Raw genomic sequence first — 56,504 nt, forward strand, 5'->3', positions numbered from 1 at the left:
CGGGAGGAGCAGACCTGATCGGCACGGCATCGTCCCGCTCGGCTCTCAGGTGCTCGATCTGTGCCGTCGGAGGCTGCGCCCCGGGTTGCGGGCCCGGGTGCTCAGCCTGCCGTCGGAGGTGCGGCCCGGGTGCTCAGCCGAGGCCGTGCCACTGCCGGACCGCGTCCCGGTGCTCTTGGCGGCCGATCGCCACGAGGTTGGAGCGGTAGAGACCGATCGCGCCGGGGCGGTCGAGGTCGGCTCGCGTACACGGCCGCAGGACGTTGTCCAGCTCGTCCACCAGGAAGACCCAGGGATAGCGGGCGAAGACAAGGTCGAGCAGTTCGCTCGCATCGCAGCCGCAGTTCGCCTGGAGCTCGGGGTGCAGCTCGAACAGCAGCGTCGGCAGGGCGGTCAGGGTCTGGGCCGCGCCTCGCAGCACGAAGCCCTCGTAACCCTCGACATCGATCTTGATGATGTCGGGTGGGCCAAGGCGATGGTCGGCAAGATAGGCGTCGATCGATGTCATCGGCATGGTGATCGCGCCCGTGGGCGTCCCGACGTTCGCCGCCGCGGCCGAGTGCTTGCCGGATTGCTCGCCCGACAGGTGCACGGTCAGCTCACCGGGCGACGCCCCCACGGCCACCGGCTCCACGGTCACCCGGCCGGTCAGATCGTTACGCTCCACGTTGCGTCGCAGGTAGGCGATGTTCTCCGGCACCGGCTCAAAGGCGATCAACCTGCCGTCCCGCGGAAGGTGCGTCCCGCCGGTGCAGGCGTAGACACCGATGTTCGCTCCGACATCGAGGATCGAACGACTGACCGAGGCCAGTCGCTCGAAGACGCCGACCTCGAACTCCTCGTAGTATCCCGCCGAGATCGAGGGCATGATCGTCGCGTCCCACACCGGGCCGGTCAGCACGACATCCCGGTAACGCGCCTCGGCATCGCGACTCCCGGTGGTGACGCCCAGCCGGAACACCGTGTGATAGAGCCGGTTGACCAGGGGGAGACGCCGGACGCTATGGCCGCGCAGCAGGGTGCGGGCCACCCGGCTCCTGTTCGCCGCCCTGGCCGCTCGCATCACCCCGATGGCGAGATCCCGCCGTAATCGCTTCATCGACATGGCCATGATGTGAATCTTGGCTTAATCATGGCTCATACGAGTAGAAATCCGGTGAGCGTCAGCGGCCAGAGTCTTACGGCATGCCGGTCGCGTCAGGTTCCCTCGATCGGGAAACCTGCCCGTCGTTCTCCTCGTCCGGGGCCCTGTGCTGTGAGGTCGGCACCACGGTCTGTTCGGTGTCCTTGTCACGGGTCACCCAGAGATAGACCAGCGCGCCGACGAACAGCACGATCGAGGTCCACTGGTTGATCCGCAGCCCCAGGAGCGTCACCGCGTGGTCCACTCCGCCCACCGGGTCGATCCGCAGCCCCTCGATCCAGAACCGCCCGAACGTGTAACCGGCGACGTAGAGGGCGAACAGGCGGCCGTGGCGCAGCGTGAACCGCCTGCCGACCAGGATCAGCCCGAAACCGAGCGCCGCGCACCACAGCGACTCGTACAGGAACGTCGGGTGGTAGAGCACGCCCGGCTCGCCGCCGTGCGCCTGGTCGATCTCCAGGCCCCACGGCAACGTGGTCGGACTGCCGTACAGCTCCTGGTTGAACCAGTTGCCCCAGCGGGCGATCGCCTGCCCGAACGCGATGCCGGGCGCGACCGTGTCGGCCACGGCGCCCAGAGACAGCCCCCGGCGGCGGCAGGCCAGCCACACGCCCACGCCTCCCAGGGCGACCGCGCCCCAGATGCTGAGCCCGCCCTCCCAGATGAACAGCGCCTGGTAGGGCTCCTTGACCGCGCGCGGGCCGAAGTAGTTCTGCCAGTCGGTGATGACGTGGTAGAGGCGAGCGCCGATCAGGCCGAAGATCACCGCGGGGATCGCGATGTCGCCGATCACGCCCTTCTCGCCGCCACGGGCACGCCAACGACGCTCGCTGAGCCAGACACCGAAGACGATCGCGACGACGAAACATAACGCGTAAGCCCGGATCGGGATGATTCCGAGATACCAGACCCCTTGGGAAGGGCTGGGAATCGAGGCAAGGGGCATGCCAGTGAAGCTAATCAACGCGAGGCCACTTGGCCGCCTTCGTGACCTGATCGCAAACCTTCGCGACGTGACGTGGCATGGACCAACCGGTGCGGCATTCAACGACGGCCTTGATACGGTCCTCGGCCGTGCTGGGCTCGCCACCAAAAGGGATTCTCCGCTAGGACGAGAGGCCCGGTTCCAGGTCATGGATCTGGGCCTTCTCGTTATTCGGCCGGTCTCCCTCCGGAGGAAAGCCGTACGGCTTCCCCATGTGGAAGATCGGTTCTCCTTAACGCAGGTGTTCGGGCAGACTCAGCCACATGTCGGCCTCGTCGGTGATCGATCGGTTGTCGATCGGCCGCAGGCTCGCTCCGGCGTAGCAGTAAGCCTCGGCTTGGTGGTGGTAGAGGTAGGTGGCGAGGATCTCCTCCGCGGATTCTTCGGCGTGGACGCTGCCGCCGCCGGGGTGGGTGTCCCATTCCTCGATGACGCCGTCGCGGGCGACGGCCCCCTGGTTGCCGCTCTTGGGATTGGCGAACAGTCCGTAGCAGACGGTGCCCACCGACAGGCGCTTTATGATGCCGGGGTTGGACGCGGCGTATCCCCAGGGCTGAACGACGACGCATCCGCCGGGCACGTCCGTGACACCGATGACGGCCAAGCCGGCGTCGAAATCCGTCCAGGGATCCTCCATGATCTCTTCAACGTCGGCGTCATCGGCCGGTACGGCCTCCAGGCGCCGTACCGCCTCGGCAGCGGTGATGTCGGCCACGCAGGCGAGGCTGTGGCCGTCGTCGTCGAAGCTCCCCAACGCGGCGATCAGACGCCCGGCCTCCGCCACGGCGGCGGTCTCGGCGACGGACAGGCCGATCTCGCCATCGGGAAGAGGGAACAGGTCAGGGGTGGGAGTGGCCAAGCCGAGTCGTCCGGGGGACCAGCCGTTCATCATCGGTCGCCACGGGTCGGCTCCGGCGGCGACCAGGGCGCGGGCGTTGCCGGGGCGGTTGGCGAAGACGGCTGCCCAAAGCGCGGTACGACCTTCGTGCTCCGCGTCAACGTCGCCGCCACGCTGAGCCAGCTCCACGACCACCTCGGGCGAGCCGCACTCGGCCGCCGCGTGAAGCGGTCGTTCGTGGAAGAACACCCCTGAGTTCGGGTCAGCACCCGCGTCGAGCCGGGCACGGATCAGGCCGAGGTTCGTCCAGTCGTCCCAACCAATGCCGGACCACCCGGATCCATCGTTGACGGCCATGGCTCTCCTTGAGGGGATGTACGGGCTATATGACCGCCGATCATGGCGTACGAGGCCGACAAATTCCGGGCCCGGTCGCAGCCGGTCTACGAGAGAACGGCGCTTTCCGGCGATCGTGGTCATATCGGCCGGTGAGGGCCGGGCGGAGATCGGTGAAAAGTCCGCGGCCCCGATGAATGCCGCTGCCTCCTTGGCTCTTTCCAGCGGATCATGTGGCCTCGACAGGATGCCATACAGCTAAGGGTTCAAACGCGAGACCTCTTCTCGGAGCCACAAGGTGAAACGGCGGTGCGTTCGACGATCGCCGTACAAGCCATCGATCTTCGTTTCGAACCCGAAGAAGCTGTGGATCGCGTCTGCCAACGGCTCCTTTTCGTCCTTGCCGAGCTGCTTGATGAGGAGCTCTATGGCGTCGAGGAACTGGGCGCCGAGAGTTCTACGGCTGTCGTCCAGCCGCCCGCATTGTTCTGCACCCCACCCCTCCGTGAGGGTGCCACGCTGACCAAGCCGCAGAGCATCTTGACGCACGCTTCAGCACCGTTGAGCATCAGAATCGAACGCACCAACCTCACCGGAAGGCGCAACCATGAGACTCACCCTGCTCGGCACCTCCAGCGGAAAAAGCGGCTGCCCCGCCCTGTACGCCACCGACCGTGGCACCTACGTCGTCCAGGGCAAGCGCGTCACCGACCAGGAAGCGATCGCCGACCTGGTCGGTCTCCAGGACGACGAGTTCTACGTGGAAGTCCCCGCCCACCTCCTCACCTTCGCGCAGAAGCCCGAGTGACTCGATTCGTCGACCGCCCTGAATTCACCGACCTGGTTCTCGGCTTCGAGCACACGGCATTCCGGCTGGAGGTCCGCGACCGCTACAACGAACCGTCCGAGGCCGAGGTCTTGCACCGGTTCCTGAGCAGCGGGCAGCTGGACGACTCCTACATGTCGGACTGGGTCGAGGAGCTTGGCCCCCGACTGGCCGGCGGTCAGCGGATGGACCGGGTCCGGGTGGTGTCCGAACCGCACAGCGACTACACGCGGTTCGGGCTCGCCCTGGCGACGTACAACACCGCAGCAGGCGAGGACATCAGATATCTGCCCCGCCACCAGGCGGCCGGACTTGATCTGCCCGAGCATGACTTCTGGCTGATCGACTCCACTACGCTGCTCATCTTGACGTTCGACGATGACGACGTGCTCCTCGGTGCTGACCTCATCGACGATCCGGCCGTGGTCGTGAAGCACTGCTACTACCGGGACGTGGCCCGCCGCCACGCCTTTCCGTGGATCGAGTACAAGACGCGTGTCGACCTACCAGAAAGCCCGTGAGGCGCTCGGCCTGCGCCTGCGTGAGCTGCGGCGAGACGCCCGTCTGACGGGCGCCGAACTCGCCGCAGCTCACGGCTGGCACCGCACGAAGATCCCTAAGATCGAGAACGGGAAGCAGACGCCGTCCGACGCCGACCTTGAAGCGTGGGCGGCGTCCTGCGGTGTGCCCGAACAGGCCCGCGAGCTGATCGCAGCTCTGCGGTCGCTGGAAGGCCAGTACGTCGAGTTCCGCAGGATGTTCCGGGCGGGTATGGCGGGACAGCAGCGAGCGTTCGCCGAAGTCGAAGCTGCGGCCACCTTCATCCGTAACTTCGAGACCTGCTTCGTCCCGGGCCTGCTGCAGACGCCTGAGTACGCCCGCGAGCGGCTCACCGAGGCGGTCGCCTACGACAGCGCGACAGACGATCTCGACGAAGCCGTCGCCGCACGGATGGCCCGCCAGCAGATCATCTACTCCACCGGTCGACGCTTCCACTTCGTCATCACCGAGTCCGTGTTGAAGCTTCGCCTGTGTCCGGTCGAGATTCTGGCCGGTCAGCTGGAGAGGCTGGCGGTCGCCTCGACGATGCGGACGATCCGCCTCGGCGTCATCCCCTTCGAAGCCCGCTACCCGGTTGAGCCAGTCCACGGATTCCACATCTTCGATGACCGGCACGTCTCGGTCGAGACTCTCACCGCGGAGCTCACCATCACCCAGGCGAGCGAGGTGAACGCTTACCTGGGCTCGTTCGCCCGGCTCGCCGACGCGGCGGTTTACGGCAGGGAGGCACGGGCGCTGATCGACCGCGCGCTGGATGACCTGGTGCCCGGCAAGTAGCAGAAAGTGCGGCAAGATGCTCGCTCCACACGGGCATCGCCGCGCAGGCGCATCTTGGCGCACTGTCCTTCAAGGTGCACGTCGATCCGCCCTACCGTCCTGAGCATGGCTTCCTTCCCTGAGCCGCCCCTGCTCCTGACCGACGACCAAGCCCACGCCCTCGCCCTGCACCTCGGCCGCGCGTTCCCGCCGTGGCGCATCTGGCGAGCCGCCGACACCTGGTACGCGACCGGGCCGTGCCGCATCCCCGAATGTGTCTGCTCCCGCACCCTCCACGCTCCGGGGCCGGCTGATCTATGTCAGCAGCTCGCCGAGGTGGAACAGGCCGAGCGGGAGCAGCGGGGAGACGGCGCCCTGTCGAACGAGGCGGCGTTCCTCCTCGGCGAGGCCCAGTTCTCCGACGAGGCCGCACAACTGGCCGAGCGGCAGCTGAAGGCGCTGCAGCAGGAGTTCCCGGGCTGGGACATCACCTGCGTGGCCGACCTGTCCACCCCGGTCTGGTACGCCGTTCTGCGCACCGCGCCCACCGACCGACAGAAGGTGGCCGGGGTGCTGGCCAAGCTCATACGATTCTCCGCCGAAGCACTCGCGACCGCCCTAGCCACGCAGGTGGAGCGAGTACATCGAGCGCGTGCTATTCATACCTTCGGAGCAGGGTGCTGAGTTCGCTGATGTGGGTGTGAGCCCTTGGTAGATGGCTCGGGCCGGAAGAACGTACTCCAGGCGGTGAAAGCCGACGGTGCGCGAATGCCTGGGGTCCGGTCAGGGCGCGGGAGAGTCGCTCTCAGGGGCGGCTGATGGTGGCCACGACCTCGACGGTCAAGATCCGGGGAGTCCAAGTGAGGAGGTCAGCACAGTCCTCCAGCGGTATCCCTCATCCCGGTTCAGGTCGATCAGGGCGACGCGTCTGAGGGTGAGGGGCACGACATCCGCGTACCGGCTGAGTGCTTCTCGGATGGGGGCCAGCGGCACCCCGCTGGTATTGGCGTAAGCGAGACTGACGTGAGGGTGGAACCCCTCGGCAGACTCCGGCACCCGACCTTCACCCCAGACCTCGCCGATGGCTTCACGTACGGCTTGGCGTACCACGGCCACGGCCTCGACGGGTCGCACCGGCAGATGCACGCCTTCGGCGTCGGCCAGCACCGACCCCAGCCTCACCTCTATCGGGCCGAGGTTGGCCAGTCGCTCGGTCGCCGCAGCGCCGATCGCCGCCAGGTCCTCCTGGCTGACCTCGTCGGCGAAGCCGACACCCTGGGTGGTCATGTGCAACCACTGGGATGGAATGGGATCCAGCGCAGCCACCTTGTCCAGGTCAGAACGTATCCGTGCCACGAACTCGTGCAGCTCGGGCTGATCGTCCACAAGGAAGTGCCAGGTGTAGAAGCTGCGGCCAGGCCGCCAGCCAGGACGCCACCACCAGTGATCACGAGTCTCGGTATCCTCCCCAGCCAAAGGGGTCACCTTTCTCTACGCATCCTGCTCTCGTCGCTGAACGCGCCGATGGCTTCCCTGATCACTCTGCCCTGCCCGCCGCTTTGGAACGCAGCCGGGATCCGGTCGGCGATCTCTCCGAGTTGAAGAAGCAAGGGCGCCGCGCGTGCCTCCAAGGGCGTCTCCAGAACCGGGGTGAGCGCCTCGACCGCTCCGTCCAGGGCCCCGGTGTCAATGTGGGCCCGGACCAGGTGGAGCATGGTCATTCGCTCGGTTCCGAGATTCCGGTTCCGCTCGGACTTTTCCTGGGAGATCTCCACACTGCGACCGGCCATCTCCATTGCTCGGCTGGGATCCGACAGCACCAGGTAGGCATCCGCCCAGTAGCTCAGCGCCCGTTCCGGCGCGCAGCTAAGCGGACCACCGGGAGAGGCCGTTCCCTCTGATTCGACCTCCTGAGCGTGGTACAGCATGGCGTGAGCGTCGGAGAGGCGTCCGAGCCTGGCGTAGTCCAAGGCGAGGGTGCTGGCCAGCATTACCTCGGTCTCCCCGCCGGTCCTCACGGCATAGCGAAGCCCGTGCTCAGCGTGGAGCAGGGCATCCTGCTTGCGGTCATCCCAATACGCGGCGACCTGCCGGGTCTTACAAACCCAGGCGAGCAGACCGTCGTGCCCGCACTCCTCGGCGAAGTGCCACGCGGCTCGTGCGTGCCTCTCTGCCACGTCGGGCCTCCCCAGGTCGGTGCTGACCCAGGCCAAGAACGTCATCGCCCAGCCAACGGTCAGATAGAGGTCTCGACGGTGGCGCAGCGGTTGGTGCCCTTCCAACAGTCGCAGAGCCTCATCACGGATGCGCCGTGCGTCTGCCAACAGCGGAGCCGTCGGTATCTTCAGGTAGCTGGCCGCGACGCGTTGGAGATCCACATTGAGGCGCTCGGTCGTCGAGGTGCCTACATTGGTGGTCTCTGCCTCGCTGAGGATCAGGTCGGATTCCCTCGCATAAAGGGCCAATTGCTCACTACCGGAGAAAGGACGTTGATCCCTCAGCTGGGAAAGAGCCGGAAATGCGACTTCAACAGTCCCAGGAAACGCAGGTGATCCACCGGACGGAACATTCCCCCTGAAGTTCGGATCAGCCTGCCGGTAATCGACGCGACCGATCTCGACCTGGTCATCTGTGCCGTAAAGGGCATATTCGGCATCGGTGAGCAACCGCCGCCCTTGCGTCTGGTATACGCGGGCAAGAGCATGCAACGCAGCCACGCTGGGACGTCGTCCTTTCGCGGGCCAGTGCTCGTACTGATAGATGCGTGCTTTGACCATGGTCGATTCGCCGGCATCGAGAGCGTTCCAACGGTCGGCCACTTCCTGGTGGCTGAGATTGTGCGCCCAGCGGAAAGCCACGCGAGGACCGACCTCAGGGTGATCAGTTTCCCAGACAGCGGCGATCTGCTCCCACGTCAGACCACGGGCTCGAAGCTGCTGAGAACGATGCGCGCGTTGCCGCCGATTGGGCCCGGTTTGCTCCATGGCTGAATCCGTCCGAGGAAGTGACGAAGCGCCTGACCTTCACAGCGTACGCATCACGTTGGAGCCGCGTCGGCTAACTACACAAACAGATTTCGGGACTCAAGCCCAGGTGAAGACGTCCTCCAAGCGCTAACTCTTCTGGCTCTTTATTCATTGACGCGTTCTCCGGAAACTTAAAAGTCCCGCCGAGCAAATAGCGGGTCCGTCTGGCGCTTGCCACGTCCAGACGGACCCTTGACCAGGAAGTGAGTCCTGACCCGATGAACAACCCTAGTGCTCCGGTCCTTGACCGGGCCATGGCGAGCGGCTGCGGCTGCTTCGCCGAGACCCCACCGATGCCGATGGGCTGTGCCGTCTGCGGGCACGCGCCCTATGCGCACGGCTGCCCCGGTCAGATCGGTGATCACGAGTACGCGCAGCCGTCCGGTGAGCTGATGACCAGGCGCCTTCAGGCTCGCCGCCGACTCGGTCTCGGCCGGGTCCTGCCCTCCTTCGAGCCTGTTCCCTCCTTCGAACCTGTTCGCGAGGTCGCCGCGCGGCCCGGTCCGGTCGTACCCACGCCTCGTCAGGCCGAGCGTGAGACGGCGTCGGCCCGTATCCGGCCCACCGGGCGTATGGACGCGCGCCGCCCGACGGTGCCCAGCGCTCGCCCGCACCGGCCGGTCGAGACACGGGAGGACCGCGCGGCCCACCTGACACTCACCCGGGATTCCCTTACCCGGCGCCGCGCCCGCGTCGCGGCCCGCACATATGAACACACGCACCATGACATCTCGCCTCACACCCCTGACGTGGGTGACCGGCGTCAGCCGTATGCGATCCCCCAGCCGGGGTCGGCCGTCGCTCCCGGCCGGGGCCGCTCACCGGCCCCCCTCCTCGATGGCACGAGCCGCACCGACCGAAAGCCGTGACATGAACGCGGCCCCGGAGCAGAGCGACAACTCCACAAGCAGGCACGGCGGCAGTCCTCTTCCCCAGACGTCCACCGCCGAGCGGCTACCCGCCGCACAACGCGCCGAGGACCTGGCCGCTGTGTTGGACGACGTCTACGGCATCCGAGCCGATGTCCACGAGCTCACTTCCGGCAACGCCATCGTGTCCGTCCACTACGGGCTACTGGCCTACACCGACGGCGAGAGGTTCTGGTGGACCGGCCCCGAGCTCAGCGACGCGGGCAGCCCGTTGCTCAGCTCCGCACTGACCCTGCCCGCAGCCGCCGAACAGCTCGCCGCGCACCACGCGATCCTGCGGGCCAGGGACGCCGCCGACGTGCTGCGCGGCGGGTTACCGCTGCTGGCCGACGTGATCCTGGCCGAGCATGTCGACCCGGTCTGATACCGAGACAGTGGGGGTCTCCGGGCGAGTACGGCCTGTCGCCAGGCCTACAGAAACCAGTTCCCCATCAGATGGAAGGAAACAACCGTGATCCCGCCCTACGGAACACCGGCGAGCGACCGGTTGAATGCGGCCGTCCGGCGGCCCGGTGCCATCGCCGCCCTCCAGCACCTGCGTACCGAACTGCACGCCCACCGGATCTACCCCGCCATCGCCTACGACGAAGGCATGCCCCGCCTCATAATCGGCGCCGACACGCTGAACGTCTGGGCCGACCGCGAGGGCATGTTCTTCTGCTGGGGCACCGTCCACCTTGGAGAACCCGCCGACCACGCTCCCGCCGACGATCTACCGCAGGTCGCACACCGGATCGCCGAACAGCTCGGAGAGCACTACACCGAGCCGGAGAGCCCACGATGAGCGACGCGATCGACTCCCGCGAGGGCGCCCTATGGCCGCTCGCGGAACCGGGCGCGACCGGATGACGTCCTGGGCAAGGCGTCATCGAACGCCGGTCGCGGCGGTGCCCCCGTCTGGAGGGGCGGGGGCACCGCTGCCCACCTGCCGGCAGGAGATCAAACGGGTTCCAAGGCGCTCGCCTCAGCCCCCATCGAAAACAGTCATAGAGAGGACGCCTGTGATGACCTCACTGGCACAGCAGGTCGCTCGCGCGGGGACAGTCGATCCCGACGTGCTGGAACGTGTCCGCCATGAAACCCTGACGGTCCCGGAGGGGTGGATCGCCCAGTATGGCGAATACCAATCGGGCGGCTGGGGGACGCTGTCGCTGCTGAACGAGACCGGCGTCGCCACCGACGTGACCATCACCGACTGCGAACCCGTAGAGACCGCTCTGCTGGCGTCGATGCCGGCCACCCGGCGGTTCTTGAACGAACTCGGACTGCGCTACATGTGGGCGCGGATCGCCCGCCTCGACGCGGGGGCCTTCCTGTGGGAGCACCGCGACTACGGAGAACTGCGGTCCGTCGAACGGCACCGGCTGCACATCCCCATCATCACCAGCACTTCGGCCTATCTGGTCCTCGCGGGCTCAGCGGTCCACCTGGCCGCGGGCAACATCTGGCGGCTCACTCCGACCTTCGCTCACGGCGCCTGCAACCTGTACGGGCCGACCCGCTTCCACCTGATCCTGGACTGCTACGCCAGTCCCGAGCTGGCTGAGCTAACCGCAGGACAACAGCTCCCGCACGACCACGTGCGCCATCTGCCGCGTCTCGACGACGACCTGCTCCGGCGAAAAGTCGAGCAGGCGCGATCTCTGGTCCGGCTCGGATACGGCCGAGCAGCCGAGCGACACCTGTTGCGGCTGTTCTTCACCAACGCCCTTCCCGAAGGGCGCGTCTACGACCTGATCAGCGAGCTGTACGACCACAGCGGCGCGACACGAACCGCGGAGATGTGGCGCAATCGAAAGTCCGTCCTGCTCGGTACGAACCTCGCCTGAGAAGACCGACGACTGAGAATGGACATCCCATGCCCGACATCTGCCATGAGGCCATCGACCGGATCGCCGCGGTGAACCGGCCCAGCCAGTTCACCATCATGGAAAACACGATCAACCGCCTCGTCGCCAGCCCTGCCGTCACTCACCTGCTCATTCGCGGATCCTTCGCTCATGGCACCTCCGACCGGCTCTCCGATGTCGATCTCGTCGTCGGAATCGCACCGTCAGCCTTCGCCGAGTTCGTCACCGTACTCGACGCTCTTGCCGTCGCCGAGCTCGGTGCGCTCATGCCCGGCTGGCCCGACAGGATCGTGCCCCGCATGGGCGGCCTCGGCTACGTTCACCTCGTCGAGGACAGCGGCAAGCTCTACCAGCTCGACCTGTATCTGGCGCCCTCCGACAAGATCGACGAGATCACCGCCTTCACTCGCGGCCACATCATTTACACCGCCCCTCACTCCAACGACGAGACCCCTGATCCGGCCGTGGCTCAACTCGTCACCGACTACCTGGCCATGCCGCCCACGTGCGAGCAACTCGTCGTCGAAGCACTGGTGCTGGGGTGGATGATCCGCAAACGGATCGCCCGAGGGCAGAAGTTCATGGCCTACGCCGAGACGCACATGCTCCACACCACGGCACGCTCTCTGATCCGGACCGCGCTGTCCCCGAAGACGGCGTTCTACGGCTGGTACCACCTCGACACCGACATCGGTGTCACTCCCATCGGCCGCTCCTGCCTCCGAGAGCTGGAAGCACTGATCACTTCCCCGCCCACGCCCACCGTCGCGTCCTTGAAGAACTCCATCGACCGAATCCTGACACTGGCCGAACGCGCGGCCCCGGACGCCGTGAACACGCTGCGGTTGTCCATCGACGCCTACCTCCACCATCTCGACCTCGGCTGAGCGCCACCAGCCGGTACGGTGAACCCGTGCTCCTACACGTCGCGGGACGGCGAGCTACCGGCGCCGGGCGGGGATAGACGAGGCAGCGTCCCGTCCTGCTCGGCGAGATCGCGTTCACATTCACGTTCACCGACGATCCATCCCAACACGTGCGGGGCCTTCCATGTCATTCGATCGGTTCGACGATCCGCCGCTCGGCTTCACCGCGGTACGCCCCTCCTGGGACGACCTTCCCGGCGAGCTGCGCGACTTCGTCACCACCCTCGTCGGTTCGGCCATCGTCGGGGTGGATGTTCAGAGCGGCGGTTTCACACCGGGAGTCGCGGCGCGTCTCGGCCTCGCCGACGATCGGGTGTTCATCAAAGCGATTCCTGACGACCACGTCCTGGCCGCCAAGTACCGGACCGAAGCGGAGACCGCCGGACGGCTTCCCATCGGTGCGCCGAGCCCACGACTACGGTGGCACGGTACGGCGGCCGGATGGGTCATTCTGATCTTCGACGACGTCGACGGCCGCCACCCCGACCTGACCCCCGGTTCGCCGGACGTGTCCATCGTCACATCAGCGCTCTCCGGCATGGCCGCGCTGCTGACCCCGAGCCCGATTCCCGACCTCCCACTCGCCTCCACCGGCCGGATCCACCAGCTGCGCGGCTGGGGCGATCTGGCTCTCTCCCCTCCCGAGGACTTGGGCGGCTGGGAGCGGCTCCACCTTCAGGCCCTCGCCGACCTGGAAACCCGCTGGACCCGCGACGCGGACGGTACGACATTGGTCCACGGAGACATCCGGCCCGACAACCTGCTCATCACCGCGACCGACGCCACCGCGATCGTCGTGGACTGGGCTCAACCCTGCCGGGGTGCCTCCTGGCAGGACATCACCGATCTCGTCCCGCACCTGATCATGGCCGGTCACTCCGCCGAGGCGGCGGAGAAGGCCCTGACCGGGCACCCCTCGTGGGACCTCGCCACCCCAGAGGTGATCACCAGCTACGCGGCCGCGTTCGCCGGATACTGGACCCGAATGAGCCGACAACCCGCCCCGCCAGGCGTCCCCCACCTACGCGGCTACCAACGCAGGGCCGCCGCAGCCGCCATCGCGTGGACGATGTACCGCACCAACTGGTAGCAACCTGCGGCGACACTCATTGACGCATCCGTACAACGCGAAGAAACGATCATGCGCCGAAGAGGCTCCGGAGGTACCGGGACCTCTTCGGCTTCCCGACGCGACCTGCGACGATGCGACTAGCATCATTCCGCGCGTATTCCGCGAACACCGGCCGAGAGCCGCTCACGACCGCACACCCCAGAAACGATCAATGACGCCTGGTCCGAGGGAAGTCCCTGGTCAGACGCCGTTCGCGGTGCTTGGCGGAGAGCGTGGGATTCCAACCCATGAGACCGGTCACCCGGCCTAGCGGTTTTCAAGAGGGCTGCGTTCCCCGCATTGACAACGGCTCTGAGCTGCTGTGATACATACGCTCCAGCACGGGAACTGGAAGATCATCCCGCGCATATCCCACAACGACCATCAGCCGATTCCGGCCCGCCCTGCGCTCCTACAGAGACCGTAGGCGACAGTCGCACTGCCCAACGTACGGACGACCACAGACCTATCGCACGGCCACCCCACCTCCGCCTACCCGGACGTACTCAGCCCCCGTACGCCTGCTTGTGGACTAGGCGGTCCATCCATGCTCTGGGCTGCGCTTGATCTCTCCCATGTCCCGATCTTCCTCTTAGGGCAGATTGCCACGCTACGGAGGAGATAGGACACAACCAGCTCTCACAACACCACTGATTGAGCAGAGCACATCGATAAGCTAGAGCTCTGCAGCATGCAGTGGAAGGGTGCAGATGAGCCAAGAGCTTGATTTCACGATCGAACCTGACTTGATGGGTGAAGACTTCGGCGTAGAACTAGAGCAGCCGGACGGCGAGATCACTGCGCCCTTTGACCCAGAGAAGATCGATGTCCAGACCCGGACCATGACCGTCGACCTATTGATGGCGCGACTGCGACGCAAAGTTCTAGACCTTGAGCCGAACTTTCAGCGCCGCGCAGGCATCTGGAACGAAGGAAATCAGAGCAGGCTAATCGAGTCTCTCCTACTCAGGATTCCCCTCCCGACTCTCTACGCCGCTGAGAGCGGCGAAGAGAGTTGGGTAGTGGTAGATGGAATCCAACGACTTACTACAATCGCACGGTTCGTAACGCCACAAGCACTTGGTTCAGACACAACACCACTCATACTTACAGGCCTGGAATATCTTCGGAATTATGAGGGGAAAGCATTCGACGAGCTTCCACTGCGCTTACAGACGCGCATCAATGAGACCGAACTGGTCATCCACCTTGTCCGAAGCGGGACGCCTGAGCAGGTGATGTTTAACATCTTTGCTCGAATCAATACCGGCGGAACCCCACTAAGCTTGCAAGAATTGCGCCATGCATTGATCCCTGGACGTTCACGCCAAATCCTCGCTGAACTCGCCCGATCAGATGAGTTCCTTCACGCTACACAAAGAAGTGTCTCACCATTCAGAATGGCAGATAGAGAAATGGTGTTGCGCTTCCTGGCTTTCCGACTTACTCCACCCGACGATTACCCAAGAGGAGATCTTGACTCCTTCCTGCGCGATGCCACTCACCGAGTGAACCAACTGGACGATAAGTTGACCGCCAAGCTGAGCGAGGAATTCTCAAAATCTATGCTGCGCGCAGCAGCGATCTTTGAGGAGCACGCTTTTCGCAAGCGCTTCCGAAACCAGAGCCGCAGACTACCTGTCAACAAGGCGCTTTTTGAAGCTGTGTCAGTCAATTTGGCGACCCTAACTAATAATCAATTCACTCAACTCGCAGACAAGCGCCACCAGGTTCAAGAAAACCTGATGGATCTAATGAATGACACAAAATTCCAACAGGCGATCTCTCTAGGAACCGGCGATAAAAGTAAAGTTACACTGAGATTTAACAGCATCGCACAACTATTTAAGGGGCTATCCAAATGATTAATAAGCTAAGCATCACAAACTTCAAAGTATTTACGTCTGCGGAGATTAGTCTAGGCAAATACACTCTACTATCCGGCCTCAATTCTTCGGGAAAGAGCACGGCCCTACAGGCATTGGCGCTTCTACGACAAGCCAAGGATGAGGGACTCCTTCACCATCCCGAAGATCACGAGAAGGGCCTTTCGGGCATTCCGCTAAACGGCGATCTGATTACCCTCGGCAGGGGGCAAGATGTTCTCAATGAGTACTTTGCTGGAGCTGCCGGATCAGAGCCAAAAATAGGATTTGAGCTACATGCTGGAGATGTGTCTCAAAATTGGTGGGTGGGATATGGTCGCGAAAACGATCTATTGCCCATCGTAGACACAAATTCTACAGAAATAGAAAATCTTGATACGGAAAAACTTTTCACCATATTCAATCCGGGATTTCAATATCTTACCGCTGATCGAATTACGCCAGCAGTAACCTTTCCAAGATCTCACGAGATGGCGGTTCGTAAAGGCTTTCTTGGGATTCACGGAGAGTACACGATCGACTTTTTGAGGGCAATGCAAGACGAACCAGTTTCAAATTCTGTACTACACCATCATGCGGCTACATCATCACGTCTACTAGATCAAGTCATCGCTTGGATGCAAGTGATCTGTCCTGGTGTGCGATTGCAGACTTCAACAATTGAGGGAACTGACCTAATCAGGCTCGGTTTTCAATTCAGCCGAGCCAATGAGCCCTCTAGTCGGTACTATCGGCCCACAAATGTTGGATTTGGGTTGACTTATGTCCTACCCACCGTTGTTGCCTGTCTCTCTGCCCTTCCCGGTTCAATGATTCTCCTAGAGAACCCTGAAGCACACGTCCACCCCAGGGGGCAAACCGCCTTGGCGCGACTCACTTGTGCTGCTGCTGCGGCTGGGGCTCAAGTCATTGTTGAGACACACAGCGACCACATTCTTAACGGTGTTCGTCTTTCGGTTAAAGAAGCACTGCTGGCCCCCCATGATGTCGCCCTCCACTATTTTCAGCGAGGGCCCCAGGGAGTAGAGGACATCATGCCCGCCGTCGGCCAAGATGGCATGCTATCGAGTTGGCCCAGCGGATTTTTCGACGAATGGGACCGGTCGCTAGACGAACTACTAGATTGAAACAGACTCCCGCCCCCCGCAAGAACGGAGCGCAAATGGCAGTTCTTTTGTTTTTCAATGAGCTGTCTTGTGGCTACAACGCCACCCAGCAAGAGGCGGACGAAGCTATCAGCGAGTTCGTCAATATGCTTAGAAAGATCAACGAGTGGCGAAGTGGCACTACCCTAGTCTCCGAAGTGCCATTCAAGAAAATAGAGATCATTCCCGGATACTATATAACACAGTGGGGAAATAAAAACGCCAACAAGGACGCTTGGCGTCGACTTCAGCGTTTCCGAGACCGCGCCCCTTTTAGCTCAATCCTCTCTACTGAGATAGCGAACGAATCAGAGTATTTCCACGATGGACAGCAAGGGCTAGGACTCGCCGCAGCTCACCTCTTGAACGGACTTTTAGTCAGCTTTAAACTTTCCCCTATTTGGGATCGTATTTCCATCCAGGCGGGACGTACTCTGCTAGTCGAATCGGAGAGCGGAGAACTGAGTTTGCGTGAAGAGGTCGTGGAACTCATACACGCCGCTCGATGCGCTCACGCAGGTCATCACGAGGAGTGGATAAAGCAGGTTGGTTTAACAGGTCTAGCTAGCGGCCAAGAGATCTGGGAGGCCCGTGATGACTTTTACCCAGCCCTGCGTTTCCTACCTCGTGTGGAAAGAGACCTACGAGATCTTCCCCCCTGGTGGGCTCAGCCTGTCGCTATGGAATTGCGACGCATAAACGAAGCAATCAGTTTATGGAAACCAGATGTTAGCCCCAGTCCAGCTTGGCACTCCTATATCACACCGGAAAGCCAAACGCGCATCAACAAGGGGTACGTCGACTTCGAGGACCTGGACGGAACAGTAAAAACCTTCAGTCTTCATGGACGCTTTACTCCACTTGCAGGGCGTATTCACTTCCTGTTAGTTCCATCAAACCGAACGGCAACTATCGGCTACATCGGCCGCAAAACAGGCATCTAACTTGATAGTTCCGCAGCAGACATCGAATATTCGCCTCTTGATTGCGCTGATGCTCGGTGGGCCGAGGCTGACGTGCGACTCAGCCTCGCCACCGAACCGGCGTACGCGGACCGGCCCAACAAGGGCTTCGTCGGCGCCACCCCTGATGCGATTGTCCTCCTGGACGGAGCTGGCGCCCCGGCTGATCCGGAGACGGGATGCTCCCACGGAGTCGCCTGGTATTCCCACACCCTGGGCTCGACCCTCCTGGCCGGGGTGACCCAAAGCGCCGATTCTTTGACCGCGATCCTCGCCGCTGGGATCGAAGCGACAGCCTCAATGCATGACTTCTGCTGTGACCTCTCTCATCCCGGCTCGCCCTCGGCCACCGTGGTCATGCTCCGCCGTACGGCCAACGTTCTGGACTGGCTTGTGCTGGCCGACTCCGTGCTCGTCTTCGACGTCCTCGACGCCGAACCCGTGGTCATCTGCGACGAGCGGGAAACCCTGACCGGTAACCGCTACCGGGAACCGATGAACGCCGTTATCAGGGGAAGCCCGGAACACCTCCAAGCCCTGAGCCGGCCATGCGCGCACACCGCAACGTCGACGGGGGATTCTGGGTCGCCGCAGTCGACCCCCTCGCCGCAGAACAGGCGCTGACCGGAACAATACCGGTCGACCGGGTACGGGCTGCCGCAGTCTTAAGTGACGGAGCATCCCGGCTCGTCGACCGATTCGGCCTGGTCACCTGGCGGCAACTCCTCGACCTCCTCGATCACGACGGCCCGGCCGAGCTGATTCGCCAGGTCCGCGAGGCCGAACGCTCCGATCCGAACGGCTCCCGCTGGACGCGAGGGAAAATCTTCGATGACGCCACGGCCATCTACGGCAGGATCACCTGACGCCGGAAGCAGCACGCTTCCCTACCAGTCGTGCCGACGGAAGACAGAAGTCATACGCAAGTGGCCGGTCGCGATCCCGACGTACATCTCGGACGTGTGAGCCAGCAACCACCCCTGACGCTCTACGCCTTCGATCAACTCAGAGATGTCCCACGCCGTGTAAGCCTCCTTGCGGAAATCGATCATCGCAATAGCCGTGAAGATCATGCGGCCTTCCGCACGCGCAAGCCGGGCGTCTTCGACGATCTGCTGAACCTCGCTGTTGTTCATAGCTTTCGGCACAAGCGATCCATCCTTTAGAGCTGACACACAGCGGTCACCAGGGCGGAAAACGACCTTGTTCCGGAAAGAGTTCCGACTTAAAACGCTCGACGCTTGGCGTTGACTCCCGAACAGCAGGTCTCACCCCTGGCTGCCCGGCCGTACGACCTGCGGCATGCGGCGGTGTCCCTGTGGCTCAATGCCGGGGTGGCGGCCCCCGACGTGGCAGAGCGGGCGGGACACGGGGTGGACGTACTTCTCAAGGTCTACGCCAAGTGCATCGATGGGGGCGCGGAGATCGCCAATCGCAGGATCGACGACGCATTGGCCGCATGATCAATCACACCTCGAAGAGGCTCCGAAGGCATCGGGACCTCTTCGGCTTCCCGACGCGACCTGCGACGATGCGACCGGCGTCATTCCGCGCGTATTCCGCGAACACCGGCCGAGAGCCGCTCACGACCGCACACCCCGGAAACGATCAACGGCGCCCGAGCCGAGGGAAGTCCCTGGTCAGACGCCGTTTGCGATGCTCAGCGGAGAGCGTGGGATTCGAACCCACGAGACCGGTCACCCGGCCTAGCGGTTTTCAAGACCGCCGCCATCGTCCACTAGGCGAGCTCTCCTGGTGACACGTCCGGAGAACGTGTCAGATTGCACCCTAGTCTCTCATTGGACCGGGCGTGCCTGGACCCGGCAGGCGCCACGGCTCCAATCTGGAGAGGTGACGCCCGCCGGGGTGGATCAGGGCTGGGGACCGGCGAAACCGTCGCCGACCGAGGCGGCCAGGCGGAGGTAGGACTCGCGGGTGCCGGCCTGGAGCCTTTCCAGGTCGATCTCCGCGCCCTCCTCGAGGTGCGGGTCGTAGGGGACGCGGATGACGGCGCGGCAGCGGGCCGCGAAGTGAGCCTCCAGGCGGTCGAGGTCGACGGTCGACTTCGACCGCGGGCGGACGCTGCAGAGCACCACGGTCGCGGAGCGGACGAGCTCCTCGTAGTGGTGGGCCTCCAGCCAGTCGAGGGTCGCCGAGGCGGCGCGGGCGCCGTCCACGGAGGGGGAGCTCACCAGGACGAGCTGGTCGGCCAGGCCGAGCACGCCGGACATGGCCGAGTGGAGCAGGCCGGTGCCGCAGTCGGTGATGCAGATCGAGTAGAAGTTCTCCAGGACCTGGGAGACCGACTGGTAGTCGGCCGCGCTGAAGGCCTCGGACACCGACGGATCCCGGTCGGAGGCGAGGATCTCCAGACGCGACGGGGCCTGGGAGGTGAAGGCCCGGATGTCGACGTACCTCTTGATCTGCTGGCGCTCGTTGAGCAGGTCGCGGACGGTCGCGGAGGTTTCGAGCTCAACCTTGTCCGACAGGGTGCCCCGGTCGGGGTTGGCGTCGACCGCGATGACCCGGTCACCGCGTACCTGGGCCAGGGTGGCGCCGAGGCCGACCGTGGTCGTGGTCTTGCCGACACCGCCCTTGAGGCTGAGCACGGCGACGCGGTGGTGGCCGGTGGCCACCGGGGTGCGTGCGCGGCCGACCAGCTCCCTGCGGCGGCGGACCTCCGGGGACTCGCCCGGCTTGATCAGCCCCGCCGACGCCTTGTAGACCAGCTTCCGCCAGCCTCCGGCGGGCGCGTTGCGGCGGCCCCTCAGCAGCGACTCCGGATCCAGGCTGTCGGCGGACTGCCGGGAAGCCGTGCCCGGAGGCTGGTGTCTGGCCGGTGCGCCGAAGGCGGGTGCCGGAGCCGTCTGGCGGCGGCGTGCCTGGTACGGCTCCTTCGCCGGTTCGGCCGCGTCCCGCCCGGGGGCGAAGGGACTCTCCCGTTCCGCGCGCTCCTGGGGTGCGGCGGTCTCCCGTTCGGGGGCGGGGGACGCGTCCCGGCCCGGCGCGAAGGCCGTGGGACCGGAGAAGGCGGCGAAACCGGAGGACCCGGAAGGAGCGGGTGGCGGGGGTGAGCTGGAGCGCTCCGTACCGAAGGAGCTCGACGTGGACTCCGCGCCGAACGCACCCGAGGTGGAGGGACGCTTCGGCGACACGGCCGGTTCGGGCCTGTCGACGCCGAAGGACTCCGGGGCCCGGAACGACTCCGGCTCGGGCTCGGGGCCGGACGAGGGGACGGGGCTGGAGTGGGCGGAGCCGGACGGGGAGACGGGGCCGGACGGGGGGACGGGGCCGGACGGGGGGACGGGGGCGGAGATGGGTTCGAAGCGCTCGGTCGCCTGCCTGGGCGACTCCTTCGTCACCGGTGACGTCGCCGACGTCACCGTGGGTTCGAAGGATTCGAAGGGTTCGAAGATCTTACGGTCGCGGTCCCGGTCGTGCTCCGCGCCGACGGCGGGGAAGCGGTCGGCCTCAGTGGCACCCGACGAGAACCGGTCGCCGTCGTCGGACGCACTGGAGCCGGACGCGCCAGAGCCGGATGTGCCGGAGCCGGGCGTGCCGGACGGGGACCGGTCGGCCTCGGTGCTTCCGGTGGTTCCGGTGGAGAAGTCTCCGCTGGTCGAGGAGAAGTCCTTGCCGCCCGAGGTGGATCGCGTGCCGCCGCTTCCGAAGGAGAAACGGTCGGAGTCGGTGCCGCCGAACTCCGTACTGCCGAAGGTGAACCGCTCGGTGTCCGAGGACGACGGCTTGAGCGGTTCCAGATCGGAGGACTCGTCCGTCGCGGGAGCGGGAGCGGAGCCAGAGGCGGCAGCGGAGGCAGGGGTAGCGGAGGACGGCTCCGCCGGACGCTGGGGTTGCTCGAACAGGCCGCGGGACGGTTCCTGGGCGGGCGCCGCGAACGGGGTGCGGATGTGCGGCTCGGTGAAGTCGGCGAGACCGTAGTCGCCGGTGTCGGACGGCTCCTGGCGCGGCAGGGGCTTGAGCGGCGCGAGAAAGCCGTCGTTGTCCTGCTTGCCGGAGGCCGGTGCGGGCACGGTGAAGGAACTCACCGTGTCGGAGGCCTCCATCCACTCGGCCGCGTCGGCGTCCTCCACCGGGGAGACCGGGGAGTCGGTGTCCGGGTGAGCCGAGTCGACGGCCGCGCGGAACAGCGGCGAGGACGTCGTGTCGGGCTCGGTCGGGACCAGGCTCCAGGGGTCCTTCGGGTACGGCGAGACGACGGCGTCGTCCACCGCGGTGGCCTTCACCGCCAGGGCGGGCGCCTCCTCCTCCTGCTCCTTGATGGCGTCAAGCCACGCGAGCTGTTCCTCGAGAGATTCCTCACGATCGTGTCTTGCCACCGTGTTCCCCCTCGGGATGGGCATAAAAGGGCAGCAAACACATAGCAGGTTAACGCCCTGTGTTCCTGTCAACGCGAGCAACCACCAAGTTGGGGCTCGGCGGATACCTTTGATCCATGCGCGCCATCGTGATCGATAAACCAGGCGGACCGGAAGTCATGACGTGGCGGGAGGTTCCCGACCCGCTGCCCGAACGCGGCGAAGTCATCATCGACGTGGTCGCATCCGCGGTCAACAGGGCCGACGCGCTGCAGCGTCAGGGCCTCTACGACCCGCCCCCCGGCGCCTCGCCGTACCCGGGCATGGAGTGCTCCGGCGTGGTCGGGGCGGTGGGCCCGGACGTCGAGGGGTTCGCGCCGGGCGACCGGGTGTGCGCCCTGCTCACCGGAGGCGGGTACGCGGAGAAGGTCGCCGTACCCTGGCAGCAGGTCATGCGGGTGCCGGAGGGCGTCGACCTGGTCGAGGCGGCCGGGCTGCCCGAGGTGGCCTGCACGGTCTGGTCCAACGTCTTCATGACCGCGCGCCTGCGGAAGGGCGAGACCCTCCTCGTGCACGGCGGTGCCAGCGGTATCGGCACGATGGCCATCCAACTGGCGAAGGCGTTCGGCTCGCGCGTGGTCGTCACCGCCGGGTCCCCCGAGAAGATCGACCGTTGCCTGGAGCTGGGTGCCGACGAGGGCGTCGACTACCGGCGGGAGGACTTCGCGGAGAGGGTCAAGGCCGACGTGATCCTCGACATCATGGGTGGCAAGTACCTTCCGGGCAACATCAAGGTTCTCAGGACGGGCGGGCGGCTGGTCGTGATCGGCCTGCAGGGCGGTGTGAAGGGCGAGCTGAACCTGGGAGCCCTGCTCGCGAAGCGGGCCTCGGTGTACGGCACCACGCTGCGTTCCCGGCCCGTCGACGAGAAGGGGGTCATCGTACGCGGGGTCGTGGACAACGTCTGGCCCCTGATCGACGCCGGGGCGATCCGGCCCGTGGTGCACGCCAGGGTGCCGATGAGCGACGCGGCCGAGGCCCACCGCATCCTGGAGTCTGGAGAACACATCGGGAAAATCCTGCTAGTAAGTTGAGGCTATGAACGCTGAGGAGAGCACTCCGCACATCGTGGTCGTGGGTCCCCAGGGCTCCCAGGGCGAGGAGGAGGGCGAGGGCCGGTCCATCGCCGACCTTGTCGAGCAGCCCGCCAAGGTGATGCGCATCGGCAGCATGATCCGTCAGCTCCTTGAGGAGGTCCGCGCGGCTCCGCTGGACGAGGCCAGCCGCAAGCGGCTCAAGGAGATCCACGAGAGTTCCATCAAGGAGCTTGAGGACGGTCTGGCGCCGGAGCTGGTCGATGAGCTGGAACGGCTCTCACTGCCGTTCACCGAGGACGTCAACGGCACCCCGCCCAGCGAGGCGGAGCTCCGGGTGGCCCACGCGCAGCTGGTCGGCTGGCTCGAGGGGCTGTTCCACGGCATACAGACCACGTTGTTCGCCCAGCAGATGGCGGCTCGCGCCCAGCTGGAGAACATGCGCAGGGCCCTGCCCGGCGGCATGTCCCTCCAGCAGCAGGAGGGTCCCGGCGGTAACGCGGGCCCCTACCTGTAGGCGCCCGCGACCCCGTTGAGCGTGGGCCCCTGCCTGTGGGCGCCCGCGAGCCCACTGGGAGCGGGCCACCGCCCGCTCACGAGGCTGCCGCGGGACCCGCGTCTCACGAGGCTGCCGCGGGGCCCGTGTCTGTGGGGTTCCTCACGGTCTGTAGAGCTTCTCAAGGACTCCGGCGACCCCGTCGTCGTTGTTGGCCGCGGTCACGTGATCGACCGCGGTCAGCACCTCCGGGTGGGCGTTGGCGACGGCGTACGAGGTGCCGGCCCATCGGAGCATCGGAAGATCGTTGGGCATGTCACCGAAGGCGATCACCTCCTCGGCCGCGATACCGAGCGTCATCGCGAGATGCGCGAGAGCCGAGGCCTTCGTCACACCGTGCGCGCTCATCTCGATCAGTGCCCGGCCGCTGGAATGGGTGGGGGTGACAAGGTCGCCGACCAGCCCGTAAACCGCCGCGTGGAGGATGTCCGGGTCCATTCTGGGATGCAGTGCCAGAAGTTTGGCGCAGGGCCGTGAGGTGAGTGTGTCCGTTCCGACACGGAGTCCGGTGACCGCCTCACTGTCCCACCCTCCGAGACTGAAGTCCGATTCGTGGGCGAATCCACCCTCGTATTCCACGGAGAAGGCGAGGTCGGGAACCTTTTCGCGGAGGCGCCTCACCACCTCTTCAAGCACGTCCGGGTGGATGAGGTGGGATTTGACGATCCGCTCACTGTGCAGGTCGTAGACGAGGGCTCCGTTGGCGCATATGGCCAGCCCACGGTGGCGTACCGCTCCCGCGACCATGTGCATCCAGCGAGGTGGCCTGCCGGTCACGAAGACCAGCGTGGCCCCGGCGTTCTCCACAAGCGCAAAAGCGGCGGCCGTGCGGGGGGAGACGGTGCCGTCCGAGCGCAGAGCGGTGCCGTCGAGGTCGGTGGCGACCAGCCTGGGGCTTTGCATAACACGTCCCAGTGTGCACTGTGATGGCCGACGTGTCGGCACCCGGATCCGGTCCGAGGAATCTTCCTCATGGCGGGAACACGCCTGCGCCGGATAGTGTTAGATGTGATGGCGTTGTATTAGCTGAATCCCGTTGTGAAAACCAGTTTGACTGAGCCACCCCGGGGCCCGCTGTACGACACATGGGGTTCATGAGGTGTGAATCCCAAAGTTTCAAATCCTGAGGGAGAGCTTTAATGGCTCAGGGAACCGTCAAGTGGTTCAACGCTGAAAAGGGCTTCGGCTTCATCGCACCGGACGGCGGTGCACCGGACGTGTTCGTGCACTTCTCCGAGATCCAGGGCAACGGCTACCGTAGCCTCGAAGACGGCCAGCGGGTCGAGTTCGAGATCACCCAGGGCCAGAAGGGCCCGCAGGCCTCGCAGGTCCGCGCCGTCTGACGCATAGACCTCTTGGTTGAACCGGAAGGCGGGGTTCGCTTCTAGCGAACCCCGCCTTCTCCTTTTCCGAAGCACCCGGGATGCCAGGGTTCTCCAAGAGGCGACCGGGATGCTCCGCCCTGAGAGCGATCGTGAGGCCTTCGGCCACGGCGGTGGCGGATCTTCCCCTGATGACCGCCTCCCGGCCTCTCACGGGGCTGTGGACGTGCGGGACACCATCACGTGCGGGACACACCATCACGTGTGGGACGCATCGGCCACGTGCGGGACATCATCGGCGCGCGGGACCGAACCCGCCCGTCCGGCGGCGGGGCGTACGAGCCGTGCGGGCGCCGGGGTGAGCGCGGCCACGACGACGGAGGAGCCGAAGCGTCAGGGGCGGACGCGACGAAGGCCCCGCCGGGTGGCGGGGCCTTCTCCGTGATCGGGTTACTTGACGGGTTCGAGCACGTCGAGGCCGACGTACGGGCGCAGGGCCTTGGGGAGCACGACGGAGCCGTCGGCCTGCTGGTGGTTCTCCAGGATGGCGACGATCCAGCGGGTGGTGGCCAGCGTGCCGTTCAGGGTGGCCACGTGCTGGGGCTTGCCGCCGGAGTCGCGGAAGCGGACGCCGAGGCGGCGGGCCTGGAAGTCGGTGCAGTTGGAGGTCGAGGTGAGCTCGCGGTAGCGGCCCTGGCTGGGCACCCACGCCTCGCAGTCGAACTTCCGCGCGGCCGAGGACCCCAGGTCTCCGGCCGCGGTGTCGATCACCCGGTAGGGCAGCTCGACCTTGGTCAGCATCTCCTTCTCCCAGTCGAGCAGGCGCAGGTGCTCGGCGTGGGCGTCCTCGGGACGGGCGTAGGAGAACATCTCGACCTTGTCGAACTGGTGGACCCGGATGATGCCCCGGGTGTCCTTGCCGTACGAGCCCGCCTCGCGGCGGAAGCACGAGGACCATCCCGCGTAGCGGTACGGGAGCGCGGAACCGTCGAGGATCTCGTCGCCGTGGTAGGCCGCCATCGGCACCTCGCTCGTGCCGACCAGGAACAGGTCGTCGTCGGGCAGGTGGTAGACCTCACTGGCGTGGGCGCCGAGGAAGCCGGTGCCCTTCATCGACTCCGGCTTGACCAGCACGGGCGTGATCATCGGGACGAAGCCCGCCTCGATCGCCTGCTGCATGGCCATGTTGAGCAGCCCGAGCTGCAGCCGGGCGCCGACACCCTTCAGGAAGAAGAAGCGCGAGCCGGAGACCTTCGCGCCGCGCTCCATGTCGATCGCGCCGAGCAGCTCGCCCAGCTCCAGATGGTCCTTGGGCTCGAAACCGAAGGACGGCTTCTCGCCGATCTCCTCCAGCACGACGTAGTCGTCCTCGCCTCCGGCGGGAGCCCCCTCCTCCACGAGGTTGGGCACCGTGTAGAGGACCTCGCCGAGTTCGGCGCCGAACCGCTCGGCCTCGGCCTCGGCGGACTTGACCTGCGCGGAGAGGTCTTTCGCCCGCTCCAGCAGGGTCGACTTCTCCTCCCCTGAGGCACGGGAGACCGACTTGCCGACGGTTTTCTGCTCGGCGCGGAGCGTCTCGAAGCGGCTCAGCGCGCCGCGCCGCCGCTCGTCGAGGTCGAGCAGCGTGTCGACGACAGAGTCGTCCTCACCGCGGGCACGCTGCGACGCCCGTAGCCGGTCGGGATCCTCACGAAGGGTACGCAGGTCAATCACAGCCACAAGGCTACCGATGTACGGCTCGGGCCCGCGCCCGGATTAACCGGGACCGCCCCCGTGGCGTCCGTTTCCCGCCCGGCGGGACATCCTCGGCGGGCATACGCGTGCTCCCGCGTCGGCTCGCGGGCGGGTGACGATCAGACCTGGCCGGTGCGGATCCTGCCGAGCCACTCGGCGGCCTCGGTGAAGTCACCGTCGTTCGTACCGCGCTTGATCTGCGGGAAGAGACCGTCGGCGCGCGGGTAACTGCCCAGGAAGCGCACCTTGGCGGAGATCCGGTGGAGACCCGAGATCGCCTCTCCGACGCGGGCGTCGGCGACGTGGCCCTCGAAGTCGAAATGGAAGAAGTAGCGGCCGATGCCGTCGCCGGTGGGCCGTGACTCGATGCGGGACAGGTTGACGCCTCGGACGGAGAACTCGGTCAGCATCTCCAGCAGCGCGCCCGGGTGGTCGTCGGCGAGGAAGACGACCAGGGAGGTGCGGTCGGCGCCGGTCGGCTCGGGCAGCGGACCGGGACGCGACACCTGGACGAACCGGGTGACGGTGTCGGTGCGGTCGCCGATCCCGGCCGCGAGCTCGACCAGGCCGTAGTGCTCACCGGCGATGCGCGCGGCGATGGCCGCGTCGTACGGCGAGCCGGGAAGCGCGACCTCCTGCGCCGCGGCGGCGGTCGACGGGGCGGCGACCACCACGGCGTCGGGCAGCTCGCGGGCGATGAAGTTGCGGCACTGGGTGATCGCCGCCGGGTGGGTGAAGACCCTCTTGATGTGGCCGATCTCGGTGTCGGGACGCGCCAGGAGCGAGAATTCGACGGGGAGCAGCAGCTCGGCAGTGATGAGCAGCGACTCACCCCGGGCGAGCTCGTCAAGGGTCGTGGTGATGGCGCCTTCGAGCGAGTTCTCCATCGGGACGACGGCTCCGTCGGCCTCGCCGCGCCGGACGGCCTCCAGGGCGGCGGTGACGTTCGGGCTCGGCAGGCGCTCGGCCTCAGGCGCCAGGATGCGCAGGGCTTCCTCGGTGAAAGTCCCCTCCGGTCCCAGGTAAGCGAGTTTCGGCATGCCCTCAGGGTATCCGGCGACTGTCAGAAAATGTGCGCACGATTACCTCCCGATACGGCTGATCTCGACCGGATCACTCGAAGTCGTTCCATGTCAGAGGCTTTTCGCTTGCCGATCATCTTTTCGGGGCCGCCTCGCGTCCGGGAGCCTCTGCCGCTCGGGCCGTCTTCTCGAAGCCCCTCTCGCGTCCGGGACCGCTCTCCCTCGGGCCGTCCTCTCGAAGCCTCTCCCTTGTCCGGGACCGCTCTCGCTCGGCTCCCCTTGAAACTCGCCCAGCTCCCCTGAAAGCCGCCCCGCGTCCGGGATCCCTCTCGCTCGGGCACCTTCGAAGGCCACTTCGCGTCAGCGGCCGTGTCCTGTCAGGGGAGCGCCCGGAACGCCGCTCTCCGCCTGGGCAGCCATACCCCCAGCAACCAGACCAGGGCCAGCGCGCCCAGCCCGAAGCCGTTCTGGACGATCTTGCCCAGTACGGGGCTGAGCACCGGGATCTCCGCCGCCTTGATCGTCACGCCCCACCAGGGGATCGGCAGCACGTAGTAGAGCCAGACCCCGGCGGCCACCCGGAGCCTGACCGGGTCGCGCCCGTCACCGGCCAGCGCGCCGAGCACCACGACCACCCAGGCCAGGTGGTGGATCCAGGCGACCGGCGACAGCAGTACGGCCATCAGCCCGACCAGGGCGACCCCGGTCACGAGATGCCCGTCGAGCAGGGCCCTGCGGGCATAACGGAAGCCGTACCAGGCGACCACGGCGACCAGCGCCACCCAGAGCAGGCTCGTCAGCACGTCGGGCAGGTAGAGCCGGATGAGCATGCCGCGCATCGACTGGTTGGTGGTCGCGGCGTTGGCGCCGAGCCGCTCGGGGTCGAGCAGCGCGCGGAACCAGAAGTCGGCGGCGTCCACCGGGATCACCAGGAACGGCAGCAGGGTCAGCAGCGCGGCGGTGAGCGCGGCCACGAGGAAGGTCCCGCGGTGCTCCCGCCTCGCGCCGGGCCCGAAACCCGCGATGAGAAGGTAGATCAGGAAGACACCCGGGGTGAGCTTGACCGCGGTGGCCAGGCCGATCAGCATGCCGCGCGGCCACACCGGGCGCCGGGCCACGCAGTCGGCCAGGCAGAGCGCGACGAGCAGGATGTCCACCTGGCCGAAGCGGACCTGGTCCCTGATCGGCATCAGGTAGGTGCACGCGATCATCAGGGCGGCGAACAGCAGGGGCGTCCACAGCGGGCCCGCACCCGTCCCGCCCAGCCGGGCGCGTACGCCCTGAAGTGTCCGCGCCGTGCGCGCCGACTCCCCGCCGGGCGTGCCGGGAACGACATCCGGCGCTCCCGGCGCTCCCGGTACGCCCGGTGTTCCAGGCGCGGAGGCCGCCTCGCTGGGCACGACGCGGAGGCCGAGCACGGCGCGGAAGGAGAGCCAGACGGTGATCGCCAGCGTCAGGAAGATCAACGCCGTCCACGCCCACTGCGCCGCCGTCCACGACACCGCCGCCAGCGGCGTGGCGAGCAGTGCCGCCACCGGCGGGTAGGTGAAGGGCAGCAGCTGCGGCGCGGGCGTGACGAAGCCGTAGACGGACCGGCCCTCCAGGACCGCCGCTCCGCCGGTACGGTACACATCCAGGTCGACCAGGCGCTGGTCGTCCACATTGCCCAGCCAGTAGAGCACCAGCGGGGCCACCGCGGCGGCGACGAGCAGCGACGCAGGCAGCCACGGCAGCCATGGCAGCCATGTCCATGGGCGCCGCCCGGTCGTGGTCGCCTCGCCAGTCCTCACGAGCAGGCAGGTTACCGTGGGGCCGGGAAAAGTGGCCGCCCGACGGGTACGGACAGGGGGAACCGGATGGCTTCGACACACCGCGGTCACGGGCCCGCGCGCCCGGCCGCCGGGGGGACCGTGACACGACCGGCGCTCCACCGGGTCGCCGGGACCGCGTCGGCCGCCGCCTCCCTGCTGATCCTGCTGCCGGTCCTGGTCTGCGTCCTCCTCGGCCTCCCGGGCGCCCCGAGGGCCTTCGCCGCCGCCGGTGTTCCGGGTGCCTCCGGTACCGATACGACGGGCGCCTCGGCGAAGATGTTCACCGAGGCGAGAATGCTTCCCGGGAAAGTCGTGATCGTCGGGGTACCGGGCCTGGAGTGGAGCGACCTGGACCGGGTGCGGACCCCGAACCTGTGGAAACTGGTGGGCGAGGGCGGGTCCGCGTCCATGTCCACCCGGGCGGTCCCGCCGCCCGAGCGGGGGATCACGTGCCCGGTGGCGGGCTGGCTGACGCTGTCGGCCGGCCAGCGGGCGGGCGCTCCCGGTACGGGCTGCGAACCCCCGCGCACGCCGGAGGCGACCCCCGGCGGCGGGGCGAGCGTGCCCGGTTGGGGTGAAATGTCCGCTTTCAACGCCACCACCTCCTACCGGCCGGTTCTCGGGCAGCTGGGCGGGCTCGCGGCCGAAGCGGGCCTGAAGGTGGCGGCCGTCGGGCCGGGAGCCGCACTCGCCGCCGCCGACAAGTCCGGAAAAATCGGGAAATACGCGGCGAGCGTCGAGGAACTGGGCGACCTGTCCCCGTACGGACTGATCGTGGTCGAGGCCGACGACCTCGCCAGGGACTGGACCGGTGGCGCCCGCGCCCCGGACGGCGCCCCGGTCGCGATGACCGCCCAGGCCAGGCGGGAGGCCGCGACCAGGGCCGACCGCGTGGTGGGCGCGGTCCTCGACCGCCTGCCCCCGCAACGCGCCGACAGCACAAACGGCACCAGCGGCGCCGACGGCACGGCCCCCGGAGCCGTGGCGTCGGGAACGGGGATCACGGTCCTGGTCGGCGGCCTGGCCGACACCTCGGTAGCGCCCCACCTGCACGTGGCGATCGCCCGGGGCCCGTCCCCCGACGGGGGAACGTACGCGCGCGGCTATCTCACCGCCACCTCCACCCGCCAGGACGGCCTGGTCACGAACACCGACCTGACCGCCACCGCGATCGGCCTGCTGGACCTGAAGATCCCCAACGGGGTCGTGGGACGTGCCTGGCTGGGCGACGTGCCGAGCGGGGAGCCGGTCGCGGCGACGGCCGGGAAACTGGCCGATGACGACCTGGCGAGCCAGGTGCTGCGCGAGGTGAGGGGGCCGTTCTTCGCGGTGTTCGTGGCGGTGCAGATCCTGTTCTACCTGCTGGCCGCCGTCGCGATCCGCCGGGGCTGGGGCGGCTCCCGCGCCCTGACGGCCGTCCGGGTCGTCGCCGTGGTCAGCGGGGCGATCGCGGTCGCCACCTTCCTGGCGCAGCTGGTCCCCTGGTGGAGCCTGCCCGCGCCGATGGTCTGGGTGATCGTGACCATCCTCGGCTTCGCCTGTGCGGTCGCCGGGGTGGCGCTCGCCGGGCCGTGGCGGGCCCATCCGCTCGGGCCGCTGACGGTGGTCGCCGCCGTCACCTCGGTGACGCTGCTGGCCGACGTGATGACCGGTTCGGCGCTCCAGGTGAACGCGGTCACCGGCTACGAGCCGGTCACCGGCGGGCGCTTCTACGGTTTCAGCAACATCGCCTTCGCCGTCTACTCCGCCGGCACGATCCTGACCCTCGCCGGGGTCGCCCAGTGGCTGATCTCACAGGGACGGCGGGCGCTCGCGCTCGCGGTGTGCGCGGCGTACGGGGGGCTGGCGGTGTTCGCCGACGGCTGGCCCGCGTGGGGTGCCGACTTCGGCGGGGTCCCGGCGTTCCTGGTGGGGGTCGCGGTCTTCCTGATCCTGCTGTCCGGCGGGCGGGTCTCGCCGGTCAGGCTGGTCCTGGTCGGCCTGGCGGGCGGCCTGCTGATCGGCGCCATCGCGGTGTTCGACTGGCTGCGGCCCGCCGACCGGCGCACCCACCTGGGCGCCTTCGTGCAGCAGGTGCTGGACGGGGAGGCCTGGACGGTGGTCGGCCGCAAGTTCGGTGCGATGATCGGGGTCACGGTCGGCAACTGGTCGCTGTCGCTGCTCACGCTGGTCGCGCTGGCGTTCCTGTTCCTGGTGCTCGACCGCCCGTCGCGGTGGGGGGCCTCGGCCCTGGGCCGGGCCTACGCGCTCGCGCCCGCGCTGCGCGCCGGGCTGATCGGGGCGCTGGCCTGCGCGCTGATCGGCTTCCTGATGAACGACTCGGGCATCGCGATCCCGGCCATGGCGCTCACGGTCGCGGTGCCGCTGACGCTGGCCGCCTGCGTGCGCGCCGTCCGGCTCTCGCCGCCCACCACCCCAGGGCGACCGTCAGTGCCAGCAGCGTCCACGGCACCACCGCCTCCCTGAGCAGGGTCTTCGTCCAGAGCAGGTCGTCGGGCCGTAGCGCCTCCCTGGCCGGGAGGTAGCCCAGCGACAGCACGACGACCCTCGCCACCATGAACGCCTCCAGCGCGGGCCAGGACGCCATGGCCAGCAGCGCGAAGGCAAGCCCGTCGTACCAGGGCAGCGCGTACGGGGCGGCGAACAGCCAGGCGACCACCATCGCGGCGGCGACGGCGGGCGCGGTGTCGACGGGCAGCGCCCTCGGCGTCCCCGGCGCTCCCGGCGTCCCCGGCGTCCCCGGCGCCCGCAGCGCCCCCGATGCCCGCAGCAGCAGCCAGGCCAGGCAGGCCATCAGGAGCAGGGACCCGATCTGGATCCAGGCCGAGTACGCGCCCGGCCCGAAGAGCGACTGGAAGCCCACCTTGACGAGCTGCCAGGGGGTGGCGAGGGAGACCTTCCTGCTGGCGGCGCTCACCTGGTCGAGCACGTGCGGCCCGGCGGCGGCGTAGATCGCCACCACGGTGGCCGTCGCGGTCCCCGCCACCACGGCGAGCCTGCCCGGCGAGCGGCGCAGCTCCCACGCCGGTCCGAGGGCGACGAGCCCGGCGTTGAGCTTCACCCCGATGCCGACCCCGAGCAGCAGCCCCGAGGCGGCCCCGCGAACCGTGAGCGCGGCGACCATGCAGGCGATGGCGAGGGTGTCGACGTGCATCCCCGCGGCCAGGTGGTAGATCATCAGCGGGTTGGCCGCCCACAGCAGCGCCGCCCGCCGCTGGAGGTCCGCGTCCCCCCGGGCGAAACGGTGCAGCAGCAGCGCCGTACCGATGAACGCCGCCGCGTTGACGACGGCCATCGCGAAGACCGTCAGCCTGACCGAGTCACCGCCCACGAGGCTCGCCAGGGCCTGTACGGCGGTGGCGACCGGGCCGTAGACGCTGGTCACACCGGCCCACTCCTCCACCGCGCCGGTGACCGGGTCACCGGGCAGGGTGGCGGGGGTGATCGCGTACGGGTCCTGGCCGAGCGTGACCAGGCGGCCGTACGCGGCGTAGTTGAGGTGGTCGGCCGAGCCGGAGGGCGGCAGGAAGGCGAGCAGGCCCGCCACGGCGCAGCCCGCCGCGAGCAGCCAGCGGGGATCGGGCCCCCACCGGGACCTGAGCGCGGCGGCGAGCCCGAGCCCGCCCAGCACGATCGCGACGGCGCCCAGGGCGACGACCAGATGGGCACCGGGGTGGGCGTCCAGCGAGTACGGGGGCTGCCAGGAGGGTCCGGGCAGCTCCGGGACCATCGCCGAGGGGCCCAGCAGCCCGATCAGGACCGTGGTCGCCGCCGAGAGCCCCACGGCTCCGAACGCGGCGACGTCGAGCCCCCGCGGCGTATCGCCGGCGGGACTCCGCCTCTCGTCGAGGACCGACGCATCCCGAGTCACCCGCAAATTCCAGCACACCCGGCACGGTGCCCGGCACGAGCCCGGCACGATGCCAGGCGTCGTGCCCGGCACGATGCCCGGTACGACACTGGCGGGCCGAGCGGCGGCGCGAGGGTAGGCGGGGCGGCTTCACCCCCGGCGGTCAGGGCGAGCGGCGAGACTGACGGCGCCCGAGCGACAGGCAGGGTCAGCGGCGTCCGAGGACCCGAACAGGTCGCCGGTGCCCGGCCGGGTTGACGGGACAACGGCGTCCGGGGAACCCGAACGGGCCCGGGGTGCCCGACCGGGGTGACGGGCTAACGGCGCGCCAGGAGGGCGCGGGCGACGTCGCGGAACTGCCTGGCCCGATGGACCTGGGCCCTCCAGTCGGTGCCGGTGGCCCGGTGTGCCATCTCGACCGGGACCTCGCGCACCCGAAAGCCCTTCCTGAGCAGGTCGATCGTGAGACCGGTCTCCACGCCGAAGCCGTGTGCCAGGGGCCGGGCGGCCTCGAAGGCGGCCCGGGTCAGGCAGCGCTGCCCGTTGAGCGGCTGGGCGGGCGTCCAGCCGGTGGCGCGCTCGACGCCCTCGCGCGCGAGTTTCACGACGAACCCGTGACCGCCGAGCTTCACCCGGGTGACGAAGACGGCGATCGTCATGTCGGCCTCGCCCGCCGCGACCGGCTCGATCAGCGGCGCGGCCGTACGGGCGGTCTCGCCCAGGTCGGCGTCGAGGAACAGCAGGTGCCGGGGCGTCTCACCGTCGCGGTCGAGCTGGCGCACGGCGTGGGCGCCGCTCTCCATGGCGGCGGCCTTGCCCCGGTTGTGGCTGTGCCGCACGACGCGGGCACCCGCGGCCTTGGCCACCCGCCCCGTCTGGTCGACGGAGCCGTCGTCGACGACCACGACGAGATCGACGCCGGGCAGCGCCAGGACCGCGGCCACGGTGGCCCCGATCCTGTCGCCCTCGTCCTTGGCGGGAATGATCGCCGCCGTGCCGGTCATCGAACACCTCCGAGTGTGGAGTTCCCGGGCATCAGCCGTGGGAAGGACGTCATCCCTGGGATTCGGAGGTCAGCAGCTTCTCCGGCATGGTCTCGTGCACGACGAAGACGGAGTCGAGGCCGGTGACCTGCAGAATCTTGCGGACGGCGGGCCGGGGCGCCGCCACCTCCAGTGTGCCGCCCCGTTCGCGCAGCCGCTTGAGCGCGGACAGCAGCACGTTCATGCCGGTGGAGTCGCAGAACTCCACGGCGGACATGTCGAGGACGACAAGCATGGTCTGGCTCTGCCCAAGCAGCCGGGTGAACTCGGCCTGCAGGCGAGGCGCGGTATATAGGTCGATTTCGCCAACGATGGTCACGACGGTGTGCCCGGCATGAGATCGAGTTGAGACTTTTAGCTCCACAGCGGGCACACTAGCGGCGCGAGAGCCGCTGGTCACGTTCTCTTGAACAACCCGAGTCGTCCGCCCTTTGTCCCCCGTTTCCGCCTCATGGAAACCCTGAGTGCGCGAAGCTTGACACTAAGCAACACCGGCTTGGCCGGAAAAGGGAGGAGACCCGGCACCTCCCGATCGTCGCTGCGCTACGTCAGTGGCGGCCGTTGAGTGACAAGAAACGGGCTCGAAAGCACCCATGAACACCGACCTACCTGAGGATCTCCAGCGACAACGGCTCCGGGAGCATCTGGAGTCCATGATCACTCGTACCGACAGGGCCACCTCGTGGCGCGACGCGGCGAGTTCACTGCGGGACCTGGTGAACCACGAGGGATACGTCCCGATCAGGACCCGCCTGTCGACCGAGGACCTCGACTTCCTCGAGGGAGCGCGCGAAGAGCTCCTCGACTTCGCCACGCTCGGCGTCAGGCTGCTCGACCTGCACCAGCCGCGCGACGCGGGCGGCATCACCAGCGACGCGGCGCATCCGATCCTGCGCTGCCGCAGCTGTATGTGGCGCTGGCCGTGCCCGACGTTCCGGGCGATGGTGGAGTCCCTCGGCACCACCAGGAGGCTGACCTCCTGCCAGCACGTCGAGCCCGACACCGAGGGCGGCGAGTGCGCGCAGATGACCCTCATGGTCTCCGTGCGCCCCGAGGGTCCCGACGGCCTCGTCCCACCCGCACCGACCACCAACGGCGCCGCCTCGAACAACACGGGCTCCAACGGCACCGGCGCGAGCTGACCGCCCATCGGCCATCCAGACCGAACCGCCCAGGCCAGACCGTCCAGACACGGCCCGAACACGGCCGCTCAGGCGGAGAGGGGCAGGCGGATCTCGAAGCGGCAGCCCGGACCGGAGTTGACGACGCCGATCGTCCCCTCGTGAGCCTCGACGATGCCGCGCGCGATCGCCAGGCCGAGGCCCGCCCCGGTGCCGTCGGCCCTGGGGGTACGGGCCGCCTCGCCGCGGAAGGCGACGTCGAAGACGCGGGGCAGGTCGTCGGCCGGGATGCCTCCGCAGCAGTCGGCGACGGACAGGCGGGCGACGCCGTCCTCGGCCGAGACGCGGACCACGACGGCGCCGTCGCCCGGGGTGTGCCTGATCGCGTTGACCACCAGGTTGCGCAGCGCCCGGGAGAGTTCGGCCGCGTCGGCCTGGACGGGGACCACCGGGTCGGCCTCGCCGGTGAGCCGCACCCCCCTGTCCCTGGCCAGCTGTTCCACCCCGGCCAGCGCGTCGGCGACCAGGTCGCCGAGGCCGATCCGGACGCGTGACAGGCGCAGCGTCCCCGCGTGGATCCTGGACAGCTCGAACAGGTCGTCGACCATGCCCGAGAGCCGGTCCACCTCCAGGCGGATCTGCCGGTGGTAGCGGCCGACGGTCTCCGGGTCGGCGACCACCCCGTCCTCCAGGGCCTCGGCCATGGCCCGCATGCCCGCCAGCGGGGTGCGAAGATCGTGGCTGACCCAGGCGACGAGCTCGCGGCGGGCGCTCTCCAGGGCGCGCTCGCGCTCGTGGCCGAGCCGCAGCCGCCGGTAGGCCCGGTCCAGGCTCCCGGCGATCGTGCCGAGTTCCGCGGGCAGCCCCTCGGGGGGTGTGAACTCCCCCGAGGCCGACACCGCGTGCACGGCGTCGACGAGCCCGCGGCTCGCCGCCACGACCCGGCGCGAGAGCACCGTCGCGACGCCCAGCCCGACCAGGCCGCCCACGGCGACCACGCTGAGCACGATGTCCCTCGACGTACCCTCGATGATCATTTTCAGGGTGACGGCGACGATGCCGCCCACCGTCGCCACGACGGTCACCACGACGACCACCGCGAGCATCACGCCGATCGACCGCTCGCGCAGCAGCCGCATCGCGCCCAGCCCGGCCAGCGCGACCAGCAGGCCGAGCCCGGCGGTGACCGCGACGATCAGCAGCATCTCGGGGATCACGGTTCCGCCAGCGGCTCGTAGCGGTAGCCGACGCCCCAGACGGTGACGATGCGCCGGGGAACGGTCGGGTCGGGCTCGATCTTCTCGCGGAGGCGGCGGACGTGGACGGTCACCGTGGACGAGTCGCCGAAGGACCAGCCCCAGACCTGGTCGAGCAGGGCGGAACGGCTGAAGGCCTGGCGGGGGTTGCGCATCATGTGGGCGAGGAGGTCGAACTCGCGGGCGGTCAGCATGATCTCGTCGCCGCGGAGCCGCACCTCGTGGGCGCCGACGTCGACCGTCAGCTCGCCGTCCCTGAGCACGCCGGTACCGGCCGGAAGGGAGGCTCCGCGCGCGCGCCGCAGCACGGACCGCACGCGCAGGGCGAGCTCCCGGGGGCTGAAGGGCTTCGTGACGTAGTCGTCGGCGCCGGTCTCCAGGCCGACGACCCTGTCCAGCTCCTCGCCGAGCGCGGTCAGCATGATCACCGGCACCGGCCACCGCTCCCTGAGCTTCCTGCAGACCTGGAGCCCGTCCATCTTGGGAAGCATCAGGTCGAGCACCATCAGGTCGGGCGGGTCGGCCAGCGCGCGCCTGAGCGCCTCGGCGCCGTCTCCGACGCACTCGACCACGTGGCCGTCGCGTTCCAGGTAGCGGGCCACGACCTCGGCCACCATCGGATCGTCGTCGACCACCAGAATCCGCGTGCTCATGGCCCCCACGGTAGGCCCGCGAGGGGACGATCCCTAAGCCGTGTCACCGGTCCGTAAGCACTGGATCGTTATGACCATCGTTATGACCAGGGCCCCCGCCGTTTCCCCTGCCGACGTACGGTGGACCGCATGAGTCGTATCGTGCTGGGGGTTCTGGGCGTCCTGCTCGCGCTCTACGTGGTGTTCGGGTTCGTGCTGCCCGCGCTCTTCGGGCTGCTGAAGTTCGCGCTCGTCCTGGCGGTGGTGGCCTTCGTGGTCGTCGCCCTGGTCACCGCGGTGGCGAAGTTCAAGAAGTGAACCTGCTGCTCACCCTCCAGACCCTGGCGGTCTGGATGTTCGACGGCGGCGGTGTCCTGACGGCCGCCGCCGTGGTCGGGCTGGGCGTGCTCCTGCTCGCCTGGGCGCTGCGCCCGGCACCCGTCACCTCCGGTACGACGTCACGGTCGCCGCTGTCCCGGCGCGATCGGGCCAGGCGGACGATGTTCGTCCGGCAGCGCGACCCCGACGCGGCCGGGAGGTCCCGGCCCAGAGCACCCTCCGCGGGCCCGGCGCCCGCGTAACCCCCGCGACCTCTCGCGCCCCCGTGCTCCGCGCACGTGACCGGCATGCCCCGTACGCACGCGATCGTCGTGCTCGGAGGCACCCCGTGAGTACGGGTCCCCCCTCGCGGGCGCCTTCTGCGCTGTCTCCACTCCGCTCAGAAGGGCCCTTCCATGTTCGACTCCGTCATCGCGTCCGTCGCCGACCTCATCGCCGCGCTCGCCGAGCCGCTGGGCTCCACCGCCCTGGCGATCGTCGTGTTCACCGTCCTCGTCCGGCTCCTGCTGCTTCCGCTCAGTGTCATGCAGGCCAGGGGCGAGCGGGCCAGGGTCCGCCTCGCACCGGAGCTCCAGCGGCTCAGGAAGCGTCACGGCCGCAACCCCGAGCGGCTCCAGCGGGAGCTGGCCGCCCTCTATGCCAGGGAGAGGACCTCACCGCTGGCCGGGTGCCTGCCGTCCATGGCGCAGATGCCGTTCCTCATGGTGACGTACCAGGTGTTCATCTCCTCGACGATCGCCGGGCAGGCCAACGCGCTCCTGACCCACGGGCTCCTCGGGGTGCCACTCGGGCAGCAGTTCGCGAGCACGGTGGCCGGATTCGGCCTGCTCAGCGGTCCGACCCTGGTCTTCGCCGGGCTCTTCCTGCTGCTCGTCGCCGTGGCGTGGATCACGTCCCGCCGGATGCGGCGCACGATGGGCGAGGAGGTCCAGCCCGCGGCGCTGCGCAGGATGATGCCCCTGCTGCCGTACGGGACCGTCCTGGCCGCCGCGGTCCTGCCGCTGGCGGCGGGAATCTATCTCCTCGTCACGACGGCCTGGGCGGCCGGGGAGAAGGCGGTGCTGCACCGCCCGGCACTCGCCGCCTGATTCACCCGGTCACCGACGCTGGTCACCGACGCGGGTACCGGCCCCGGATCGGGTCCCGGAGGTGAAGGCGGAGGTTTTCCCGCCGAAGGGGTGCCGTTCCCGTCCCGCCTCATGAGGTGTGAGGCGGGACGGGAACGGCCGGAAGCGTTACCCGCACTCCCTGAGGGCGGGCTCGGGGGTGGAAACATGGCCGTTACCTACCGTGTCGACCGCCGTGACCACCGCCCATACCGTGGTGACGTCCCCCTCGTGTCTGACACCCCACGTGGAGGCGAGATACTCGACGATTCCAAGGCCTCGCCCTCCCAGGGAGGAGAGCGCCGGGCGTCCCGCCCGCGGTTCGGTGGCGGCGCCACCGTCACTCACAGCGACCTCGACATGCTCCTCGGTCCAGCGCCACGACACTCTGATCTGCCCTGATGGCAACGGGTGGGCGTGACGCAGCGCATTGCTCAGCAGCTCGCTGACCACGAGCACCGCGTCATCGATGGCGGTCTCGTACACACCCCGTTCCTGCAGGTCAGAGCAGAGGCGTTGGCGTGCGACAGCGACGCTGGACGGTGCATACGGCAACAGAACGACGCTCGACGCACTCACCTCCCCGTATGCCTGTTCCCCCCTGAGGAACTCACCCCAGTACGACCGAAATGCCCCGTTAGATAGTCTTGGAAACCGAGCGTCAATTACAGCTTGTGCACATTCGACAATAGATCAGCACATCCGTTACTGACTTGTTACCGGTTCGGCGTGTCGATCAGGTAAGGGCGTCCGGCGTGTCGGCGATACGAAGCGCCAACCTCATCCGGGTCCCGCCCGAGGGGCGCGGATGCGCCGAGACCTCCCCGCCCTGGGCCCGCGCGAGGCTCCGCACGATGTAGAGACCGAGGCCGACCCCGCCGAACCTGCGGCGGTCACCGCTGTCGGCCTGGACGAAGCGCTCGAAGACGCGCTCCCGGCTCGCGTGGGCGATGCCCACGCCCTCGTCGTCCACGACCAGCACCACCCTGTCGCCGTCCACCCACGCCTCGACCCTGATCAGGCCACCGTCCGGCGAGTACTTGAAGGCGTTCTCCAGCAGCTGGGCCAGCAGGATGTCGGTGGCCAGCGCGTCGCCCGCGACCGGGGGCAGGTCGTCGGGGACGTCGACCTCGACCCGGTGCAGGTCCGACAGGATCGGCAGGCCCAGCGTGGCGGCCCGTACCAGCTCGGCCAGGTCGAAGCTCTCGATCCTGAGCGTGAGCTCGCCGGCCCCCGCGCGCGAGCCCAGCAGCAGGTGGTCCATGAGCTGGCCGAGGGAGCGGGCCCGCTCGGCGATGGTGTGCACGGCGGCGCGGCGCTCGGCGTCGGCCATGCTGTCCCAGCGGCTGTCAAGTGTGCTGGCGAAGCCCCGGACCACGGTGATCGGCGTGCGGAGCTCGTGGCTGGTGGTGGCGAGGAAGAGGTCCTTGGCCTCCTCCAGCTCCTTCTCGCGGGTGATGTCGCGGAAGTCGACCACGATCTCGTCCGTCTCCACGATCTCCGCGCAGAGCACGTCCAGCCAGGTGCCCGAGGGCAGCTGGATGCTGAGCTTGTCCCCCGGCCCCGGCAGCTGGAACGGCGGCGGCCCGCCGATCACCTCGGCGGCGTGGAAACCGGTCAGCTCGCTGGCGGCCGGGTTCCACTGGACGACCCGGCCCGTACCGTCGAGGACCGCGATGCCGTCGGCGCTGGCGTCGAACACCGCCCGCTCGTGGGCGCGCTGCCGTACCGCCTCCTGGTAGGCCATCGCGTTGCCCACGGCGATGCCCGCGTGACCGGCGAGGAGCTCCAGCAGCTCCAGCTCCAGGTGGCCCACCTTGCGCTTGGCGAACAGCGCGTACAGCGCGCCGTACGGCCGCCCGCCCGTCGCCGCGAGGCCGAGCGCGATGGTGTGCAGGCCGGGCAGCCGCGACCAGATCAGCTCGTCCAGCCGGTCCTGGTCGCCGGTCTCCAGCAGGATGGTCCTGCCCTCGCGCAGCAGCCTGCCGACCAGGCTGGGGCGCAGGTCGGCGGTGGAGTCGCGCATCGAGTCGGGAAGGTTGTGGCAGGCCACGAGGCGGAGCCGGTCACCCTCGATCAGCACGAACCCGCCCGCGTCGGCCCCGGTCAGGTCGGCGAGGCTGGCCGCGATCCGGTCGAGCACGGCGGGCAGCTCCAGCTCGGCGTTGATGTCGGCGACCACGTCGGTGAGCCTGCGGACGAGCTGCGCCCGGCGGGCGTTGCGGTCGTTGGCGGTCTCGTCGTCCTGGGCCAGGTGGTAGACGCTGACGTAACCGAGGAGGGCGCCGTCCGGCGAGGACAGCGCGCCGGTGTCGACCCGCACGTCGAGCAGGCCGCCGTCGCGGCGGAACCGCTTGGTCCTCAGCGAGACCTCGCCGCCGGTGCGGACCTTCTCCAGGACCGCGTTGTGCTCGGCCGTCAGCTCCTCGGGGACCACCGGCGCCCGCCGCCCGACGATCTCCTCCGCCGACCAGCCGAAAAGACGCTCGGCGGCGGGATTCCAGGCGAGAACCCTCTGCTCGCGATCGATGGTGACGATCGCGTTGGGCGCCGCGGCGACGACCTCACGGCCGATGCCCCCGTCACTGTCGGCCCTGTAGTCCACCACACACCCATAGTGCCGTCTCAACCAGCCTGATCTTGGCACTTTCGTCCCGCACGTGTTGCCACTGGCCGGGCGATCCGTCCGATACTCTGCGGTCACCACACACCTGGATACGAAAGGGTGGGGCCATGTCATCCGGCGACATCGATGCATTGCTACGGGTGACCTCGCCCGACTATGTCGGCACGAGCCATCCCGACATCGCGTTCGGCACGCTCGACGGTCCGCTGGGGCGCCTCACCCTCGCCGTGACGGGCAGGGGTGTGGTGGCCTGCAGCTACGAGGACGAGAACGTCGTCTTCGAGCGGATCAGCAGGGAGGTCGGCACGTTCATCGGGCCGGACGCCCGGCGGCTCGACCCGGTCCGCCGGGAGCTGGACGCCTACTTCTCCGCCAGGCTCCGCGCCTTCACGATCGCCGTCGACCTGCGCCTGGCCACCCAGTTCTCCAGGACCGTGCTGCAGATGATGCTCGCGGTGCCGTACGGGACGGTGACGACCTACCGCGAGATCGCCGAGCGGATCGGCAGGCCGAGGGCGCTGCGCGCGGTCGGCAACGCGCTGGGCAGCAACCCGGTGTGCGTCATCGTGCCGTGCCACCGGGTGGTCGAGAGCGAGGACGTCCTCGGCGGGTACGCCGGAGGCTCGGCCGCCAAGGAGCGCCTGCTGCGCATCGAGTCCACCGCCTCGGCCCGCGGCACCGGCGGGTAGACCGCCGTACGGCCGCCATCGTTCAGGAGCGGCGCCGGAGCGCGCCGAGGCCCAGGGTGACGAGACCCGCGACGAGGAACGCGCCGACGGACGCGCTCATCCACGGCTGCGGGACGAAGCCGAGCGCGTCGCGGGCGCCCTTCCAGAACGAGGTCCACCACGCGACCTCCGGGGCGACCGGCAGCGCGGCGAGCATCCACCAGGTCACGAAGCCCAGCACCCACGGGAGCACCATGAGCGGGCGCGAGGGCGCGGTCTCGGAGGTGTCCCAGCCCCTGGCGCCGCCGAGCAGGAAGTAGTCGGCGGCGAGCACCGCGAACATCGGCACGAAGACCGCCCCGATGAGGCCGAGGAAGACGGTGTAGGTCTGGTCGGTGACGAAGATCGCGAGCAGGGTGACCAGCGCGCCGATGGCCACGGAGATGACCCGGCGGTCCAGCCTGGGCATCAGGTTCTGCAGCGACATCGCGGTGGAGTAGACGTTCACGAACGACTGGTCGGTCTCGCGCAGCACCAGGATGCCGAAGAACAGCGGGCCGAGCGCCGCGGCCACGAAGGGGTCCCAGACCTGGTCCGGGTCGTTGCCGACCAGCGCGAGCGCCGCGATGCCGAGGACCAGGCAGGCCACCTGGGCGATCGTGTAGCCGCCGACGACCCCGGTGAAGGCGGCCCTGCCGGAGCGGGAGAAGCGGGCGAAGTCCGCCGCGACCGGCACCCACGAGACCGACAGCGCGATCACGTAGTCGACCGACGGGGCGAACGCCTCCCAGGAGCCGCCGCCGATCGCCGGTCCCCGCTGGAAGAGGGCGACCATGAACCAGATCATCGAGATCACCACGGCGGCGGTGACGTACCTGCGGAGCAGGCGGACCGCTCCCAGCGGCCGGATGGTCAGCGCGGTGGTGATCACCCCCGCGACCACCACCCAGACCGCGTAGGGCACCTCGATCCCGAAGGATCCGGCGATGGCCTGGGCCCCCTGGGAGATGACCCACAGCTCGAAGACACCCCAGCCCAGCATCTGGACGATGTTCAGCACGGTCGGCAGGTAGGAGAGCCTCGCCCCGAACAGCCCGCGCAGCAGGACCATCGCCGGAGCGCCGGTCCGCTGCCCGGGAATCGCGGCCAGGCCGACCATCGCGGTGCCGATCACGCTGCCCACGACGGCGGCCAGGATCGCGGCCACGAAGCTCAGCGGCCGGTCTCCCAGCGGGTTGATCAGCGTGATCGCACCGGAGAACCCGAGCAGGCTGACCCCCAGGTTGGCCCAGAGCGCGCCCTGGTCGAACACGCCGAGGGCCTTGGGAGGAGCCTCGCCGAGGGTGAGGGGCGCCTCGACCGCCCCGGAGTCCTCGGAATCGCCGGAACCCTTGGAATCAACGGCGGCAGACGTCATCACGCGCTCCCTACGCCGGCATTACCCGGACAGGTTCATGCGGTCGGCGGCGCGTCGGGGGTCCGTGAGACCCTCTGCGTGGTTCCGCCCTCTCAGCCCGGTTACGCCCGAGCTCCCGCGGTAGACATTCGCCCTGATTATGCCATTCATTCACTCCTTGGCAAGGGTTCTCCTCCCTCTCTCGTGGTTCGGACGGCTCAGGCGACGAAGGGGTCCTGGCCGTTCTCGGCGATCATCGGACGCCCCGCGACGTCCCAGGACCGCATGCCGCCACCGACGTTGATCGCGTCCCAGCCGACGTGGTTGAGCCAGGCGGCGGCGTTCGCGGAACGGCCGCCGACCCGGCAGATCACGTAGACGGGCGCGCCCTTGGGCACCTCGTCGACCCGCGACTGCAGCTCGCCCAGCGGGATGTGGACGGCGCCGGGCGCGTGCCCGGCACGCCACTCGTCGTTCTCGCGTACGTCGAGCAGGAACGCGTCATCCGGCACGGCCTGCGCCTCGACCTCAGGAACACTCATGCGCCCATTGTTCCAACTCCTCCACCGGATGGGGCGCAAAGCCACTCGGACGCCCTCATCCGGACCTTCAATTTCCCTTGATAGCAGGCTAATTCAGCACATTCGGCCTTGCTGAATCGTCCGGACCGGGGTGGGGTCAGGGCACGTCCCAGAAGGCGAGTTCGTGGGCCATCCCCTCGGCGAACAGCCTCCCCGCCCTGTCCGGATCCGGCGCCGCCTCGTCGATCATCACCGCGACGCGCCCGGTCAGCTCGGCGAAGGCCGGGTGGGCGTAGGTGTCGACCCAGGCGCGGTAGCGGGGCTCGTCCGGCGGGTTCTCCGCCAGGCGGCGGCCGAGCGTGGAGTAGCCCCACATGCAGGGGTAGAGCGCGGCCAGGCCGTCGGCGTAGACGGCCGCGGAGTCGAGCAGGAAGGAGGTGTACGCCGCGCAGGCCGGGCCCTTCCTCGCCCCGTCGAGGTCGGCGCCGAACTCGGCCGACAGCGACCGGTGCAGGCTCAGTTCCTCGTGGAAGGTGGCGTGCGCCAGGTCCACCAGGTCGCCCAGATGCCCGTCCGGGGCCTGCCACGCGAGTCGCGAGAAGACGCGGACGTAGTCGAGCAGGAACAGGTAGTCCTGCTCCAGCCACGACCGGAACACCGGCTCGGGCAGGTCTCCCCGCGCGATGCCCGCCACCGTCGGGTGGGCGAGCTGTGCCTCGACGAGCGGGCGGCCGATGGCGTGCAGTTCCTCAGAGACGCTCATGGGTCGGAGATTGTGTCAGGTCAGGGCCGCGGCGCCGAAGGAGACTCCGAAGCGCCTGCACCAGATGGTGACGGACCTCAGGCTGTCGAGGTCGGCCCCGGCGGGGATGGCGTAGTTGGCGTTGCCCCTGTTGCCCTTCAGCTCGCCGAGTTCGAGGTGCTCGCCGTCGTCCAGGTTGAACCACCCGGCGTTGCCCTTCTTGACGGGCTGGTCACTGAGCCAGACCCGCAGGTCCGGGCCGTCGGAGGTGTTCAGGTCCTCGATCCGCAGGACCCTGCTCCCGTCGGGCAGTTCCAGCACCCTCGCCCTGCCCTCGGTCTCGTGCTCGTGGGAGACGAACGTGCCCTTGGCCAGGGTCTTCGGCCCCTGGGCGGGCGTGGGGGTCTCGGCCGCCTCGGGCCCGGGAGACGCGGCTGGGGACACGGCTGGAGACACGGCCACGGCGGGCAGCGCCTCGTTCACCTCGACGGTGGTGAACAGGCGCCACGGCTGGAACAGGTACAGCGCGACACCGAGCGCGACGACGCCCACCGCCAGGACGCCCCAGGTGACGGGGTGTCGGAGCAGCCTCTTGACTCTCATCGGATACCTCCAGCGTCGAGACCCGCGGCTTCCGGCCTCGGTGCCGACGCTATCCGCGCCACCGCCCTCGATCGATTACGGAGTGCTTACGACCGCGAAGCGCCCGCGACGCGGTGCCGGACGAGGACGGTGATCGCCGAGGAGGCGCTCCCGCTCGCGTACGACTCGCATATGACTCGCATACGACTCACGTACGACGACGAGGAGGGCGGGCAGCCCACCGGCTCGGCTCCTCCCCGGGGCTGGACGCCGCGCAGGCGGCACGGCGGGCCCCTGGCCTCCGGGCGCGGGCCGGGGAGACCGGACGGGCCGGGGAGGGAGGCCGGGGAGGCCGTCGCTACTTGCCGAGGGCGTCCTCGGGAACGGGCTTGTCCTGGGCCAGGGCATCGAACATGCGCAGGGCCTTCTCCCGGTCCCACTTGACGACGGACTGGCCGTTGATGGTGGGCAGGGAGCCGATGGGCACGACCGTGGTGACCGGGTCGCCGCCCATGGCGAGGCCGAGGGAGAGCAGGTCGAACGCGCCGGTCTCCTCGCCGACGGACACCGAGTCGGCCGCGCTCAGCGCGAGCGGGACGGACGTGAAGGGGTTGATCAGGACGCCGGGGCTCGCCGCCTTCTTCACCACCGCGGAGAAGAACTGGCGCTGGCGCTGGGTCCTCTCAAGGTCGGGGATCGCGCCGGTGGCGCGGGTGCGGACGTAGCCGAGGGCCGTCCCGCCGTCCATGGTCTGCAGGCCCTTCTTCAGGTTGATCCCGGCCTTGGGGTCCCTGATGGCCTGCTTGACGTTGATCTCGACCCCGCCGATGGCGTCGACGATGCCCACGAAGCCGCCGAAGCCGATCTCCATGTAGTGGTCGAGGCGCAGCCCGGTGACCTGCTCCACGGTCTTGGGAAGCAACTGCTGGCCGCCCTTGAAGGCGTAGGCGGCGTTGAGCTTGTCGCTGCCGTGGCCGTCGATCGGCACGTACGAGTCGCGCGGGAGGCTGACCAGGGTCGGGCGGCCGTCGCCGTCGGGGATGTGCAGCAGCATCATCGTGTCGGTCCTGCGGCCCACGGCCTTGCCCGTGGCGAGCTTCTTGCGCTGGGCCGCGGTCAGGCCCGCGCGGCTGTCGGAGCCGACCAGCAGCCAGTTGGTGCCGGGGGTGTCGGCGGGGCGGCCCTCGTAGTCGGTGAGCGCCGCGATCGTGGTCAACCGCGAGTTGACCACGAAGTATCCGCCGATGGCCAGGACGAGCAGCACGACGACCAGTCCGGCGAGGATTCGCACGGCCAGCCTGCCGGGACGCTTCGGCCGCCAGCCGGGCACGCGCGACGCGCTCCCGCCCTCCCTGCCGCCGGAGCCCCCGTGCGAGCCGCCCGGTGAGGCCGAGGGCGCCCTCAGCGGCTTGACCGGGCTGGAACCCGACCTGGCCTTGCCGTACACCCGCCCGCCTCCACGGGGAGGCGGCACGTCGCGCGACGCCTCGGGGGCGGGCGCCTCCCGCCGCGGGCTCGCCGTCCGCCGGACGGGCGTCCCCGGGCCGCCAGGCGAGGGGTAGGCGGGCTGCCCGGCCGCTCTCGGCGGCACGGGCCCCGGCGTGGGCGATCGCAGCGCACGAGTGCGATCGTCGTCTTCGGGCCTGTGAGCCACGTCTTGTCCCGCCACTTCTTGGTCTCATGGTGAAAACGTCATTATCGACGCTACGTCGTGGCTCGGGCGCCTGCCGACAGGTCCTCAAGGTTTCCCTATGTAAAAGTACTCAGACAGGTTGTTAGCGACCAACAATGCGATCGTCGGCCGATCCGGAAACATCGACCCCCACCCGGATCGTTACGGTAGAGGACTACCTCTGCTCGAAAGGATGATCGTGTCCACTCCGGACCCGTGGAGTACCTGCCCGTGCGAACGCACGGGCACCACTGAACCGACCGGGAGAGCCGCCCGGTGAACACGGCTTTGGGCCTTCTGGCCATCCTCCTTCTCACCCTCGCCACCGGCTACTTCGTCGCCCAGGAGTTCGCCTTCGTCGCGGCGGACCGCGGCGTGCTGCGCGAGCAGGCCGACTCCGGCGACGCGGCGGCGGCACGGGCGCTGGAGGTGACGGGACGCCTGTCGTTCATGCTGTCGGGCGCGCAACTCGGCATCACCGTGACCGCCCTGCTCGTCGGCTTCATCTCGGAACCCGCCATCGCCACGGTCGTCCGCCCCTGGCTGGAGGCCGCGGGAGTGCCGTCGGGGGCCGTGCCCGGCATCGCCGTCGCGATCGCCGTCGCGCTCGCCACCGTCGTCCAGATGGTCTTCGGCGAGCTGGCCCCGAAGAACCTGGGCATCGCCCGTCCCGAGCCGGTGGCGAAGTTCCTCGCCCGCTCGACGATGATCTACCTGCGGATCGCCGGGCCGGTCATCCGGCTGTTCGACTCCGCCGCCACCGGCCTGCTGCGCCGGGTCGGCGTGGAGCCCGTGGAGGAGATCGAGCACGGCGCCAGCCCCGAGGAGCTGTCCCGGATCATCTCCGAGTCCGCCACGGCGGGTGACCTGCCGCCGAGGCTGTCGGAGCTGCTGGGACGCGCCCTGGAGTTCGGCGACCGCACCGCGGAGGACGTCATGGTGCCGCGCCCCCGCGTGGTGCTGCTGAAGGACGACCGGCCGATCTCCGACCTGGTCGACGCCGTCCGCAGGCACGGTCACTCCCGCTACCCGGTGCTCTGCGACCAGAACGGCGACGACGTGGTCGGCGTCACCGGCGTACGCGAGCTGCTCAGGTCGGGACTGACCGACGGCACGCTGGAGAAGATCACCCGCCCCGCGCTCCTGGTGCCCACCTCCTCGCCGCTGCCCCTCGTCCTGGAGCGCATGCGCACCGCCCGCGACGACCTGGCGTGCGTCATCGACGAGTACGGCGGCCTGGCCGGGGTGGTCACCATCGAGGACCTCGCCGAGGAACTCGTCGGCGAGCTCATCGACGAGAACGACCCGGAGCCCGCGGGGGTCGTCGTGGGCGACGAGGGCACGTGGGACCTGCCGGGCACGCTCCGGCTGGACGAGATCGAGCGGGCCATCGGGCTGCAGCTCCCCGAGAGCGACGACTACGACACCGTCGCGGGCCTCGTGCTCGCCACCCTCGGCCGGATGACCGAGCCGGGCGACCAGGTGACCGTCACGCTGACGTCGCGGAACGACCCCCTGGAGAACGACGGCGCCGACGAGGAGGAGGCGGTGCTCACGGTGCTCTCCGTGCACCGCAGGGTCCCCGAGTGGGTGCGGCTGTCGCTCAACGCGCCGAGGGAGGCCGATCCCGGGGATGACCCGGAGACCGGAGCCGAGAAAGAGGACGACCCCGTGATGAGCGCGCCGCGGATGATCGAGCGTGGCCCCGAGGCACCCATGATCGAGCGGAGCGGGGGGAGGCGACGATGAGTTCCGTCCCCGCCCTGCTGCTCGGCGTGGCCCTGTTGATCGGCAACGCCTTCTTCGTCGCCGCCGAGTTCGCGGTGATCTCGGCCCGCAGGCACCGCCTGGAGGAGCTGGCGGGCAAGGGGGGCCGGTTGACCCGGCTCGCCGCCCGCGCCGCCGTGCGCGGCGGCAGGGAGCTCTCCCTGATGCTGGCCGGAGCCCAGCTGGGCATCACGCTGTGCTCGCTCGGCCTGGGCATGGTGACCGAACCGGCCATCGAGCACCTGCTGGAGCCGGTCTTCGGCGCGGTCGGCCTGCCCGAGTCGCTGCGGGTCCCCGTCTCGCTCGTGATCGCGCTGGCGCTCGTCACCTTCCTGCACATGGTGATCGGCGAGATGGCCCCCAAGTCGTGGGCGCTGACCCACCCGGAGACCGCGGCGATGGGGCTGGCCCTGCCGTTCCGCGGCTTCACCTGGCTCGTGAGGCCGGTGCTCGCCTCGCTCAACGGCCTGACGAACGGGATCCTGAGGCTGTTCGGGGTGGATCCCAAGGACGAGCTGGCCACCACCAGGACCCCGGTCCAGCTGGCGATGCTGGTCGGCGAGTCGGGCCGGATGGGCCTGCTCGACCGGGACGAGCACGACCTGCTCACCCGGGCCCTGCGGGTCCACCAGCAGCCGGTGGAACGGCTGATGCTGCCGCTGGACAAGATCACCTCGGTGCCCGCAGACGCGACGGGCGAGCGGATGCGCCAGGTCGCCGCGCGCGACGGGCACCTGCGCATGCTGGTCACCTCCGGCGGGCAGGGCGACGTCCTGGGCGTGGTGCACGTCAGGGACATCCTCGTCCGGCCGGAGGCGAGCCCCGCCGAGCTCGCCCGCCCGGTGCCCCGCCTGGACAAGGCCACCACGATCCCCGACGCGGTCTCCACGCTCCAGGACGCCCACGCGCACCTGGGCCTGGTCACGGACGGCGGCGGCGAGGTGGTCGGCATGGTGAGCCTCACGGACCTGCTCGGCGAGATCCTGGACGTACGGGTGCTCGCGACCCGCTAGCGGTCCCCGCGCTCCCTCCGGCCACGGGACCGGCGGGAGCGCGGCAGGACCGGAGGGAGACCCGCGAAGCCGATCACGGGAGCGGACGTGAACCGGTGGGACCGGGCGCGAACGGTGCGACCGGTGAAATCGACGCGATCGATGAAACCGGGGGGACCGGTGCGATCGCCGGGAGAGCGGCCGGGCTGATCGCGGGACCGGCGGAGCCGGTGGAAACCGGTGGGAGCCGGTGGGATTGATCGCGAGATCGGCGGGAAGACGACACGGGCCGGGGAAAGATTCTTTTCCCGGCCTGTTTTCTCTGTCAGCGTAATCCGACACCGACGAACCCATGCAAGTCATCCGAAAGTGATCAGCAAGCACTACCGGGTAGGACGGGAAGGCATGCCGTAGCGGTCCAAAAACCACAAGACCCATGCGTAACCCCTGAGACTTCTCTATAACGGAGCGAGCGACTACCTTGATCGATGATCGACTCGGTCCGGCACGAGACCTTACGGACGGCTCGGATGAATACGCGGTTTCCCAGGAAGCGACAAAACCCCGGTCGCGATGTTCGCGTGACCGGGGTAGTGATCTTGTGGGCGAGGAGGGATTTGAACCCTCACGTCCTTTCGGACACACGGACCTGAACCGTGCGCGTCTGCCGTTCCGCCACCCGCCCTTGTTGGGTGCGGTCGAAACATTAGCACGAATCAGCCGGTACCCATGAACCCGGATACGATCCTCCTAGATGCGAAGCGGAGCAGCTGGGTGCGAGCGAGCGAGGAACGAGCCAACGAGCCCCCAAGCGGCCGCGATCACATAGACGGAGGAGGGGAGGTACCCGGTGGGAGTCCTTCAGCGTTTCGAGCGGAGGCTCGAAGGTTTGGTTGAAGGGGCCTTTGCGCGGGCGTTCAAATCTGACCTTCAGCCGGTAGAGGTCGCCAGTGCGGTCCAGCGGGAGATGGACGAGCGGGCGGCGATCGTCGCCCAGGGACGCACTCTCGTGCCCAACGACTTCGTGGTCGAGCTGTCCACGACCGACAGCGAGCGGTTGGAGGTCTACTCCGACAGCATCAGCCACGAGCTGGCCAACCTCGCGCGGGAGTACGCCAAGGAACAGGGCTACTCCTTCGTGGGACCGGTCAGGGTCCGCTTCGAGACGGCCGACGACCTCGCGGTCGGCCTGTTCCGCATCCGTTCGGGCGTGATCCGCGGCGCAACGGTCGAGCAGGACGAGATCCGCACGCCGGTGAGCGACGTGCCCGCCGCGAAATCCCACGCCTTCGGGGGCCGCCCCCGCCTGCTGGTGTCCACCCAGGACGACCCGCAGGGCCAGCGGTCCTTCGACCTGACAACCCCGGTGACCCTGCTCGGCAGGGGCACCGACTGTGATCTACGGCTGGTCGACCCGGGTGTGTCCCGGCACCACGCCGAGCTGCGCGTGGAGGGTCCCCTGGTCGCGCTCGTCGACCTCGGCTCCACGAACGGCACCTTCGTCAACGGCCAGCCGGTGCGCCGGGTCGAGCTCCAGAACGGCACTCGCGTGACGCTGGGGCGAACGACTCTGGTTTTCCGGCGCGATTAAAGGTAAACAGACGGTCCATGTCCGAGCTCACGCTGCTGCTGATCCGGCTCGCCTTCCTCGCGGTGCTGTGGTTCTTCGTGATTGCCGCGGTCGGTGTGATCCGGACAGACTTGTTCGGATCCCGCACGGCCGCCGCCGTCCCCGCGCGCAAGGCCCCCAAGCCGGTGAAACCCACGGCCAAATCCAAGAAGGGGGAGCCACGGGAGATGGTCGTCACCGGTGGCCCCCTCCAAGGCACCACCATCACCCTCTCGGAGACGCCCATCACCATCGGCCGGGCGAACGACGCGACGCTGGTGGTCAGCGACGACTACGCCTCCAGCCGGCACGCCCGGCTCTTCCCCCAGGACGGTCAGTGGATCGTGGAAGATCTCGGCTCGACCAACGGCACGTATCTCGACCGCTCCAAAGTCACCCGTCCGACTCCGGTGCCGCTCGGTGTTCCGATCCGCATTGGTAAGACCGTCATCGAATTGCGCAAATGACCATCGCACTCCGTTACGCCGCCCGTTCTGACGTCGGCCTCCTCCGCGAAGGCAACGAGGACTCCGCCTACGCCAGCGGCCGCCTGCTCGCCGTCGCGGACGGCATGGGCGGCCACGCACACGGCGAGGTGGCCAGCTCGGTCGCCATCGCCGCGATGTCCTCGCTCGACGCGGACGCCCTGGGAGGTGACCTGCTCAGCGCCATCGAGGCCGCGGTACGCGACGCCAACCGCCAGCTGCACGAGATGGTGGGCCGCGATCCCAGCCTCAAGGGCATGGGCACCACCCTCACCGCCATGCTCTGGTCGGGGACGAGGGTCGCCCTGGTCCACGTCGGCGACTCACGGGCCTACCTGCTGCGCGCCGGCGAGCTCTACCAGATCACGCACGACCACACCCTCGTGCAGTCACTGGTGGACGACGGCCGGATCACCCAGGACGAGGCCGCCACCCACCCCCAGCGGTCGATCCTGCTGCGGGCGCTCGACGGCAGCGGCGAGGTCGACCCCGACCTGTCCCTGCGCGAGGCCCAGATCGGCGACCGCTACCTGCTCTGCTCCGACGGCCTGTCCGGGGTGGTGAGCGCCGAGACCCTGCACCACACGCTCTCCACGATCGAAGACCCGGACGGGGTGGTCCGCACCCTCATCGACCTGGCCAACCGGGGCGGTGGTCCCGACAACATCACCTGCGTCCTCGCCGACGTGCTGGAGGTGGACGAGACCCACGTGCCGCGCACCGACGCGGCCGTGGTCGGCGCCGCCGGTTCCAGCATGCCGCGGTCACAGCCGCCGGACACCCCGGCGGGCCGCGCCAGCGCGGTCACCATGCCGCAACCCGTCATCTCCGACGACGACGACTTCGACGAGCCGGTCGTCAGGGCCGCGGCCCGACCGGTCAAACGCCGCCGGCTGTGGCCTCTTCTGGTCGTGGCGGGCGGCGTCGTCGTCATCGGGGGCGGCTTAGGCTGGTATTTCGGCGGGCAGTGGCTGGAGGACCAGTACTTCGTGGGAGCCAAGGGCAACGAGATCGTGGTCTTCCAGGGCGTGAAGACCAACCTCGGCCCCTTCGAGCTCTTCGACGTCGCCCAGAGCACCGCGGAATCGATCACCACTCTCGGCGCGTTCCAGCAGGGTCAGGTCCGCGACGGCATCCCCGTTCCCACCGTCGAGGCGGGCCTGAAGAAGATCGAAGAGCTGAAGACGTCCGCGGCCGGATCCGAGGAGAAGGACGAACCGACCGCGTCCCCGAGCGCCTCCGCGTCCTCCGCGCCCGCCAGGGCTCCCGAACCCACAAGGTCACAGTAAAGACATGAGCACCCCTAGCGCCGAGCCGGTCCCGCTCCCCGCCAAACGGCGGGTGGCCCAGTTGGCGATGCTCGCGTTCGCGGTCGCCATCGTGATGCTGGCGTACGCCAACGTGGGGTTGGCCCTCGACAACCAGATCCCCTCCGGGATGGTCACCTACGGCCTCGGCCTGGGCGGCCTCATGCTCGCCGCCTACCTGGTGCTGGCGAAGTTCGCACCCTGGGCCGACCCGCTGATCCTGCCGCTGGTGACACTGGTCAACGGCATCGGGCTGGTGGTCATCTACCGCCTTGAGGCGTCCGGCATGAAGGGGGCCTCGGCCACCAACCAGCTGCTGTGGACCGCGGTCGGGGTCGTCATGTTCTCCGTGACGCTGATCGTGCTGCGCGACCATCGCGCGCTGCAGCGTCTGACCTACACCATGGGCGCGCTCGGCCTGGTCCTGCTGGTCTCGCCGCTGCTGCCGTTCCTCGGCCAGGAGATCAACGGCGCCCGCATCTGGATCGGCATCGCCGGTTTCACCCTCCAGCCCGCGGAGTTCACCAAGCTCGCCCTGGTCATCTTCTTCGCCGGTTACCTGGTCGCCAAGCGCGACGTGCTCGCCCTGGCCGGGCGGCGGCTGCTCTTCATCGACCTGCCCCGGGCCCGCGACCTGGGCCCGGTCCTGATCACCTGGGGTCTCAGCCTGGGCGTGCTGATCCTGCAGAAGGACCTCGGCTCCTCGCTGCTGATCTTCGGCACGTTCATCGCGATGCTCTACATCGCCACCCAGCGCACCTCGTGGGTGCTCATCGGCATCCTGCTCTTCGTCGGCGGCGCGGTCCTGGCGGGGCTGCTCTTCGACCACGTCGCGGCCCGCTTCGAGGTCTTCCTCGACCCGGAGAACCCGGAGCTGTACGACCGCGACTTCGGCGGAAGCTTCCAGCTCATGCAGGGCCTGTTCGGCATGGGGCAGGGCGGCGTGCTCGGCACTGGGCTCGGCCAGGGACATCCCGACCTGATCCCGCTGGCCTTCTCCGACTTCATCTTCACCGCCGCGGGCGAGGAGCTCGGCCTGACCGGGCTGATGGCCCTGCTGATGGTCTACGCCCTGCTGGTGGAGCGCGGCCTGCGCACCTCGATCGCGGCTCGCGAGCCGTTCTCCAAGCTGCTGGCGGGCGGCCTGTCGTTCATCCTCGCCTGGCAGGTCTTCATCATCGTGGGCGGCGTGACCAACCTGATCCCGCTGACCGGCCTGGTCACCCCGTTCATGTCCCAGGGCGGATCGGCGCTGCTGGCTAACTGGATCCTTATCGCGCTGCTGGTACGCATGTCGGATACGGCGAGGAAGCCTCCGCCCCAGGCCATCCAGGACGAAGGAATGACGCAGGTGTTCCAGCGATGAACGGTCCCCTCAAGCGCGCCGCCCTTGCCTGCCTGCTCATGTTCGGCCTACTTATGATCAATGTGAACTACCTGCAGGCCGTGCGGGCGGAGGAGCTGCGCGACGACTCGCGCAACACCCGCAACTTCTTCGCGCGGTACGAGGTCGAGCGCGGCCGGATCACCGCGGGCGACAAGGTCCTCGCCGAGTCGGTCGACACCGGCGACCAGGAGTTCCGCTTCCAGCGGCGCTACCCCGAGGGCAAGGTGTACGCGCCCATCACCGGGTTCTTCGCGCCCGAGAGCGAGCGCGACATCGAGCGGGCCGAGAACAGCCTCCTCGACGGGTCGAGCGCCGACCTGCTGATCCGGCGCAGCATCGACCTGTTCACCGCCAAGCAGACCAAGGGCGCCAACGTCGACCTGACGATCAACCCCCGGGCGCAGGAGGCGGCGTACAAGGCGCTGGGCGAGAGCGGCAAGAAGGGCGCGCTGGTCGCGATCGAGCCGAAGACCGGGGCGATCCTCGCCATGGTCTCGATCCCCACCTACGACCCCAACCCGCTGTCCAAGCCCAGCAAGGAAGACGTCAACGCGGCTTACAACAAGCTGGACGAGGACGAGGACCAGCCGCTGCTCAACCGGGCCATCGAGCGCACCTACCCGCCGGGCTCGACCTTCAAGGTGGTCACCACCGCCGCGTACCTGGAGAGCGACGACACCGTGGGCCCGGAGACACAGGTCGACGCCCCGCAGCGGCTCGACCTGCCCAACACCACCGCCGACCTGCCCAACTCCGGCGGCGCGGCGTGCGGCTCCGGACGGGTGACGCTGTCGTTCGCGCTGGAGAAGTCCTGCAACACCCCGTTCGGAAAGATCGCGATGGATCTGGGCTACGACGCGATGCGCGACCAGGCGCTCAAGTTCGGCATCGGCGGCGACCCGATCGAGATCCCGCTGCCGGTCGCGGGCAGCACCATCGGCCCCGAGGCGGACCAGGCGGCCCTCGCCAATGCCGCGATCGGCCAGCGCGACAACCAGATGACCCCGCTGCAGATGGCCATGATCGCAGCCGGTATCGCCAACAACGGCGTGGTCATGAAGCCGTACCTGGTGAACAAGATCGCGGATTCTGAGGGCGGCGAGGTCGACAGCGCCAACCCCGACGAGCTGGACACCGCGATGAGCGAGGACAGCGCGCGCAAGCTCCAGGAGATGATGGTCAACGTCGTCAACAAGGGCACCGCGAGCGCGGCGCAGATCCCGGGCGTGACGGTCGGCGGCAAGACCGGCACCGCCGAGACCGCCCAGGGCCGTGCCCCGCACGCGTGGTTCATCTCCTTCGCCCCCGCGGAGGACCCGAAGGTCGCCGTCGCGCTGATCGTCGAGTCCGGGAGCGCCGGCAGCGACGCCTCCGGTGGTCAGACCGCGGCCCCGATCGCCAAGAGCGTGATGGAAGCGGTGCTGGGTAGATGACCGCGTTGCTCGGGGGCCGGTACCGCCCGCTGGGGCGGATCGCGTCGGGCGGCATGGGTGAGGTGTGGCGGGCCAGGGACGAGCTCCTCGGCCGTGAGGTCGCCGTGAAGCTGCTGCGCCCGCACGTGGCGGAGGATCCGGCCTTTCGCGAGCGATTCCGCTCCGAGGCGCGCATCGCGGCCGGGCTGTCCGATCCGGGCATCGCGCAGGTCTTCGACTACGGCGAGGGCGGCGGCGTCGCCTACCTGGTGATGGAGCTGGTGCCCGGACAGTCCCTGGCCGGCATCCTGTCCCGCGACGGGGCACTGAGCCCCGAGATCACCCTCGACGTGGTCCGCCAGACCGCGATGGGCCTGCACGCCGCGCACCGCGCGGGGATCATCCACAGGGACATCAAGCCCGGGAACCTTCTGGTGACCGAGGCGGGCGTGATAAAGATCACAGACTTCGGCATCGCCAGGGCGCTGGAGGCCGTGCCGGTCACCCAGACGGGCATCCTGATGGGCACCGCGCAGTACGTCAGCCCCGAGCAGGCGTCCGGTGAGCCGCTCACGCCCGCCACCGACATCTACTCGCTCGGGGTGGTCGCCTACGAATGCCTGACCGGTCACGCGCCGTTCCGCGCCGAGACGCAGGTGGCGATCGCCCTCATGCACATCGGCGAGCCCCCGCCGCCGCTGCCGCCGAGCATCCCGCCGGCGGTCCGCGACCTGGTCATGGCGTGCCTGGCCAAGGACCCGCTGCGGCGCCCGGCCGGTGCCAGGGAGCTGTCGGAGCGGGCGGACATGCTGCTCGACGCGCTCACCGCCACCGGTGCCACCGGTCTCGGCC

Annotated in this window: 54 protein-coding genes, 2 tRNA genes, 1 pseudogene and 1 riboswitch (1 of these 58 running past the window's edge); of the genes and pseudogenes, 31 read left to right on the plus strand and 26 right to left on the minus strand. The window is 68.4% G+C overall.

All coding sequences use genetic code 11. The features are described 5' to 3' along the window. Positions 1–133: 133 nt before the first annotated feature. From ABD817_RS04240 to ABD817_RS04255, 4 genes are all read right to left on the minus strand, one after another. On the minus strand, positions 134–1,111 hold the full coding sequence (locus ABD817_RS04240; protein ID WP_344915124.1) for an FkbM family methyltransferase: 978 nt from the start codon (positions 1,109–1,111) through the stop codon (positions 134–136). A gap of 67 nt (positions 1,112–1,178) precedes the next feature. Continuing rightward, the gene (gene lgt / locus ABD817_RS04245; RefSeq protein WP_344915126.1) at positions 1,179–2,090 is read right to left on the minus strand and encodes a prolipoprotein diacylglyceryl transferase; all 912 of its coding nucleotides are present in this window, start codon (positions 2,088–2,090) and stop codon (positions 1,179–1,181) included. A 271-nt stretch (positions 2,091–2,361) separates the two neighbouring features. After that, on the minus strand, positions 2,362–3,324 hold the full coding sequence (locus tag ABD817_RS04250; RefSeq protein WP_344915128.1) for an ankyrin repeat domain-containing protein: 963 nt from the start codon (positions 3,322–3,324) through the stop codon (positions 2,362–2,364). A gap of 237 nt (positions 3,325–3,561) precedes the next feature. Beyond that, the gene (locus tag ABD817_RS04255) at positions 3,562–3,852 is read right to left on the minus strand and encodes a hypothetical protein (protein ID WP_344915130.1); all 291 of its coding nucleotides are present in this window, start codon (positions 3,850–3,852) and stop codon (positions 3,562–3,564) included. 58 nt (positions 3,853–3,910) lie between these two features. Between ABD817_RS04255 and ABD817_RS04260 the strand changes: the two genes are divergently transcribed. The 4 genes from ABD817_RS04260 (at position 3,911) to ABD817_RS04275 (ending at position 6,130) form a co-directional block, all read left to right on the plus strand. Continuing rightward, complete coding sequence (locus tag ABD817_RS04260) at positions 3,911–4,111, plus strand: hypothetical protein (protein ID WP_344915132.1); 201 nt, start codon at positions 3,911–3,913, stop codon at positions 4,109–4,111. Further along, positions 4,108–4,650 (plus strand): DUF6879 family protein, encoded by a 543-nt coding sequence (locus ABD817_RS04265; RefSeq protein ID WP_344915134.1) that lies wholly within the window; start codon positions 4,108–4,110, stop codon positions 4,648–4,650. The genes ABD817_RS04260 and ABD817_RS04265 overlap by 4 nt, the downstream gene beginning before the upstream one ends. Further along, a complete protein-coding gene (locus ABD817_RS04270; protein WP_344915136.1) occupies positions 4,625–5,467 on the plus strand; it encodes a helix-turn-helix domain-containing protein in 843 nt (280 codons plus the stop codon). The genes ABD817_RS04265 and ABD817_RS04270 overlap by 26 nt, the downstream gene beginning before the upstream one ends. A gap of 105 nt (positions 5,468–5,572) precedes the next feature. Beyond that, positions 5,573–6,130, plus strand: coding sequence for a hypothetical protein (locus ABD817_RS04275; protein ID WP_344915138.1), 558 nt, complete (start codon positions 5,573–5,575; stop codon positions 6,128–6,130). Positions 6,131–6,286: 156 nt separating this feature from the next. On the opposite strand, the gene ABD817_RS04280 is transcribed toward ABD817_RS04275, so the two are convergent. After that, positions 6,287–6,922, minus strand: a complete 636-nt coding sequence (locus ABD817_RS04280; protein WP_344915140.1) for a 2'-5' RNA ligase family protein — start codon at positions 6,920–6,922, stop codon at positions 6,287–6,289. A 5-nt stretch (positions 6,923–6,927) separates the two neighbouring features. After that, positions 6,928–8,430, minus strand: coding sequence for an NsdA family TPR-like regulatory protein (locus tag ABD817_RS04285; RefSeq protein ID WP_344915142.1), 1,503 nt, complete (start codon positions 8,428–8,430; stop codon positions 6,928–6,930). Between the two features lie 912 nt (positions 8,431–9,342). Between ABD817_RS04285 and ABD817_RS04290 the strand changes: the two genes are divergently transcribed. The 9 genes from ABD817_RS04290 (at position 9,343) to ABD817_RS04330 (ending at position 18,147) form a co-directional block, all read left to right on the plus strand. After that, the gene (locus ABD817_RS04290) at positions 9,343–9,765 is read left to right on the plus strand and encodes a hypothetical protein (protein ID WP_344915144.1); all 423 of its coding nucleotides are present in this window, start codon (positions 9,343–9,345) and stop codon (positions 9,763–9,765) included. An 87-nt stretch (positions 9,766–9,852) separates the two neighbouring features. Further along, positions 9,853–10,185 (plus strand): hypothetical protein, encoded by a 333-nt coding sequence (locus tag ABD817_RS04295; RefSeq protein ID WP_344915146.1) that lies wholly within the window; start codon positions 9,853–9,855, stop codon positions 10,183–10,185. 220 nt (positions 10,186–10,405) lie between these two features. Then, the gene (locus ABD817_RS04300) at positions 10,406–11,230 is read left to right on the plus strand and encodes an aspartyl/asparaginyl beta-hydroxylase domain-containing protein (RefSeq protein ID WP_344915148.1); all 825 of its coding nucleotides are present in this window, start codon (positions 10,406–10,408) and stop codon (positions 11,228–11,230) included. Between the two features lie 29 nt (positions 11,231–11,259). Continuing rightward, on the plus strand, positions 11,260–12,138 hold the full coding sequence (locus ABD817_RS04305) for a hypothetical protein (protein ID WP_344915150.1): 879 nt from the start codon (positions 11,260–11,262) through the stop codon (positions 12,136–12,138). Between the two features lie 163 nt (positions 12,139–12,301). Beyond that, positions 12,302–13,267, plus strand: coding sequence for a phosphotransferase family protein (locus ABD817_RS04310; RefSeq protein ID WP_344915152.1), 966 nt, complete (start codon positions 12,302–12,304; stop codon positions 13,265–13,267). 731 nt (positions 13,268–13,998) lie between these two features. Then, the gene (locus tag ABD817_RS04315) at positions 13,999–15,153 is read left to right on the plus strand and encodes a GmrSD restriction endonuclease domain-containing protein (RefSeq protein ID WP_344915154.1); all 1,155 of its coding nucleotides are present in this window, start codon (positions 13,999–14,001) and stop codon (positions 15,151–15,153) included. Next, positions 15,150–16,301, plus strand: coding sequence for an AAA family ATPase (locus ABD817_RS04320; protein ID WP_344915156.1), 1,152 nt, complete (start codon positions 15,150–15,152; stop codon positions 16,299–16,301). The genes ABD817_RS04315 and ABD817_RS04320 overlap by 4 nt, the downstream gene beginning before the upstream one ends. Before the next feature lie 35 nt (positions 16,302–16,336). Beyond that, complete coding sequence (locus tag ABD817_RS04325; RefSeq protein ID WP_344915158.1) at positions 16,337–17,263, plus strand: hypothetical protein; 927 nt, start codon at positions 16,337–16,339, stop codon at positions 17,261–17,263. Positions 17,264–17,829: 566 nt separating this feature from the next. After that, complete coding sequence (locus ABD817_RS04330; RefSeq protein WP_344915160.1) at positions 17,830–18,147, plus strand: hypothetical protein; 318 nt, start codon at positions 17,830–17,832, stop codon at positions 18,145–18,147. Between the two features lie 21 nt (positions 18,148–18,168). Here ABD817_RS04330 and ABD817_RS04335 read toward each other — a convergent pair whose 3' ends face one another. Beyond that, a complete protein-coding gene (locus tag ABD817_RS04335) occupies positions 18,169–18,417 on the minus strand; it encodes a hypothetical protein (protein ID WP_344915162.1) in 249 nt (82 codons plus the stop codon). Positions 18,418–18,513: 96 nt separating this feature from the next. On the opposite strand from ABD817_RS04335, the pseudogene ABD817_RS04340 reads away from it, so the two are divergent. Beyond that, a pseudogene (locus ABD817_RS04340) lies at positions 18,514–18,744 on the plus strand (tyrosine-type recombinase/integrase); the annotation flags it as partial. Positions 18,745–18,945: 201 nt separating this feature from the next. On the opposite strand, the gene ABD817_RS04345 reads toward ABD817_RS04340, so the two are convergent. Both ABD817_RS04345 and ABD817_RS04350 read right to left on the minus strand, forming a co-directional pair. Beyond that, positions 18,946–19,034 (minus strand) — tRNA-Ser (locus ABD817_RS04345). A gap of 118 nt (positions 19,035–19,152) precedes the next feature. Beyond that, positions 19,153–21,621: a nucleotide-binding protein gene (locus tag ABD817_RS04350; protein WP_344915164.1), complete on the minus strand. Its 2,469-nt coding sequence runs from the start codon at positions 21,619–21,621 to the stop codon at positions 19,153–19,155. A 116-nt stretch (positions 21,622–21,737) separates the two neighbouring features. Here ABD817_RS04350 and ABD817_RS04355 point away from each other — a divergent pair, with 116 nt between their 5' ends. Further along, positions 21,738–22,694 carry an NAD(P)H-quinone oxidoreductase gene (locus tag ABD817_RS04355; protein WP_344915166.1) on the plus strand — a complete coding sequence of 319 codons (957 nt, stop codon included), beginning with the start codon at positions 21,738–21,740 and terminating at the stop codon, positions 22,692–22,694. Positions 22,695–22,698: 4 nt separating this feature from the next. Further along, on the plus strand, positions 22,699–23,211 hold the full coding sequence (locus ABD817_RS04360; protein WP_344915168.1) for a bacterial proteasome activator family protein: 513 nt from the start codon (positions 22,699–22,701) through the stop codon (positions 23,209–23,211). Positions 23,212–23,352: 141 nt separating this feature from the next. On the opposite strand, the gene ABD817_RS04365 is transcribed toward ABD817_RS04360, so the two are convergent. Continuing rightward, entirely contained in the window at positions 23,353–24,153 is an 801-nt protein-coding gene (locus tag ABD817_RS04365; protein ID WP_344915170.1) for an HAD family hydrolase, read from the minus strand. A gap of 236 nt (positions 24,154–24,389) precedes the next feature. Between ABD817_RS04365 and ABD817_RS04370 the strand changes: the two genes are divergently transcribed. After that, positions 24,390–24,593 (plus strand): cold-shock protein, encoded by a 204-nt coding sequence (locus ABD817_RS04370; protein WP_012886943.1) that lies wholly within the window; start codon positions 24,390–24,392, stop codon positions 24,591–24,593. A gap of 429 nt (positions 24,594–25,022) precedes the next feature. On the opposite strand, the gene serS is transcribed toward ABD817_RS04370, so the two are convergent. From serS to ABD817_RS04385, 3 genes are all read right to left on the minus strand, one after another. After that, positions 25,023–26,285: a serine--tRNA ligase gene (gene serS / locus ABD817_RS04375; protein WP_344915172.1), complete on the minus strand. Its 1,263-nt coding sequence runs from the start codon at positions 26,283–26,285 to the stop codon at positions 25,023–25,025. Between the two features lie 140 nt (positions 26,286–26,425). Beyond that, positions 26,426–27,346, minus strand: coding sequence for a prephenate dehydratase (gene pheA / locus ABD817_RS04380; RefSeq protein WP_344915174.1), 921 nt, complete (start codon positions 27,344–27,346; stop codon positions 26,426–26,428). A gap of 359 nt (positions 27,347–27,705) precedes the next feature. Then, positions 27,706–29,118 (minus strand): glycosyltransferase 87 family protein, encoded by a 1,413-nt coding sequence (locus ABD817_RS04385; RefSeq protein WP_344915176.1) that lies wholly within the window; start codon positions 29,116–29,118, stop codon positions 27,706–27,708. 66 nt (positions 29,119–29,184) lie between these two features. Between ABD817_RS04385 and ABD817_RS04390 the strand changes: the two genes are divergently transcribed. Beyond that, positions 29,185–31,605 carry a hypothetical protein gene (locus ABD817_RS04390; RefSeq protein WP_344915178.1) on the plus strand — a complete coding sequence of 807 codons (2,421 nt, stop codon included), beginning with the start codon at positions 29,185–29,187 and terminating at the stop codon, positions 31,603–31,605. On the opposite strand, the gene mptB is transcribed toward ABD817_RS04390, so the two are convergent. The 3 genes from mptB to ABD817_RS04405 all read right to left on the minus strand — a co-directional run bounded on the left by mptB (position 31,487) and on the right by ABD817_RS04405 (position 34,396). Then, complete coding sequence (mptB, locus tag ABD817_RS04395) at positions 31,487–33,010, minus strand: polyprenol phosphomannose-dependent alpha 1,6 mannosyltransferase MptB (RefSeq protein WP_344915180.1); 1,524 nt, start codon at positions 33,008–33,010, stop codon at positions 31,487–31,489. The two genes, ABD817_RS04390 and mptB, sit on opposite strands and share 119 nt — an antisense overlap. A 296-nt stretch (positions 33,011–33,306) precedes the next feature. Next, positions 33,307–33,993 (minus strand): glycosyltransferase family 2 protein, encoded by a 687-nt coding sequence (locus ABD817_RS04400; RefSeq protein ID WP_344915182.1) that lies wholly within the window; start codon positions 33,991–33,993, stop codon positions 33,307–33,309. 49 nt (positions 33,994–34,042) lie between these two features. After that, a complete protein-coding gene (locus tag ABD817_RS04405) occupies positions 34,043–34,396 on the minus strand; it encodes an STAS domain-containing protein (RefSeq protein WP_344915184.1) in 354 nt (117 codons plus the stop codon). A 229-nt stretch (positions 34,397–34,625) separates the two neighbouring features. On the opposite strand from ABD817_RS04405, the gene ABD817_RS04410 reads away from it, so the two are divergent. Next, entirely contained in the window at positions 34,626–35,174 is a 549-nt protein-coding gene (locus ABD817_RS04410) for a hypothetical protein (RefSeq protein ID WP_344915186.1), read from the plus strand. Between the two features lie 68 nt (positions 35,175–35,242). Here the strand turns inward: ABD817_RS04410 and ABD817_RS04415 are convergent, their stop codons facing one another. Together ABD817_RS04415 and ABD817_RS04420 are read right to left on the minus strand one after the other, a co-directional pair. Beyond that, entirely contained in the window at positions 35,243–36,370 is a 1,128-nt protein-coding gene (locus tag ABD817_RS04415) for a sensor histidine kinase (RefSeq protein WP_344915188.1), read from the minus strand. Then, positions 36,367–37,062, minus strand: coding sequence for a response regulator transcription factor (locus ABD817_RS04420; RefSeq protein ID WP_344915190.1), 696 nt, complete (start codon positions 37,060–37,062; stop codon positions 36,367–36,369). The genes ABD817_RS04415 and ABD817_RS04420 overlap by 4 nt, the downstream gene beginning before the upstream one ends. A gap of 129 nt (positions 37,063–37,191) precedes the next feature. On the opposite strand from ABD817_RS04420, the gene ABD817_RS04425 reads away from it, so the two are divergent. The 3 genes from ABD817_RS04425 (at position 37,192) to ABD817_RS04435 (ending at position 38,468) form a co-directional block, all read left to right on the plus strand. Then, complete coding sequence (locus ABD817_RS04425) at positions 37,192–37,359, plus strand: hypothetical protein (RefSeq protein ID WP_344915193.1); 168 nt, start codon at positions 37,192–37,194, stop codon at positions 37,357–37,359. Continuing rightward, positions 37,356–37,622 (plus strand): DUF6412 domain-containing protein, encoded by a 267-nt coding sequence (locus ABD817_RS04430; RefSeq protein WP_344915195.1) that lies wholly within the window; start codon positions 37,356–37,358, stop codon positions 37,620–37,622. The genes ABD817_RS04425 and ABD817_RS04430 overlap by 4 nt, the downstream gene beginning before the upstream one ends. A gap of 153 nt (positions 37,623–37,775) precedes the next feature. Then, on the plus strand, positions 37,776–38,468 hold the full coding sequence (locus tag ABD817_RS04435) for a YidC/Oxa1 family membrane protein insertase (RefSeq protein ID WP_344915197.1): 693 nt from the start codon (positions 37,776–37,778) through the stop codon (positions 38,466–38,468). Between the two features lie 147 nt (positions 38,469–38,615). Here ABD817_RS04435 and ABD817_RS04440 read toward each other — a convergent pair whose 3' ends face one another. Beyond that, on the minus strand, positions 38,616–39,065 hold the full coding sequence (locus tag ABD817_RS04440) for an ATP-binding protein (protein WP_344915199.1): 450 nt from the start codon (positions 39,063–39,065) through the stop codon (positions 38,616–38,618). A gap of 157 nt (positions 39,066–39,222) precedes the next feature. After that, a complete protein-coding gene (locus tag ABD817_RS04445) occupies positions 39,223–41,094 on the minus strand; it encodes a sensor histidine kinase (protein WP_344915201.1) in 1,872 nt (623 codons plus the stop codon). A gap of 125 nt (positions 41,095–41,219) precedes the next feature. On the opposite strand from ABD817_RS04445, the gene ABD817_RS04450 reads away from it, so the two are divergent. Continuing rightward, positions 41,220–41,801 carry a methylated-DNA--[protein]-cysteine S-methyltransferase gene (locus ABD817_RS04450; RefSeq protein ID WP_344915205.1) on the plus strand — a complete coding sequence of 194 codons (582 nt, stop codon included), beginning with the start codon at positions 41,220–41,222 and terminating at the stop codon, positions 41,799–41,801. A 22-nt stretch (positions 41,802–41,823) separates the two neighbouring features. Here the strand turns inward: ABD817_RS04450 and ABD817_RS04455 are convergent, their stop codons facing one another. The 5 genes from ABD817_RS04455 to ABD817_RS04475 all read right to left on the minus strand — a co-directional run bounded on the left by ABD817_RS04455 (position 41,824) and on the right by ABD817_RS04475 (position 46,612). Next, on the minus strand, positions 41,824–43,197 hold the full coding sequence (locus ABD817_RS04455) for a purine-cytosine permease family protein (protein WP_344915207.1): 1,374 nt from the start codon (positions 43,195–43,197) through the stop codon (positions 41,824–41,826). Then, a riboswitch (TPP riboswitch) is annotated at positions 43,188–43,326 on the minus strand. It overlaps the preceding gene by 10 nt. Before the next feature lie 68 nt (positions 43,327–43,394). Then, positions 43,395–43,718 carry a rhodanese-like domain-containing protein gene (locus ABD817_RS04460; protein ID WP_344915209.1) on the minus strand — a complete coding sequence of 108 codons (324 nt, stop codon included), beginning with the start codon at positions 43,716–43,718 and terminating at the stop codon, positions 43,395–43,397. A gap of 136 nt (positions 43,719–43,854) precedes the next feature. After that, complete coding sequence (locus ABD817_RS04465) at positions 43,855–44,460, minus strand: TenA family protein (protein WP_344915211.1); 606 nt, start codon at positions 44,458–44,460, stop codon at positions 43,855–43,857. Between the two features lie 15 nt (positions 44,461–44,475). Next, on the minus strand, positions 44,476–45,042 hold the full coding sequence (locus ABD817_RS04470) for a DM13 domain-containing protein (RefSeq protein WP_344915213.1): 567 nt from the start codon (positions 45,040–45,042) through the stop codon (positions 44,476–44,478). A 337-nt stretch (positions 45,043–45,379) separates the two neighbouring features. Continuing rightward, the gene (locus tag ABD817_RS04475) at positions 45,380–46,612 is read right to left on the minus strand and encodes an LCP family protein (RefSeq protein ID WP_344915216.1); all 1,233 of its coding nucleotides are present in this window, start codon (positions 46,610–46,612) and stop codon (positions 45,380–45,382) included. 357 nt (positions 46,613–46,969) lie between these two features. On the opposite strand from ABD817_RS04475, the gene ABD817_RS04480 reads away from it, so the two are divergent. Beyond that, positions 46,970–48,442 (plus strand): hemolysin family protein, encoded by a 1,473-nt coding sequence (locus tag ABD817_RS04480; RefSeq protein WP_344915218.1) that lies wholly within the window; start codon positions 46,970–46,972, stop codon positions 48,440–48,442. Then, a complete protein-coding gene (locus ABD817_RS04485) occupies positions 48,439–49,473 on the plus strand; it encodes a hemolysin family protein (RefSeq protein ID WP_344915220.1) in 1,035 nt (344 codons plus the stop codon). Before ABD817_RS04480 ends, ABD817_RS04485 begins: the two co-directional genes overlap by 4 nt. A gap of 581 nt (positions 49,474–50,054) precedes the next feature. Here the strand turns inward: ABD817_RS04485 and ABD817_RS04490 are convergent. Continuing rightward, positions 50,055–50,137: transfer RNA gene (locus ABD817_RS04490), tRNA-Leu, on the minus strand. A gap of 165 nt (positions 50,138–50,302) precedes the next feature. Between ABD817_RS04490 and ABD817_RS04495 the strand changes: the two genes are divergently transcribed. The 6 genes in view from ABD817_RS04495 to ABD817_RS04520 are tightly spaced (at most 17 nt apart) and all read left to right on the plus strand, a layout consistent with a single transcriptional unit that may run on beyond the window. After that, positions 50,303–51,043 carry an FHA domain-containing protein gene (locus ABD817_RS04495; protein ID WP_344915222.1) on the plus strand — a complete coding sequence of 247 codons (741 nt, stop codon included), beginning with the start codon at positions 50,303–50,305 and terminating at the stop codon, positions 51,041–51,043. A 17-nt stretch (positions 51,044–51,060) separates the two neighbouring features. Continuing rightward, the gene (locus ABD817_RS04500; RefSeq protein WP_344915224.1) at positions 51,061–51,528 is read left to right on the plus strand and encodes an FHA domain-containing protein FhaB/FipA; all 468 of its coding nucleotides are present in this window, start codon (positions 51,061–51,063) and stop codon (positions 51,526–51,528) included. Beyond that, on the plus strand, positions 51,525–52,835 hold the full coding sequence (locus tag ABD817_RS04505; RefSeq protein ID WP_344915226.1) for a PP2C family protein-serine/threonine phosphatase: 1,311 nt from the start codon (positions 51,525–51,527) through the stop codon (positions 52,833–52,835). Before ABD817_RS04500 ends, ABD817_RS04505 begins: the two co-directional genes overlap by 4 nt. A 4-nt stretch (positions 52,836–52,839) precedes the next feature. Then, positions 52,840–54,219, plus strand: a complete 1,380-nt coding sequence (locus ABD817_RS04510) for an FtsW/RodA/SpoVE family cell cycle protein (RefSeq protein WP_344915228.1) — start codon at positions 52,840–52,842, stop codon at positions 54,217–54,219. Next, on the plus strand, positions 54,216–55,673 hold the full coding sequence (locus ABD817_RS04515) for a peptidoglycan D,D-transpeptidase FtsI family protein (protein WP_344915230.1): 1,458 nt from the start codon (positions 54,216–54,218) through the stop codon (positions 55,671–55,673). The genes ABD817_RS04510 and ABD817_RS04515 overlap by 4 nt, the downstream gene beginning before the upstream one ends. After that, positions 55,670–56,504, plus strand: partial view of a serine/threonine-protein kinase gene (locus ABD817_RS04520; RefSeq protein WP_344915232.1) — the 5' portion only. It continues 647 nt past the right edge of the window; 835 of the gene's 1,482 nt are visible here — the first part of the coding sequence; the start codon lies at positions 55,670–55,672; its stop codon lies beyond the right edge, outside the window. The genes ABD817_RS04515 and ABD817_RS04520 overlap by 4 nt, the downstream gene beginning before the upstream one ends.

It is taken from the genome of Streptosporangium oxazolinicum (assembly GCF_039537505.1).
Lineage (GTDB): Bacteria > Actinomycetota > Actinomycetes > Streptosporangiales > Streptosporangiaceae > Streptosporangium > Streptosporangium oxazolinicum.

Coding starts and splice junctions, on each gene's coding strand:
- ABD817_RS04240 (WP_344915124.1), bottom strand. CDS start 1,111: ATGGCCATGTCGATGAAGCGATTACGGCGGGATCTCGCCATCGGGGTG.
- lgt (WP_344915126.1), bottom strand. CDS start 2,090: ATGCCCCTTGCCTCGATTCCCAGCCCTTCCCAAGGGGTCTGGTATCTC.
- ABD817_RS04250 (WP_344915128.1), bottom strand. CDS start 3,324: ATGGCCGTCAACGATGGATCCGGGTGGTCCGGCATTGGTTGGGACGAC.
- ABD817_RS04260 (WP_344915132.1), top strand. CDS start 3,911: ATGAGACTCACCCTGCTCGGCACCTCCAGCGGAAAAAGCGGCTGCCCC.
- ABD817_RS04275 (WP_344915138.1), top strand. CDS start 5,573: ATGGCTTCCTTCCCTGAGCCGCCCCTGCTCCTGACCGACGACCAAGCC.
- ABD817_RS04285 (WP_344915142.1), bottom strand. CDS start 8,430: ATGGAGCAAACCGGGCCCAATCGGCGGCAACGCGCGCATCGTTCTCAG.
- ABD817_RS04290 (WP_344915144.1), top strand. CDS start 9,343: ATGAACGCGGCCCCGGAGCAGAGCGACAACTCCACAAGCAGGCACGGC.
- ABD817_RS04300 (WP_344915148.1), top strand. CDS start 10,406: ATGACCTCACTGGCACAGCAGGTCGCTCGCGCGGGGACAGTCGATCCC.
- ABD817_RS04305 (WP_344915150.1), top strand. CDS start 11,260: ATGCCCGACATCTGCCATGAGGCCATCGACCGGATCGCCGCGGTGAAC.
- ABD817_RS04310 (WP_344915152.1), top strand. CDS start 12,302: ATGTCATTCGATCGGTTCGACGATCCGCCGCTCGGCTTCACCGCGGTA.
- ABD817_RS04315 (WP_344915154.1), top strand. CDS start 13,999: ATGAGCCAAGAGCTTGATTTCACGATCGAACCTGACTTGATGGGTGAA.
- ABD817_RS04320 (WP_344915156.1), top strand. CDS start 15,150: ATGATTAATAAGCTAAGCATCACAAACTTCAAAGTATTTACGTCTGCG.
- ABD817_RS04325 (WP_344915158.1), top strand. CDS start 16,337: ATGGCAGTTCTTTTGTTTTTCAATGAGCTGTCTTGTGGCTACAACGCC.
- ABD817_RS04330 (WP_344915160.1), top strand. CDS start 17,830: ATGCGCGCACACCGCAACGTCGACGGGGGATTCTGGGTCGCCGCAGTC.
- ABD817_RS04335 (WP_344915162.1), bottom strand. CDS start 18,417: ATGAACAACAGCGAGGTTCAGCAGATCGTCGAAGACGCCCGGCTTGCG.
- ABD817_RS04355 (WP_344915166.1), top strand. CDS start 21,738: ATGCGCGCCATCGTGATCGATAAACCAGGCGGACCGGAAGTCATGACG.
- ABD817_RS04360 (WP_344915168.1), top strand. CDS start 22,699: ATGAACGCTGAGGAGAGCACTCCGCACATCGTGGTCGTGGGTCCCCAG.
- ABD817_RS04365 (WP_344915170.1), bottom strand. CDS start 24,153: ATGCAAAGCCCCAGGCTGGTCGCCACCGACCTCGACGGCACCGCTCTG.
- ABD817_RS04370 (WP_012886943.1), top strand. CDS start 24,390: ATGGCTCAGGGAACCGTCAAGTGGTTCAACGCTGAAAAGGGCTTCGGC.
- pheA (WP_344915174.1), bottom strand. CDS start 27,346: ATGCCGAAACTCGCTTACCTGGGACCGGAGGGGACTTTCACCGAGGAA.
- ABD817_RS04390 (WP_344915178.1), top strand. CDS start 29,185: ATGGCTTCGACACACCGCGGTCACGGGCCCGCGCGCCCGGCCGCCGGG.
- ABD817_RS04400 (WP_344915182.1), bottom strand. CDS start 33,993: ATGACCGGCACGGCGGCGATCATTCCCGCCAAGGACGAGGGCGACAGG.
- ABD817_RS04410 (WP_344915186.1), top strand. CDS start 34,626: ATGAACACCGACCTACCTGAGGATCTCCAGCGACAACGGCTCCGGGAG.
- ABD817_RS04420 (WP_344915190.1), bottom strand. CDS start 37,062: ATGAGCACGCGGATTCTGGTGGTCGACGACGATCCGATGGTGGCCGAG.
- ABD817_RS04425 (WP_344915193.1), top strand. CDS start 37,192: ATGAGTCGTATCGTGCTGGGGGTTCTGGGCGTCCTGCTCGCGCTCTAC.
- ABD817_RS04435 (WP_344915197.1), top strand. CDS start 37,776: ATGTTCGACTCCGTCATCGCGTCCGTCGCCGACCTCATCGCCGCGCTC.
- ABD817_RS04450 (WP_344915205.1), top strand. CDS start 41,220: ATGTCATCCGGCGACATCGATGCATTGCTACGGGTGACCTCGCCCGAC.
- ABD817_RS04455 (WP_344915207.1), bottom strand. CDS start 43,197: ATGACGTCTGCCGCCGTTGATTCCAAGGGTTCCGGCGATTCCGAGGAC.
- ABD817_RS04460 (WP_344915209.1), bottom strand. CDS start 43,718: ATGAGTGTTCCTGAGGTCGAGGCGCAGGCCGTGCCGGATGACGCGTTC.
- ABD817_RS04465 (WP_344915211.1), bottom strand. CDS start 44,460: ATGAGCGTCTCTGAGGAACTGCACGCCATCGGCCGCCCGCTCGTCGAG.
- ABD817_RS04470 (WP_344915213.1), bottom strand. CDS start 45,042: ATGAGAGTCAAGAGGCTGCTCCGACACCCCGTCACCTGGGGCGTCCTG.
- ABD817_RS04485 (WP_344915220.1), top strand. CDS start 48,439: ATGAGTTCCGTCCCCGCCCTGCTGCTCGGCGTGGCCCTGTTGATCGGC.
- ABD817_RS04500 (WP_344915224.1), top strand. CDS start 51,061: ATGTCCGAGCTCACGCTGCTGCTGATCCGGCTCGCCTTCCTCGCGGTG.
- ABD817_RS04505 (WP_344915226.1), top strand. CDS start 51,525: ATGACCATCGCACTCCGTTACGCCGCCCGTTCTGACGTCGGCCTCCTC.
- ABD817_RS04510 (WP_344915228.1), top strand. CDS start 52,840: ATGAGCACCCCTAGCGCCGAGCCGGTCCCGCTCCCCGCCAAACGGCGG.
- ABD817_RS04515 (WP_344915230.1), top strand. CDS start 54,216: ATGAACGGTCCCCTCAAGCGCGCCGCCCTTGCCTGCCTGCTCATGTTC.